Source organism: Ruegeria sp. CDSA193 (genome assembly GCF_059611885.1).
In genome coordinates this window covers 223969-280670 of the sequence record NZ_JBXWPN010000001.1, presented here as the reverse complement: position 1 = coordinate 280670, position 56702 = coordinate 223969, and the positions used below count along the sequence as shown (strand labels likewise).

Genomic DNA, 56702 nt, shown 5'->3' with positions numbered 1-56702 from the left:
TCACCTTCCAACAGATCGTTGGCGGTTACCACTTTGGGGGTAAAAGCGCGGGCCATCAGGCGTGCTCCTTTTTGAATTCAGTCAGGGCCTTGGCTGCCTGGCGGGGGGCAAGGCCGTAAAAAGTAAGGGTGGGGCCGTCCATGTCCGAGGCGCTCAGATCGGCGGACATGTGATCCAGCGTCGTGGTCAATATGCGCTGATCGGGACGCGACGCGTTTTCGATCAGCGTCACAGGTGTGGCCCGGTCGGCGCCGTGCATGATCAGGCGGCCCTGAATAAACCGGGCAGACTTTTTGCCCATATAGATCGCCGCCACCGAACCGGGCTGCGCCAGGGCGCTCCAATCGTGATCGGCGAACCCCTTCATGTCGTGCCCGGTCAGGAAACGGATCGAAGAATTGCGCCCGCGGCGCGTCTGGCTTTGCCCGATGCCTGCAACTGCGGCAGAGGCTGCGGTGATGCCGGGGATAATCTGCCACGAGATGCCAGCTGCTTCGACGGCGTCGATTTCTTCGTCCAAACGACCAAATACGGTGGGGTCACCGGATTTCAGGCGTACAACGCGTAGACCCTTCAGAGCGTACTCTACCAGCAGCGCGTCGATGTCTTCCTGTTTCCACGAGGGGCCGAACCCGGCTTTGCCAACATCGACCAGAACGGCCGTTTGCCCGGCTAGGGTCAGCACCTCGGCGCTGATCAGCCGGTCATGCAGGACCACATCCGCGCACTCGAACGCGCGCAGAGCTTTGAGCGTCAGCAATTCGGGATCACCAGGGCCTGCGCCGACAAAGTCGACATGGCCTGCGTCCTGATATGTTTGCGTCACTTGCATGTTTCGGTCCGGGTTGGTTTGACTTGACCCTCAATATAGGAAATATTCCCGGTATTGCGCCATATGTGCGCATAAAAAAGAACAAGCGTTTCGCTGTGTTGGTCAAGCGATACGAAAGTTTCGAAACGAGGAAGAAATTGGAATGTCAGTGCGGATTGATGACACGGATCGGAAAATTCTGGTTGAGCTGCAGCGCGACGCCAGCCAATCGCTGGACGAAATAGCAGCCCGGGTCGGCAGTTCCAAGACGCCTGTCTGGAATCGCATCCGCAAGCTGAAAGGGGCCGGGGTGATCGGTCAGCAGACGGTATTATTGGATGCCGAGGCGCTTGGTTTTGAGGCGACGTTCTTCGTTCTGATCCGCACCTCTGAACACGAGGCGGATTGGCAGCGAAAGTTCCTCAAAGCCCTGCGGGACCGCCCCGAAGTACAAGAGGCGCACCGGCTGGCTGGGGATATCGACTATATCCTCAAGGTGCGGGTTAAGAACGCGCGCGCCTATGACGTGTTCTATCAGACTCTGATTTCCGAGGTGCGCGTCCACAATGTGACGGCTCTGCTGTCGATGGAAGAGATCAAGTCGACGACCATGCTGCCGCTGAATGCCCTGATCGAGAACTAGCGGTCAGACCTGAACCATCAACCGCTTTAGCCCGTGAAAATGGTAGCTGTTGGAATATTCCGGTTCCGCGCTGAGCGCTAGGTTGGGACAGCGTTCGAACAGTGCCGCCAGCGCTATTAGCATTTCGAGTCGGGCCAACGGTGCTCCGACGCAGAAATGCAGACCCGCGCCAAAGCTGCTGTTGGTCAGGATGGGGCGGGTTGGATCGAACTTATGAGGTTCGGCCCAGACTTGTGGATCACGGTTCGCGGCTCCAAGCAACAAAGCGACTTCGTCACCGCGTTTAAAACTGTGCCCGAACAGGTCGATCTCTTCATAGGCATAGCGCGTGAACATATGCAGCGGCGGGTCAAAGCGCAGGATTTCTTCGACGGTGGCGTCAATGGTTTCAGGCTGAAAGGCATCGGCTTTTACACCTTGGTGCAATACGGTCCTGAGCCCATTTCCTAGCGAATGAATCGTGGCTTCATGACCGGCATTTAAGAGCAGAATGCAAGTTGCAACCAACTCGTCACGTGACAGTTTTTCACCATCTTCTTCAGCGGCAATCAACCGGGTAATCAGGTCATCCTGTGGGTCAGACCGGCGCTTTTCGACGTAAGACGAGAGAAAGTCGGTGAACTCTTTTGCCGAGGCCGCCGCCGCATCCTCGGTCTGGCGTGTGCGGCTGGCCTGATACATCGCCACCATGTCATGGGACCAGCGCAAAAGCTGCGGAGACATCTCTTCGGGAACGCCAAGAAGGCGGCAGATCGTGACGACCGGAACTTGCGTGCAATAGGTACCCAGCAGATCGAAGGGCGCTTTGGGAAAGGCGTCGATCAGCTTGTGGCTGAGGTCACGAATTGATGGTTCCAGTGCGGTGATGGCACGCGAGGTAAAGGCCCGCATGACGAGGCCGCGAAGCCGGGTGTGGCGCGGCGGCTCTGCTTCTAACAACGAATGAGATTCGACCATCAACCAGGGGGCTAGATGCGCAGGACCTGGACGTTGCATTTCCGCCGGTACTTCGCGACCGAAACGACGGTCCTTCAGCAAGGCCTGAACCGCCCGGTGGGATACAGCAGCGTGCATCCGGTAGTCGGCCCAATACACAAGGTCGCCATGCGCGCGGGCCGCATCATAAAACGGATAAGGGTTCTGGACAAAATTCGGGTCAACAGGGGATTGATGCAAAGTCTTCATGGCGGGCACACTTGCCATGAGGCGCGTTGAATGCAAGACCCAATGTCATGCAAAGGGTATGGTTAATTTCGACATTTCTGATTGCTGTTGGGCTGCTCTCTGTTGGAGTGTGGTCATACGGCTTTCGTCAGGCTTTGTCGCCGCTGAGCGATAAGGCTGAGGCCGATCTGGAATTGGCCGCCGACCGCCTTAGCACACAAATGCAGGTCTATCAGGAACTGGCTGTCTTGATGGCCAGCCACCCGGCTGTTCGAACGCTTGTCACGCCGAGCGATCGCGCCATCGCGCAGGCTGTGTTGCTGGACGTGGCAGACAAAACTGCCGCCGTTAACATTGTCTATCTGGACCGTCTGGGCAGGGTACTTGCAGCCGCCCACCCGGTGCCTGAATTGACGATGGCAGACCATCCCGCATTCAGGCGCGCCATGCAGGGTGCTATGGGCAGTGCCCACGGGGTCGAGTCCACAAGCGGCGATCGAACCTATTCCTATGCAGCTCCTGCCTTTGGTCCCACCGGTATAGTCGAAGGCGCATTGATGGTTATAGCCGATGTGCAGGATGTCGAACAGACTTGGCGGGGCAGTACCGAGGCCATTTTCTTTATTGATGGAGAAGGTGTTGTGTTCATCTCGAACCGATCCGACCTGTTGTTCTGGCGTCGGACCGAAGGTCAACCGGGGCTGGTGCCGCCCGAGGGGCAGGCGGTTGATTTCTCGTCGAATCTGATCGGACGACACGAGCTTTGGACCTTGAATTGGGGCCGGTATCTGCCACAGCGAGCGTTACACCTTACACTTGATCTACCGGTGATAGACATGACAGCCGAGGTGCTAGTGGATGTGGCCCCGGCGCGCCGTCTGGCAAATTTGCAAGCAGCGGCGGTAGCTGCGATCTGTCTGGCCTTCGGGGCGCTTTTGTTTATGGCAACCGAACGCCGGCGCGCGCTTGCTGAGGCCAATGCGGTGCTGGAAAGCCGCGTGACGCGCAGAACCCATGCGCTTACCGCCGCGAATTCCGCCCTGCGGCGCGAGGTTCATGAACGGGAAGAGGCCGAGGTCGCGCTGAAACATGCGCAGGAAGAGCTTATACAGGCCGGGAAGTTGAGTGCGCTCGGGCAGATGTCGGCGGGCATCAGCCATGAGTTGAACCAGCCACTGATGGCCATTCGCCAATTCGCCGAGAATGGAACGGCTTTTCTGACCAGAGGTGACGAGTCAAAAGCCGCCGAGAACCTCACCAGAATTTCCGATTTGGCCGCGCGAATGGCGCGAATTATCAAGAACCTCAGGGCTTTTGCCCGCAATGAAAACGAGCCCATGGGCAGAGTTGATCTGGTTCAGGTAATAGAAACGGCGTTGGAATTGACCGAGGCCCGGCTGAATTCGGAAAACGTTGGTATGGAATGGCAGGCTCCGGATGTCCCAATCTATGCTTGGGGTGGTGAAGTGAGATTGGTGCAGGTGTTCGTAAATCTGATTAACAACGCCGCCGATGCCATGAGTGAGCAACAACAACGCATGATCAAGATCGCGATAAACAGTGACAAGACCCTGACGGTCACGGTCAGCGACACAGGTCCGGGGATCGAGAACTCGGAGAAGCTGTTCGAGCCGTTCTATACCACCAAAGCTGTCGGTTCGTCTGAGGGCATGGGGCTGGGGCTGTCGATCTCTTATGGTCTGGTTCAAAGCTTTGGTGGTAATATTCGGGGCACCAACGCTCCGACAGGTGCGGTATTCACTGTGGAACTGGAACATTTCAGGGAAGTAGGGGCAGCATGACCCGCAAAGTGCTTTTGGTCGATGACGACTCGGCAGTGCGCGAAGCGCTGGCCCAAACGTTAGAGCTTGCCGATTACGAACCTGTGACAGCAGGGTCCTTTGTGGCGGCGAAGGATCATATCCGGGCGGATTTCGCAGGAGTGATCGTGTCGGATATCCGGATGCCTGGTCGGGACGGGTTTCACCTGTTGACCTACACCCGCGATATGGATGCTGATCTGCCTGTCATCCTGTTGACTGGAGAAGGCGACATACCAATGGCAGTGCAGGCCATGGGGCAGGGTGCATTCGACTTTTTGGAAAAGCCCTGCGCCGCGGTAGATCTGCTAAAGGTGTTGGGCAAGGCATCCGAAGCGCGAGAACATGTCCTGCAACAACGCGCAATGAAAAGCGAACTCGAACGCGGCGATCCAGCGGCACGCCTGCTGTTCGGTCTCTCATCAAAGGCCGAAGAACTGAGGGAAAGGGTTCGTACAGTAGCCCAGACAGGGGCCGAAGTTTTGGTCACCGGACCGGCTGGCAGCGGAGTGTCCAAAGTTGCCGAGGTCGTTCACCTAATGTCGCCGCAAAGTCAGGGCCCATTTGTCAAACGTCCATCCGCCGGTTTGTCGACCAGCGATCTGGTTCATGTCTGCGAAGATGCAGCCGGCGGTTCCCTTTTTCTGGACGAAATCTCGGCCATGCCCGAGGCCACGCAATATGCAGCACTGGAGATGGTTGAACAGGGTGTAGGCGCCCGAATTCTGGCGGGCACGACCACTGACCTGGCCGAATTGTCTTCGGATGGACGGTTTCTTGCGGATTTGTTCTATCGTTTGGATGTGATGCGCGTTCGCATACCGTCGCTTGCCGAGCGCCCCGAGGATATACCTGTAATCTTCCGCCACTATGTAGCACAGGCAGCCGAACAGGCCGGGATAAAGGAACCGGAAATCACGTCGGACCATCTGGCATCGCTGATGACCAGAGACTGGCCGGGCAACGCACGGTCGTTGATGTCAGCCGCAATGAGGTTTGTGCTGGGAATGCCTGAAGATGTCTCGCAGGCCGCAGAACTGGGGTTGAGCGAGCAGATGGCACGGGTCGAAAGATCTCTGCTGATTGCTGCCCTTGGCCGGCATAACGGCAAGGCATCAGAAGCCGCAAAGGCGCTAAAGCTGCCTCGCAAAACCTTCTACGACAAGCTGGCGCGATACCACATTCGTCCTGAAGACTACCGGAGGTAAAGGCTCCCGCCAGCTTTTCCCGCATTGTCATGCGGTTAAGCTGTTGGGCGTGGCAGTCCGCTGACGCGGACTGCGGGGCGAACCAAATGCCCGGCAATCGATTCGGATTCGGCGAATCGTTATTTGTGCGGAAATCCACACAATGGCGCAGATATATGTGCGGATTCTCGCACGGCTTTCTTGCAGGATCAAACAGAGACTTGATTGAGTGCGTGTAACATCAAGTAAATAAATGACAAAATGTCAACCGGCGGCGATTCCCACAAAAAGTTGAGAGCGTGAGCCCGATTCGGTTCACTCGCCGCCATGGGACGACTTCGGCACGTCCGGAGACGTAGTGAAGTATCTGGGAGAACTCGACTGATGAAATTTCTGACAACGGCAGCGACCGCCGTCGCTCTAACCGTAACAGCAACCGCAGGCATGGCCGCTTGTGAAGACGGCGAAATCGTCGTGAAATTCGCGCATGTGACCAATACCGATAAACATCCCAAGGGTATTGCAGCCTCGTTGCTGGAACAGCGCGTTAATGATGAGATGAACGGCGTGATGTGCATGGAGGTCTACCCGAACTCCACGCTCTATAACGACGATAAAGTCCTTGAGGCGATGTTGCAGGGCGATGTGCAACTGGCGGCCCCGTCATTGTCCAAGTTCGAGAAGTTCACCAAGCAATTCCGCCTGTTCGACCTGCCGTTCATGTTCAAGAACATTGACGCGGTAGACGCATTTCAGGCTTCGGCTGATGGTCAGGCGATGAAAGACAGCATGCAGCGCCGTGGCCTGCAGGGGCTGGCATTCTGGCACAATGGCATGAAACAGATGTCGGCCAACAAACCGCTGGTCGATCCGTCGGATGCCAATGGCCTGAAATTCCGCGTCCAATCTTCTGACGTGCTGGTCGCGCAGATGGAGGCGATTGGCGGAAGCCCGCAGAAAATGGCTTTCTCAGAGGTTTATGGTGCGTTGCAGCAAGGTGTCGTCGACGGACAGGAAAACACTTGGTCCAACATCTACGGCAAGAAGTTCTTTGAGGTTCAGGACGGTATCACTGAAACCAACCACGGTGTCATCGACTATTTGGTCGTAACATCTGTTGACTGGCTGGACAGCCTGGATCCTGCGGTGCGGGAACAGTTCCTGACCATTCTGGGCGAAGTGACAGAACAGCGGAACAAAGAATCCTTCTCGGTGAACGAGGAAGCCAAGGTCTCGATCACAAATGCGGGCGGTATCATCCGTGAACTTAACCCTGAACAGCGTCAGGCCTGGATCGACGCCATGAAACCTGTCTGGGAACAGTTCGCCGGTGACGTGGGTCAAGAAAAGATCGACGCCGCACAGGCTATCAACGCCGGGTTCTGATCCTGGTATACGCCGCGCGTCCGGGGACTGGGGAGTATTCGACGCGCAGGCAGGGTGGGCCGATTTGGCCCGCCCAAACAGCACTTATCTCAAAAAAATGTGGGGACAGATAGATGTCTGGTGCGCAATCCGGCCAAGGCGGGCTGGTCGACCATATCGAAGAAACCTTGATCGCATCGTTGCTGGGCCTGATGACGGCTGTGACATTTGCCAATGTGATCGCAAGGTATTTCTTTAATTCCAATATCCTATGGGCACTAGAGCTGACGGTATTCGCCTTCGGCTGGTTGGTGCTGCTTGGGGCGTCTTATGCCGTCAAGAAACACGCTCATCTGGGAGTGGACGCCATCCTGAACATGCTCAGCCCGGCGCCTCGACGGATTTTGGCTCTGATCGCTGTAGTCTGCTGTCTGGTGTTTTCTCTGCTGATGCTAAAAGGCGCATATGACTATTGGGCCGTGTTCGCGGATCTGCCGCCCACATCGGGGCGATGGTTCCCTACCGGGTTCAACTTCGATGCGCGCAGTCAGAGCTTTTATGAGGTCGACGACATTCCGATGGTTGCCCCGCTGCGGTTTCTGGAGGATCTGATCAACTATGGCGAGGGCTATGAAAAACTGCCCAAGGTGGTGCCGTATCTGGTTCTGCCCGTGTCGATGCTGCTTTTGGTGATCCGCTTTGCGCAGGTTGCGGTACAGATTTGGCGCGGTGAAGCCGATCGGATGGTCGCTAGCCACGAAGTCGAGGACGAGATTGAAGAAGTCCGCGCTCAGCAAGGAGAGCACGACTGATGGATGTCATTCTTCTGTTCTCGATGGTGATCGGCCTGCTGCTGATCGGCGTTCCGATTGCGGTGGCGTTGGGGCTCAGCTCGACGCTGTTTCTGCTGATCTATTCCGACAGTTCGCTGGCCTCGGTCGCAGGCACTCTGTTTGAGGCGTTCGAGGGGCATTTTACCCTTCTGGCGATCCCGTTCTTCATTCTGGCCTCATCCTTCATGACCACGGGCGGCGTGGCCCGGCGCATCATCCGTTTCTCGATTGCCTGCGTGGGGCACTTGCCCGGAGGTCTGGCGATTGCGGGGGTGTTCGCCTGTATGCTGTTTGCGGCCCTGTCGGGGTCGTCTCCGGCTACGGTGGTGGCCATCGGGTCGATTGTGATCGCCGGGATGCGGCAGGTTGGTTATTCCAAGGAGTTTGCCGCCGGTGTGATCTGTAACGCCGGAACGCTGGGCATTTTGATCCCGCCGTCGATCGTGATGGTGGTCTATGCCGCCGCTGTCGAAGTTTCGGTTGGCCGCATGTTCCTCGCCGGTGTGATCCCCGGCCTGATGGCTGGGCTGATGTTGATGATCACCATCTATGTGATGGCCAAGGTCAAGAACCTACCCAAAGGTGAATGGAAAGGCTGGGGCGAAATCTTGGTCTCTGCACGCGAAGCAGGTTGGGGTCTGTTCCTGATCGTGATCATTCTGGGTGGCATCTATGGGGGTATCTTTACCCCGACCGAGGCCGCTGCGGTGGCCGCAGTCTATGCATTTTTGATTGCCAGCTTCGTCTACAAGGACATGGGCCCCCTCAGCACCGAGGGTGAGGAAAAGAATATCTCTTTGCTCAGAAAGCCTTATGCGCTGATCACGGCGATTTTTCACCCCGACACCAAGCAGACGTTGTTCGAAGCTGGGAAACTGACCGTTACCCTGCTGTTCGTTATCGCCAACGCCCTGATCCTGAAACACGTTCTAACGGATGAACAGGTACCGCAGCACATAGCAACTGCCATGCTGTCGGCAGGTCTGGGGCCGGTGACTTTCCTGATCGTGGTCAATGTGATCCTGCTAATCGGCGGCCAGTTCATGGAGCCTTCGGGCTTGCTGGTTATCGTAGCACCACTAGTGTTCCCGATTGCAATCGAGCTGGGCATCGACCCGATTCACCTGGGCATCATCATGGTGGTGAATATGGAGATCGGGATGATCACCCCACCGGTCGGCTTGAACCTGTTCGTGACCTCAGGTGTTGCGGGCATGCCGATGATGGGCGTTGTCCGGGCGGCCCTGCCATTCCTGGCGGTCCTGTTCGTCTTCCTGATCATGGTGACCTATATCCCGTGGATATCCACCTTTCTGCCCAACACCTTCATGGGGCCGGAGATCATAACAAACTAGCGGGTCTAACCGCTGAGAAAAAGACCGGGCAGGGGATCTCTGCCCGGTCTCTGCGTCTTGAACGGGGCGCCAAGGGGATTATCTAAAGGGCAGAGGACGACCTCCCCATCACGGGACAGTATCCGGGACGACCCGGCCTGATCAGAGGTCTCTTCTATGCCCTGGATTATCCTGTTGTTTGCCGGCCTGCTTGAAATTGTCTGGGCCGTGGCGATGAAACAATCTGCCGGGTTCACCCGGTTCTGGCCGACCGCCCTGATGGCGGTTTCGATGCTGGGTTCGTTCACCTTGCTGGCACTGGCCATGCGGACGCTGCCTTTGGGAACAGCCTATGTCATCTGGACGGGAATAGGAGCGGTTGGCGCGTTTACCTTTGGTATTCTTTTTCTGGGCGAAGCCCTGACCGCCACGCGGATCTGCGCGGCAGTCTTGATCATAGCCGGGATGGTGACGATGAAAATGGCCTGATCAGGCCTGTTCCAGAGCCTGAATGATGCCCGAGAAATCGTCAGCCTTCAGGCTCGCCCCGCCCACCAATGCGCCATCCACGTTCGATACGGCGAAAATCTCGGCGGCGTTCGATGGCTTGACCGAGCCGCCATAAAGCAGCCGGACCGAACGCCCAACGCCTTCGCCAAAGCGCCGTTCCAGCCGGGCGCGGATAAAGTCATGAACCTGTCCGATCTCATCCAGGGTGGGCACTTTCCCTGTGCCGATGGCCCAGATCGGCTCGTAGGCAACAATCAGGTTTTCACCGGTTGCCTGATCCGGGATCGAGCCCGACATCTGACCGCCGATTATATCCAAGGTATTGGCGGCCTCGCGCTGTTCCAGGCTTTCACCGACGCAGATGATCGCCTTTAGCCCACCGTTCATAGCGGCAATAGACTTAGCACGAACATCTTCATTCTGTTCACCATGGTCTTCGCGGCGTTCAGAATGGCCAAGAATGACGGCTGACGCTCCGGCGTCGACCAGCATCTGGGCGCTAATGTCACCTGTATGCGCGCCCGAGTTTGCCGCGTGGCAATCCTGACCGCCTATCTGGATGTTTCCGCCCGGGACCTTCTCTTTGGCCCGATGGATCAAGGTGGCAGGTGGGCAGATCAGAATATCAACTGCCGGGGCAGCATGCATGTGAGAAAGGGCCTGAAGCTCGCTCAAGTCGGCAGCATTACCATTCATCTTCCAGTTTCCAGCCGCCAGTTTACGCCGCATATCGCGTCCCCTTGAAATAAATCGGTTTTCTGGTGACCGGATATCATTGCCAGTCAGGTCTGACAATTCCGGTTGCAGAGCCCGTTGCAAAACGGCAGTTTCCGCCGCGATGAGGAATGAGCAATATGATCGAACATCTTGATCTTGAAAAACTGGATCGGTGCGACACGGCGGAATTGGCCAAATTGACCCGCGCCGTCGGTGAAGTTGGGTTTCTGACCGTCTCCAATACTGGTTTCTCCGCCAGTCGGGTGGAACGGGTCATCTCGGCATATCACGCATTCTTCCGGCTGCCAGAGGCCGAGAAACGGCGTGTTGATATGGCTGTGACCGGGTCCAACCGCGGGTGGGGCGCCTCGCGCTCGGAACAGGTAGATCCCGCTGCAAATCCTGACTTCAAAGAGGTGTTCGATTGCGGATACGAGCTAGCTGAGACCAATAGGTACTTTGGCAAGAACCTCTCGGTTTATGCCCCGAACCAATGGCCGGAAGCTGTGCCCGAGTTTCGATCAATCATCGAGGCCTATTATGGTGACGCCTGTTCGGTTGCCATGCGGGTGTTGCGCGCCATTTCGGTGGCATTGGGCAAGGATGCCAACAGCTTTGACACTGCCTTCGACACGCCCATGGCCCTGTTGCGCGGCAATTTTTACCCGCAAAGGCCAGTCTGGGCAGGCGAAAAGGATTTCGGTATCGGAGCGCACACTGATTATGGCTGTCTGACCCTGCTGGCCACCGATGGTCGAGCAGGGCTAGAGGTACAGATGCCGGACCAGAGTTGGGCTCAGGTCCAAGCGCAGCCCGGAACATTCATTATCAATTTTGGGGAGATGCTGGAATTCTGGACGGCAGGGGCGGTCAAGGCAACTCTGCACCGTGTGATCGGTGGATCTGCTGAAAGGCTGTCGGTTCCTTTGTTCTTCAACCCGTCTTATGACACCAATGTTGCCCCGCCACATTCAGAGAATGTCATCCAGGCAGGAGAGCACTTGACGCGTCGTTTCAACGAGACCTATGTGCACTTGCAGGCAGCGTCTTAAGGCTGAGTTGCAATGCTTTCGTCGAACTTGATGGATTCTCCGCAACCGCAGGCATCTACAACATTCGGGTTGCGGAACTTGAAACCGGATTCAAGCAGCGAGACCTCATAGTCGATCTCTGTTCCAAACAGGAACATCTGTGCCATCGGGGCGATCATGATCCGCGCGCCGTCCTGCTCGACCACTTCATCATTGGTGTCAGGCTGGTCGACATAGTCCATGGTGTATTCCATCCCGGCACAGCCGCCTTTCTTGACGCCAATACGCAAACCAGCATGGCCGCCCGAAGTCATCAGGCGGGCAATCTGCTCTGCAGCCTTTGGTGTCATTGTTACGGCCTGTTTGCCGGGGATGCCGAACATCATGATCTCCGTCGTTGTTCGTTGCTGCCAATGTAGTGCCCCGAGGCATCAGGCTCAAGACATAGCAGGTTTTCTTACCTAACTTTTACTGTCGGGTTAGATTATCTGCCCCGTGTGCCTGCATCCTAGAGTATCCCGAAACTGACTAATGCCGTTTCGCCTTTTGCCGTTCACTTGATCGTTTCCATAAATCTTTCTGCGATATTGCTTCTCTAAGAGCCGTCGAGTGATATCACAAAAACACGAAAAACTCGGGTGCCTTGGTTTTCCCAAGATACATATCCGGTTCCGTAGATTACCACTAAGCTATTCTCGGCTTCAAAAAAGTAGGCGAACGATCTCGTGAGGTCATAACGCCGGCGATAGTTATTCGTCCATTTCCAGCTGCCTTTTTCCAAGTTTACATTCGAAATTTCTCGTACTTTTTTGTCTTCAAAGAGTTTCGGGCATTCGCGTGTAGCAGTGCAATCTTTGATTGCATCAATCAACGAAGTCACGGGTTCGGGGATCTCGACCGTAAAGGTTGGCAATCCGACGATAGGTGTACCTCCAAGTCCTAGCGTCTCGACGCGATCAATCATTACCTGCCCATCTATATTCTCGATAATAAACCCTTCCAAATCCACGCATGTTACATCATTCGGAATAGGTTCGGATTCTTCCCAAAGCACTGCGCAATCGGGAACCTTTTGCTTTGGGAAGCTTGGAAGCGGCACCTCTGCCCACACCAGAAACGGAAAAAAGGTTATATACATAACCACTACCAAGATATTCATGTTAGTCATGTCTTAGGTTTCGCTCACATTGTCCAAGAATCGTTGGTCTTCTATTTTTCATGCTAGGGTATTGCTACGATAGTGGGAGGTGCGTTGAATCTTCTTTAGATTGCAAGGGTGACCCGCAAGATCAAGGCTCCTAGTCGCCACTTCACCGTTCCCTATCTCTTAGTTACCGTCGCGCGATCTATTCTCAGTTGCCTGGTCGATTCAGAGTAATTTCGCCCCGCTTTCTCAAAGGCCATAGTTACTTCGTTGCTTTACGGTCACCCACATAGGCCGGATTCCCCAACCTGCGCCACTGCGCCTGTGTCCTCTTGGCATCAACCCTTGCTTCCGCGCGATCTGTACATCTGAAGGCTCTGCCTCAAAATTGTTGCACTGGGAGGGGCATCCGCATAGCTTAAGAAGGATTTCATAAAGGTAGGGATTGAGGCATTAAGGTGAAGATAACAGCTTTTGAAAAAACACAAAATCTTGCCATTGCGTCTACGTTGCTGACGATGATTTTTGCTCAGGTGGCAAGTGCCGAAGAAAAGCAGCACCCCGTGAATTGCGCAACGGCCGAGGGCGACCTCAGGGCGATTGCGGCAGAACGCGAACATGCAGAGGAACAGCAGGCTGAAAGCGTTATCGCCATCACTCCGGCCGGGGCGCTTTTGGGACTGGTAACGGGTAAGGAAAAGGAAAGACTCTCAATGCTATCAGGTGATTACATTGAAAAGCTCGATCAAAGGTCAGCTGAGATTAAATCGACCTGTGGGATAAAATAACGTCTGCGAAAGCCCGGTATTTACCGGGCTGTGCTACATGAACCCAAGTTCAAGCCGTGCTTCGTCTGACATCATTTCCATGCCCCAGGGGGGCTCCCAGGTCAGTTCCACGTCAACTTCTTTTACGCCGGCCACGGGTTCGATTGCCTCGACGATCCACCCAGGCATTTCGCCGGCAACCGGGCAGCCGGGCGCGGTCAGTGTCATGATGACCTTGACCGCGTTTTCCTGGGTGATGTCGATCGTATAGATCAGACCCAGATCATAGATGTTTACAGGGATTTCGGGGTCATAAACCGTTCGGCAGGCGTCGACCACCGGCTCATAAAGAGGGTGTTCAATCGTTGAAGGGGCAATAAGAGGTGTGCCTTCAAACTGTTCGCTCGGGTGAGTCATTCGTGCCTCGGGTTTGTTACCTGACGAATTATATAGGGAAAGCCTCGGGCAGCGTCCAGAGGCACAATGACACCCCCTTAAGGGGTGCCATAAGAATTTAGTCGTTTATGTCATGTCTGAACTTCTTCACCTGGCCATGGGGCAGAGCAAAGACGCGGCGCAGGATCAGCCAGGCAATCAGCGACAAAGTCGCAAAGATCATAAGCAGGATCGGCAGCGACGGTACTATGCCAGGGATTGCCAGCAGAATACCCGTCAGCCCGGCCCCGATGGCGAAACCCAGAAAGATGAACCCAGGTAGGACTAATTCGAGGATGCCCAAAGCCAACGCGCCAGCCAGCCATAGCCACCATGTTAACCAAAAGGGATCAACCATTATGTACGTCCTTTCAGCATGTTGAAGGCGTTTCCGAAAGCTTCAAGCGCATTGGCAGGTACAACGATAGTCTGCGAGCCATTGCCGGTGCCCAGCGTGTTCAATGCCTCAACCTGTTTCAATGCAACCTGGTACTGAGCCGCTTCGATACCGTTTTCCTTAATCGCCTGGGCAACAACACTGGTTGCATAGGCTTCGGCTTCGGCTTGAATGCGGCGCGCTTTGGCCGTTTGTTCTGCCGCATAGAGTTCGGCGTCGGCCTGAAGCTCAACAGAACGTTTCTTGCCCTCAGCCTCGGTCACCTGCGCGCGGCGCGCGCGCTCAGCATTCAACTGTTGCAGCATCGCGTCACGGGTCGCCTGATCGAGGTTAACGTCCAAAATCTCGGCGCGCGTCACTTCGATCCCCCAGTCATCCACTGCGGTTTCGACGCTTCCTTGAATCTGAGTGATCAGTTGAGCACGGTTCGACTGAACTTCGTCCAGGTCCATCTTGCCGATTTCCGCCCGGACGATACCGGCAACGGTCGTCGCGATAGCACCATCTACATCGCGGATGCGGTAGACTGTCTTTTCCGGCTCTAGGATGCGGTAAAAGACCGAAGTGTCGATTTGGACCAGAACGTTATCTTTGGTGATTGCGTCCTGCGTTGCATTGGGAAGTTGGCGTTCCAGAATGGATATCTTGTGCCGCGCAACATCCAGTAAAGGAACGATAAAGTTGATGCCAGGGCCAAGCACCGAATGCAAGCGCCCGAACCGTTCGACCACATACTTTTCTGATTGCGGCACGATTTTAATGCCTTTTAGCGTGATGATGACGATCAATGCCGCCGCGAGCAGGTAAATTATGTTCGAAGAAAGCAATCCAATGATTTGGTCTTCGGTCATATCTGTCCTCTTTTATTGTGTACGATAGTATACATTTGGGGGTTGAATCGCCCTTTTTCAACTCTGGTATGGAGGGATTGTGCTTGGATTCAAAACGCTGATCCATGGATTTTGGTTAGTTTTTGCTATTGTGACCGCTTTGCATCCCCTCGCGTTTGCGCTATCGGGCTGGGATGAAACTGATTATTGATACAGACCCCGGCATCGACGATGCGATGGCCATTGCATATGCCGCTGCAGCCCCCGAGATTGACTTGATCGGCCTGACGACCGTTTTTGGCAACACCCACGTTCATCAATCCAGCCGCAATGCACGGTTTTTGGTGGATAAACTTGGGTTGGACATTCCCGTCGCCCAAGGCGCGGCCTACCCACAGGGAACAGGACACCACGCACCGTCCGAACACGTTCACGGTCCCGAAGGTTTTGGGGATATTACCGATATCCCGGAAATCGGGGCGAACCATGATTTGAATGCCACGGAATTCCTGGTGAAAATGGCGCGCCGCCACAAGGGAGAACTGACGGTTTGTGCAATCGGCCCCTTGACTAATATTGCTGCGGCGATGCGTCTGGATCCTGAGTTTTCGCAGAACATCAAACAGTTGGTGATCATGGGTGGGGCGGTTTTCTGCCCAGGCAACATCACGGAACATGCCGAAGCAAACATCTATCACGATGCCCTTGCCGCAAATGAGGTGTTTGCAGCACCGCCGGCGACCGTTGTGGTTGGTTTGGATGTCACCTTGAAAACGCTGTACAAAAGTGCGGATTTTGACGGTCTGGCCCAACGCTCGCCCGATATGGGGGCTTTCCTGCGCGACATCTCGGTATTTTACCTGAAATTCTACAAGGATATCGGTGGGTTGGAGGGCTGCGGCCTGCATGACTCGACTGCTGTGATCGCCTGCACCCATGGCACGATGTTCGAGATGGTCGAAACCGGGGTTGAGGTAATTGTGGGTGGTACGGAATCCGGTGCTACGCGTCCGGACTCGACGCGACCGGCTGTGCTGGTATGCCGGGATGTTGACGGGGCAGGGGTTGTTGATCTGTTTACCCGGCAGGTTGCCTCTTTACCCTGACAACTTGCAATGGCTGAACAGATCGGGCAAATCCTGCCCGGTTCAGCGACCCGAGGATGCCCAATGACAGACCGTTTCTCATTTGACCTGAAGGCCACCGACGGCAAGGCCCGCGCCGGGGTGATCCACACTCCGCGCGGTGAGGTGCGTACTCCGGCGTTCATGCCCGTAGGCACTGCTGCGACGGTCAAAGCGATGATGCCGGAAAGTGTTCGTGCAACCGGAGCCGATATCTTGTTGGGGAACACCTATCACCTGATGCTGCGCCCTACGGCTGAACGCATCGACCGTTTGGGCGGGTTGCACAAGTTCATGAACTGGGATCGCCCGATCCTGACGGATTCCGGTGGATTTCAGGTCATGTCCCTGGCTGGTCTGCGCAAGCTGACCGAAAAGGGCGTGACCTTCAAATCTCATGTCGATGGGTCCAAGCACGAGCTGACCCCGGAACGCTCGATGGAGATTCAGCGTCTGCTCGGATCAGACATCGTGATGTGTTTTGACGAATGTCCGGCCTTACCCGCAGATCGAGATCGAATTGCTGAATCAATGCGCCTGTCGATGCGATGGGCCGATCGATCGCGACAGGCTTTCGGCGACCGTCCTGGGCATGCGTTGTTTGGGATCATGCAAGGCGGGCTGGAACAGGATTTACGCGAAGAAAGTGCCGAGGCGCTGAAAGCGATCGGATTCGAAGGTTACGCGGTTGGCGGTCTGGCCGTGGGCGAAGGTCAGGAGGCAATGTTTGGTTGCCTTGACTACGCTCCTGACTTCCTGCCAGCCGACAGACCGCGCTATTTGATGGGCGTTGGAAAGCCTGACGACATTGTCGGAGCTGTCGCCCGCGGGATCGACATGATGGATTGTGTCTTACCCTCACGGTCCGGTCGCACAGGACAGGTGTTCACTCGTTACGGCGTGGTCAACATAAAGAATGCCCGCCACGCAGATGACCCGCGCCCGCTGGATGAGGCCTGCTCATGCCCGGCTTGTTCGAACTATTCTCGCGCCTATCTACACCATGTGTTCCGCTCGAACGAGATGATCTCGGGCATGCTGCTGACCTGGCATAATCTGCACTATTTTCAGGAAATCATGCAGGGTATGCGCGATGCCATTGCTGCTGGCACATTCGATGTATGGCAGGCGACCTTCCATGCGCAGCGCGCGCAAGGGGATATTGAACAGATTTAGGTTCAGCGCCTTTTCAGTCGACCTAACAAGACACCAGATTGAGGGCGCTTTATCTGCGTTTACCGAACAGCCAGCGCTTCTTTTGTGGTTTTGCATCGAGGTCGTAGCCAAACCCTTCGAAAAAGCTACGAACTTCTGGTGTCAACATCCCACGGCCACTTGCATATTGAGGCAGGTCGAAGCCACCGCCATAGTTCAGCTCGACAACGACCGGACCAGACTCGGTTATAGCGATGTCGGTCGACTGATATCGAATTGGCTGAAAGGTTCTTGCAGCACGGTCATTTATTTCGATCAATTCGTCCCAAAAAGGCAGTTTCAAGCCCATTAAACCGGGGTTGTCAGGATGGTCATCCAGGAATTCTGTTTCCATCTTGGCGCGGCGCGCGACGGTTTCGATAACACCGGTTTCGATATTGATCGAACAAGCAAGGTTCCCCGGTCTCCAGAAGGCGTCCGCAATATTGGGGCCCTGCGGAAGTTTAATAACGGCAATTGGGCAAAAGACGTCGTTTTCTCTTACCAGAGTAACCATTCGCACCGTTGCAAGGGCTGAAGCGTAGTCTTGGATTGCAGAGTGATTTTTGAGCAAAGGTTGCACGACATATGAATTCTGCCCAACGAACTCGTCTAGGAATGCCTCATAGGTGATCGGCGGTTGGCCTGCACAAGTGATAGTGGATTGATCCGCATCCTCGATCAAAAAGGCCCCAAAGCTTACCATCCCCTCGACGATCTTTCCAAAAAGCCCACCTTCCAGATGGTTGCAAACGAGATCGCGCAACGCCTCTGGAGTGTTGATCTTCGTAACCCCGGGGTAGTGTCGGTTCGAACGGTCGATGACGCCAACGGTTTCCGGGACAGGTACACCCGCTGTTTCAAGCAAAGTAGAAGCCAGTATCTTGTCTTCTGCGGCACTGTTCCAACCATGGTGGTTACACTTGTGGGCGATGGGCCAATGGAGATCATTGGAGATGTATGCCGCGCGTTCGGCGTCGGTAAAGCGGTCTTCGTGATGAAGGCCATTGCGCACATACTCAACCATATTCAAACGGCTGGGAGGCTTTGCCATTTGATTGAAGCTCCGTTGGACTTGTAAAACAGAGCGCCCAGAGCTTTTGGCGGCATGCGCTAAAAGCGTCGCATGATCGGAGTCGCGGGCAGATAGGTACCGTTGATGGTCAGATTCCGCAGCATTGATATTTTTTGGATTTGTCATCTCTACGACTCACAGTAATCGATCAGAAGTTGGGGTATGCAATCATATTGTTTGCAATGATGGCAGGCTTTGGGCAGCTGCCTGTTAGATAGTGTTGTACTTTTGCTGTTGGTTTCTGAATTTCCAGGCAGGCAATTGCTGAAGAAACCAAGCGGGGTCAAATTGAGAATTTGACAAGACCGATCATGTTATCGTCTTGCGGAGGCGCAACCTTCCGGTCATTGTTAGGTCCACTACAGGTAAGGTTGAAATAGGACGCTTGGCGCACCACCTTTACCTTCCAGACAGGAGACGGCCGGGGGTTGCCTAGATGAGGGACCAGTGCCGTCTTGCCAAAGATAAGGATTGAGCATGCAAGAGCCCCTGAATTCCTCATACCCAGTACTTCCGCTACGCGACATTGTGGTTTTTCCTCATATGATCGTGCCTTTGTTCGTGGGTCGGGAAAGGTCTGTCCGCGCACTTGAGGAAGTGATGCAGGACGATAAGCAAATTCTGCTGTCTAGCCAGATTGATCCAGGTGATGACGATCCGGAAATCGACGGAATCTATCGCTCGGGCGTGCTGGCAAATGTGCTGCAGCTGCTGAAGCTTCCAGATGGAACCGTGAAAGTTCTGGTCGAGGGGCAAGCGCGCGTACAGATTACAGAATACCTTGATAACGAAGAGTTTTTTGAGGCTCGTGCAGAATATCTGACCGAGATTCCGGGTGATGTGACCACTACACAAGCGTTGCTTCGCACCGTTGCCGACGAGTTCGAGCGCTATGCCAAAGTCCGCAAGAACATTCCCGAAGAAGCACTGACCGCTGTTGGCGAAACCGCCGAACCCGCCAAGTTGGCCGACCTTGTGTCGGGGCATCTAGGTATCGAGGTCGAGCAAAAGCAGGAACTGCTGGAAACACTGTCGGTCAGCGAACGGCTTGAAAAGGTCTATGGCCTGATGCAGGGCGAGATGTCGGTTCTGCAGGTCGAGAAAAAGATCAAGACCCGTGTCAAAACCCAGATGGAGAAGACACAGCGTGAATATTATCTGAATGAGCAGATGAAAGCCATTCAGAAGGAACTTGGCGATGGCGAAGACGGCTCGAACGAAGTGGCCGAGCTGGAAGAGAAAATCGCCGAAACCAAGCTGTCGAAAGAGGCGCGTGAAAAGGCCGAAGGTGAGCTGAAGAAGCTGCGCAATATGAGCCCGATGTCGGCTGAGGCCACGGTCGTGCGCAATTACCTCGACTGGATTTTGGCTCTGCCTTGGGGCACCAAGTCCCGCGTTAAAAAGGATCTGGGCCGCGCACAGGAAATTCTGGACGACGATCACTATGGGCTTGAGAAGGTCAAGGAACGGATCGTCGAATATCTGGCGGTTCAACAGCGGTCGAAAAAGCTGAAAGGCCCGATCCTGTGCCTTGTTGGCCCTCCGGGCGTTGGTAAAACGTCGCTGGGTAAATCCGTTGCCAAAGCTACTGGGCGCGAGTTCATTCGCATCAGTCTCGGCGGCGTGCGCGACGAATCCGAGATCCGCGGCCACCGCCGGACCTATATCGGCTCAATGCCCGGCAAGATTATCCAGGCGCTGAAAAAGGCGAAAACCACGAACCCGCTGATCTTGTTGGATGAAATCGACAAGATGGGGCAGGATTTCCGTGGCGATCCGGCCTCGGCCATGCTGGAAGTGTTGGACCCGGAACAGAACAGCACGTTCATGGATCACTACCTTGAGGTTGAATATGACCTATCCAACGTGATGTTCCTGACTACTTCCAACAGCTATAACATGCCCGGGCCTTTGCTCGACCGGATGGAGATCATTCCTCTGGCGGGCTACACCGAAGATGAAAAGAGCGAGATCGCCAAGCAGCACCTGATCAGTAAGCAGATCAAGAACCACGGTCTGAAAGCAAAAGAGTTCGAACTATCCGATGAGGCGCTGCAATCGATTATCCGCACCTACACCCGAGAAGCTGGCGTGCGGAACCTTGAACGCGAAATCGCCAAGGTGGCGCGGAAGTCGCTGACCAAGATCATCAAGAAAGAGGCGGAGTCGGTCACGGTGACGCCGGACAATCTGGATGAATTCTTGGGGGTGCCCAAGTTCCGCTATGGTCTGGCCGAACAGGACGATCAGGTTGGGGTTGTAACCGGTCTGGCCTGGACTTCCGTTGGCGGCGATCTGCTGCATATTGAGGCGCTGAAACTGCCCGGTAAGGGGCGGATGAAAACCACGGGTAAGCTGGGCGATGTGATGAAGGAATCCATCGATGCGGCCTCATCTTATGTGCGGTCAATCTCACCTAAGATCGGGGTGAAGCCACCCAAATTCGACAACTTGGACATCCACGTCCACGTACCGGACGGGGCAACGCCCAAGGATGGTCCTTCGGCCGGTTTGGCAATGGTGACCTCAATCGTATCGGTTCTGACGGGTATCCCGGTGCACAAGGATATTGCCATGACAGGAGAGGTTTCCTTGCGCGGCAATGCGATGCCCATCGGTGGATTGAAGGAAAAGCTGCTGGCGGCTCTGCGCGGCGGGATCAAGACTGTTCTGATTCCGGAAGAGAATGAGAAAGACCTGGCCGAAATTCCTGACAACGTGAAGGAGGGGCTGAAAATCATCCCGGTCACGCATGTTTCGGAAGTTCTGAAACACGCTCTGGTTCGGGATCCTGAACCTGTCGAATGGGACGAAGCCGCAGAAGAGGCCGCCGCGGCTGCAGCCAAAACGGCTGAGAACACGTCCCCGTCCGCCAGGGCGCACTAAAGGTCAGAATATGGCAATCAGGGGCGGGGTTAGCACCTCGCCCTTTTTCTTTGGTCAGACCAAATAGTCAGCCAATTACTGGCTTTGCATGTCGGATCGCAGAGTAGAGAAATGGTGGGTGATAAGAGATTTGAACTCCTGACATCTTCGATGTGAACGAAGCGCTCTAACCCAATCCGCAAACGCAACAAGGTGCTGCCTTCCACTGTCATCACCAGCACTCAGTTGCAAAGATGCCTCGTGTTGTCAGTAGTTTGAAGCTGGCATACTCGACGCAAAACCGCAAGGCCACCGGCTGCGGCCACTTTGGCAAACGATTGGGAACGCGCCGAGAATTGCAACACAAGTGCAGCGGAGGCGCAGCGGTGTTAGTCACACCAGGGGGTGCACGGGGGCAGTTTGCGGCGTGGTGTAGTTAGATACCCTCTCGAAAAAATATGCCCTAAATTTTCGCACCGACACTATGAAGAAAGTTAGCCTTTTGGGCGTTCTTCGTTACGAACGGCTCGATACTCTCTACGCGCCATGTCACGGTTACATTAGGTCAAGAGCAAAACGTTGTGGCAACGAACTTTGGGCGCTGTCAAATAGCCGGTCGTGTGTTCCAAAAACACTTCAAAGACAATCATAATCTTCCTCTCCTGAGTAATTGGCACATGCCAAAAAGTCTTGTGATTGTGTGGAGTTGAAACGACCCGTGCAAAACCTGATAAACCACCTGGCCCTGTCAGCGAAAGGGTGGCATATCTCTCTTCAATTTGGCAGAGCAGCGTACTACAGGGCCTGGAGAAACAAAAAATGTCAGCAGCAAAACAACAAGTTACTTGGGACCCATTGGAGGCGGCAGGGAGCATTGATGCGAATGTTCTTGCCTCCGCAAAAAAACGTGAAATCAAAAACATTCTCAAGTCATACGTGAGTAACTATGATCCGTTCTCGGAACTCATTCAAAATGCGATGGATGCCGTCGAAAAACGATTTGGTTCCGATGGTGCCGACAACGCCAAGTTAAAGATATCTATTAATCTCTTGGAAAATTCCGTTGAAGTGATCGACAATGGTTGCGGCTTTGAAGAAGCTGAATTCAAAGCGTTCCTTGCGCCTAGTATATCTTTCAAGTCAGGGGGCGAGACACGGGGCAACAAAGGCGTCGGCGTAACTTATATCGCGTATGGTTTTAACGAGCTGACGATTAGAACCAAAAATGATTTTTTTGCCTACGAAGGCGTGATGCGCCGAGGTCGCGAATGGATCGAAGATCAGGCGGCAACAGTGTCACGCCCGATGATTGAACCGGCAAAATCCGGGAGTGACGTTTTTGACCAGCTGGATCAGGGTACAAGTTTCAAGATTTCATTTTCCGGGGATCATGTTCGTCCGAGCAACCTGGGCTGGTACAAAGCCAAGACTGCCGAACAGTGGCTATATATGTTGCTTGTTAAAACCCCCCTTGGTTCCATCAATCTTCCCGATTGCTCCGCTGCCAAAATTCAGTTCGACCTGGAGGTTGTTGATGAAAAAGGGCACAAGACAACGGTTGATAGCCTGGCTCCAAAATACAAATTCCCGCATCTGGAAATCAAGGCAAGTCAGCAGCTTAGAAAAATTGTCGCCGCTCAACAGAATGCACTCAACAAAGGTAAAGACCCTTCAAAGGCCATTGATAAATACAGAAAGTCAAACGGTATTTGGGAGGCTTACTCTTGCGACGAAGCTCTTGAATTAGCCAAGCTTTCCCCACAAGAGATCGAACTTGCTAAGGATCACAACCTGACTGCCTACGGCTACTTTGTCTATTCGACCGAAGTTTGGGATCAATTGAATGACAAAAAAGCAAAACTGCGCAAAGGGCTGCGGATTATACGAGGTGGGTTACAGATCGCCAGCAATAGTATGGCCCAGGGTGAGTTAATAACTATTCCTTTGACAAAAAGTATCGGCCATCAAAACCAAAGCCATGTCATTGTGCACCTTGAAGGCGCTGAACCTGACCTGGGCCGGAAGGGGTTTCAGCCGGAACTCAAAGAGTTGGCTGAAAAAATTGCTGTCGGGATTGTTAGGCATCTTAGTGCAAGAAGAGAAGATATCTTAAAATCTGATAGTGGTGCCCAAGCCGACATCGAAAAAGAAATCAAAGTTCATGAATGGCTAAAGAACCAAGAAAAACATGAAGCAGAGCATCCATTGGTTCTGAAGAACGACAAGTTCTTTTTACCGACTAGAAAAATCTCTGTCATGTGCGTTCCGCAAAGCGAGCAAGATGTCATTGTCCTTTTCAATCAGCTTATCGCTGGTGGTGTTATTCGCGGATTGAAACTGCTAGCCACTTCTCAATCGTCTCAATACGATGGTGTGTTTAGGTATTCTGCCGAAGACCCGCTCGTTGATTATGTTTACGACAAAGATATCAACCCACTCGGTGTTTTTGAGGAGCAACTTACCAAGGAATACACAACCCAACCAAAGGTCTTGGAATACAAGTATTGCCTGGATGGGTTGATTAGAGAGTTCGAAGGTGGCGACAAACATGAAAACGATATCGATCTGGCAGTGTTCTGGGAGATGGGCAAAGAGTTCGACAAAGAATACTCAGTCGTTTCATACCTTGATGAGGAGCAAACACATCACCGTACTCACCATGGTTTGACACACCGTCTAAACTCAGCGAATTCACACATTGAAGTCATATGCCTCAAAGAACTGTTCCAACTGTTGAATGACCCAAAGGAGGCGCACGCCTATCAGCAATCGGAATATGGCGACGACATTTAGTGCATTTCAGAATGCATTTTCAGTAGACGGATGTGACCCGTTTGTAGGTTGCAAGCCTTAAAACCCTAGATAGGCTGGAAGTCTAAAAGGGAAGTAGCTTGATGTGTGTCGAACATTCGCATTGTGACTTGTGAGCGCCAATCTTAACGTTGGCGCAACCTTCATAGTCTGTGGAACCTGGCAATTTCAAAGAAGATAGATGCAAACCCGCAGGGGCGAGGCTTATCCAAACGCTCCACCTCCAGTGTGAAGCATTCGGGGTGGTCTTTCCGCAGTTTTTGCAGGTACTGCAGCAGCACCGATCCTTCCGAAAGGTACGTGTAAATCGTCACGGACTTGGGCTTGAGCAAGAGTTCTTTGGGAATGGCGAGCACGAACAGCTTCTCGCTTATGCGATACAGTGCACCCGACTTGGCCTTTTCATATAGTGATCGGTTAAGTGTCTTGTCCCCTATGCGGTATAACTCATCCCACTTTTCTGTTGGAACAATACGTCCGTCAGGCTCCTCTTCTGCCATGCCAAGACCGAGGTAAACTGCATCAAAGTCAATCTTTCGGATTGTCTGGTCCACCTCGAAAGGGTTTACGACTTCGTCGATGATGAGATTGTATCCACTAAGCAAGTGATCGACTTCGATGGTCGGTTTGCCGTGGCTGTCGAACTCAGTACATCTCGCAACCCCAGTGTCTTGGGTTGCCAGAGTTCCGAGCCGGTAGAATAGTTGATGAGTACAAGCGATTGACTTACCCGCCTGGATTAACTTTTCGCAGTGATCGCGTTTGTTGCCGCCGTTGCAAATAGGCTGTGTCAGAATGAAATCGGAATTTTTTCGGGCGTCTTCGATAAACCTGTCTACCTCACTTAAGTAAGGGACAACGGCGATATACTTCTCCGACTTTTTGAAGCTGCGGTTTATTTGTGTGGATTTGCCATAGCCACATGGCAAGTCGACAACACGAATGTGGGACATGAAAGTCTCCTGTGTTTGGTCCATTGGACCCATTTCTTGGAATACGCTCTGACTGATGCCGAGCAGATGGATTTGCCCCGTTAGGGCGATTGGGAGAAAATCCCGGTGAGCACGCAATGGCTAAACTAGAGGGATCAATAGCCCACTTTTTAGTACCTTTGCTTACAGGTCAGCGTGATTTAGTGTTTATTTACTTATGCTTAATTGCCACTTACTCCACTCGCATTGGAGTGAAGGAAGGCCAAGTCGTCTAAGCGGCCCGATCAACACTGACCAAGCGAAACCTGTATGCTCAACTGAGGGAGGGGTTTTGCTCAAATGAGGGAGTGGTAACGCTTGTTAGTTCACAAGACGGAGGGTTTGCGCCTGTGTGTTCACAAGAGGAAGGGTTAATGCCATTTCCAAATGTGTGCGGGACAGAAAGCCAGCCACGGGACAGCCAAAAGGCTAGGGGAGCAGTGTTGTCGCTTGATCGGGAGTAGGGTGGTCAAAAACTGACGCATCGAGAGACTACGACCACCCTGCACAGCATCACGCCGATTTAGGCATGTTCGATGGCTGCCAACTTTGCCACGATGTCATCGGTCTGCAGGTGGGTGTAACGCATCAGCATCCGCAAATCCCGATGTCCGCTGATCATTTGGACCTGCGCCAACGATAACCCGCTTTCCACAAAGCGGGACACGGCCTCGTGCCGAATATCATGAAATGTAAGGTCAACGACGCCCGCCCGTTGCCTGAGACGTTCAAAGGCTAATCGCACAGAGTTACCAGAAAGGGTCAAACAGCGGTCGTCACCGCGTGGCAGGTCCATCAATACGGCAACGGCATTAGGGCTGAGTGGAACAGTACGGGCGCGACCATTTTTTGTTTGGGGCAAGAACACTGTTCGACGCTCAAGGTCTACATGCTTCCATTGCATTGATAATAACTCCCCTCGGCGCATCCCGGTCGCCAAAGCCAGCGTCAGCAACGGCTTCATCAATGGAGACCGAGCTTGGTTCACAGCACCCAACAAAGCCTGCCATTCTCCGTGCTGCAATCGTCTCTCGCGGCGGTTGTCGATCTTGGGTCGCCGGATAGGCTTGACCGGGTTCCCCTGTGGCAGGTTCTGCCCCCAATCCTCACAGGCGACATCAAGGGCGTGTTGCAACCAACCTAGTTCCCTCACCACAGTCGCCGCCTTCATGGATTTAACGCGCTGGTCACGATAGTGGATAAAGTCAGCGGACCGCAGCTTGTTGACCTTCATCCTGGCCAGCTTGCGACACTTCCTCAAGAACCCATTGATTGCATAGCTTTCGTTTTTCGCGCACCGTTTTGCGCTCGTCACGTTGTCCTGGTACTTACGAAGCACATCCCCCAAAGTCATCTCTGACGCGTTGGCAGCTGCGTTTGAGGTTAGCAATCCTCTGTCAGCGCTCAACTCTGTTTCACGTGCCCACTTGGTCGCATCAGCACGCTTTAGAAAGGACTTAGATCGGGATCGTCCGTCCTTTCGCACCGTCGCCTGCCATTTTCCGCTAGGCCGCTTTACGATTGTTGCCATGGTCAATATCTCCTGTGTTGGAGACATCTTTTCCATTTAAGTGCAGCGGAGGTGCAGCGGACACAACTTCACGCGCAGCACAGCGAGAAGTGCTAGTCGCGTAAGACCTTGATAAATCGTGAGAGGAATGGTGGGTGATAAGAGATTTGAACTCCTGACATCTTCGATGTGAACGAAGCGCTCTACCACTGAGCTAATCACCCGTGAGCAGGGGTCTTATAAGGAGTTCAGCAAAGCCGCAAGAGGTCTTTGCGCCTTTTGGGCCCCGGGGGTTACCCTGCAAATGCCTAGTCGAGGTGCCCATAAACGGGCGGCCTTGTGGGGCCGCCCTTTCACTTTTTTGATGTCAAAGAATGAAATCGTCCTGGGTCAGATCGTGCAAGCCAGAGATCTTGATAACCATCTCAGGATTTTTGTCGCCGTCAGTATCCACAAGAACAAGTGTGAAGTCGTTCTTGGTGCCTGCGTTGTTTTTCTTGACGTAATAGATTTCGCCGTCGTCCGACGTCTGGGCGGGTGTTGTACCGTTGAAGACAAATGAATCATCGCCGTCAATTACGGTGCTTGCGTCGATCGCACTTAGGTCGATCTTGTCTTCACCCTGAGTGAAATCGGTAATCCGGTCGGCATATTTTGCTTTGCGCGAACTTTCGGTTGTTGACGTGAACACAAACTCATCGGCCCCTTCGCCGCCGGTCATGGTGTCCCTTCCGGCACCACCGATCAAAGTATCGCTGCCTGCGCCACCATTCAGGGTATCTTTGCCAAGGCCCCCGTCCAGGCGGTCAGACCCTCCATTACCCTGCAGGATGTTTCGACCGTCCGTACCTGCAATGTCGTCATTTTGCTCGGACCCATCGACGTTTTCGACACCCGTAATGGTATCGGTTCCGTATCCGGTTGCCTGTGCATTGGTGTCAGACAAATCAACGGTTACGGCGCTTGTGCCGATATAACGCAACCAATCCAGGCCCTCTCCGCCGTCAATGATATCGTCGCCGTCGCTGTCCTCGGCTACAAAGTTGTCCGTGCCCTTGTGGCCGTACAGTTCGTCGTTTCCAAGACCTCCGGTCAGGGTGTCATTGCCGCCACCCCCAAGAACAATGTCATTACCCTCGCCAGCAGAAATAACATCGCTACCGCCAAATCCTTCCAACCGGTTATCAACTTCATTCCCGACGATGATGTCGCCCTTGTTGCCGCCCTGCGCATTCTCAATGACGACCCCATTTGCGATCGTAAATCCACCGGTTACGCCTTTGGCATGGGAAGGAGTGCCACCTGCATCGCTGCCATCAAGATCTGCGTCATTGAGGTTGATCGTGACGCTGCGATCAACACGCTTTGCCGAAATTGTATCGATTCCATCTGTATCCCAGATGGATGTCCAGAATGTTCCGGCGCCATTCTTGCCTTTGATTTTATAGACGTTATCGTCGGTATTGTGATCCGTCGTTCCGTAGATGGCCTGCAACGCGGCGATATCCAGGGCCATAGGCGAGGCCGTGCCGCCAGCCTTATATGTCTTCAGAGGAACAACTTCGGGATAGCCCGAGTTGTAGGACATGATGGTGTAAACACCCTGGTTCTGCCCATCTGTCCCGTAGTCGTCGAAGGGCTGCGTAACCCCCGGAAAAATAGTCGAGCTGCCGCCTTCATCATGTGGGTGGGCTAGACCAAGGCCGTGAAGAATCTCGTGAATGATTGTCGCGAAGCCTTCACCGCCTTTGCGTAGGGCCTCTTTGCTAAACAGAGGCGTATCATAGGCAAAGATGCCGAACAGGGCGTCGATGCCAGAATCCTGCAGCAGGGGGTCGTCACCCGGAACTTGATGGACACCAAGAGATCCGGGTCCGCCAAGATCGTTTTGGGTCAGCAAAGCGTAGGTGATGTTAACGTCATTAATCTCGCCTGCTGGTGTCAGAAAGCCGACTTCGTTGAACTCGATCGGAATGATCGTTTCGATAATTGCAAATGCTTTGCGGATTGCTTCCTTCATGTAGGAGGCAAAGCCACGGCGACCTAACGATCCATCATCGAAGGAGTATGTGATTGTGCCCGGAGCACTGACGCCTCCGGCGCTGGTGTCCCAAGACGTGCCCCAAATCAGGCTGTCTACATAAACATGGCCGGTAACATTTGCACCCGGAGAAGTTGTGCTGGCAACTGACATCTTAAATTTCTTCCTTGTCTAACACGCCGTTTGTTCCCGGTTTTTCCGGAATACAAAATTGGCGCCGTATATATTGACCGGTTCTAGAATCGGTAATTCTTCCTTTGGCATCAGGAATTTCCAACGTTTTGGCCCGAGGATCAACCGAGCGTATGAAGTCTCTTTTGGCAGAGGTGTTTGTAATCGTCTTGCAGACCATTTGTGGTTGAAATGAGGCAGAACGCGGTAAGCTTTGGGTAACTCTCTGCCAGCAAGTTGATATGACTGTTCGCTTTGGGATTATGCCAGAATAAGCTTGGGGAAGAGTTTGGGGGCTGTCCTGAGATCTGGATCTAGCGGACCCATGCCAGGTGATGTGCTGCTCAAGGTTTCAGAATATTTTTGTCTGGTCAAAGGCAGCGGGTCGTGAATTATCGGCTGGTTTCTATTTGGCCATTCGTTGTGTGACGAGAAAACATCTCTAACAAAAATTACGTTCTGAGAAAAAACTTCAATTCGCCGCTTGACGATGTCCGGGCGTGGCCATAATACACCCCAACGTTCAGCAACGAACGGGCAGCGGGCGGTTGTAGCTCAGTTGGTTAGAGTACCGGCCTGTCACGCCGGGGGTCGCGGGTTCGAGCCCCGTCAACCGCGCCATCGCTGCCATCCTTGGTCCAGGGTAAAGGCCACGAAATAGATGCGCGGTTGTAGCTCAGCTGGTTAGAGTACCGGCCTGTCACGCCGGGGGTCGCGGGTTCGAGCCCCGTCAACCGCGCCATTTTCCACTAGTTTTCAGAAATCATACCGTTTACCGGGTGACTCTATTGGTGTTGTTGTCAGTAGGTGGCGGCAACATCTCTCTCGTTCACATTTTGTTCTAACTTTTCTGTTGGAGACTCAGTGTGGCTCGCTTATCTCTAGGACACTTATGTGTTGGGGGCCAAACATGGCTGAGCTGAAGAATATCGAGGTGCGCGGCGCGCGCGAACATAACCTCAAAGGCATTGACGTGGATATTCCGCGTGACCAGCTTGTGGTCATCACTGGTCTGTCAGGCTCGGGCAAGTCGTCGCTTGCCTTTGACACGATCTATGCGGAAGGGCAGCGCCGGTATGTCGAAAGCCTGTCGGCCTATGCCCGGCAATTTCTGGATATGATGGAAAAGCCAGATGTGGACCATATCAGTGGTCTATCTCCGGCTATTTCCATCGAACAGAAGACGACCTCAAAGAACCCACGGTCTACCGTGGGAACCGTGACCGAGATTTACGACTATCTGCGCCTGCTGTTTGCCCGCGCTGGTACACCGTTCAGCCCTGCCACGGGCAAGCCGATCGAAGCCCAGCAGGTGCAGGATATGGTCGACCGGATCATGACGATGGAGGAGGGCACGCGAGGGTATCTCCTGGCCCCGATCGTTCGGGACCGAAAGGGCGAGTATAAGAAAGAGTTTCTGGAGCTGCGCAAGCAGGGGTTTCAACGCGTCAAGGTTGATGGCGCGTTTCATGAGCTGGACGAGCCGCCGACACTGGACAAGAAATTCCGCCATGACATCGACGTTGTGGTCGACCGGTTGGTCGTGCGCGAAGGTATGGAAACGCGGTTGGCGGACAGCTTGCGCACGGCGCTTGATTTGGCCGATGGCATTGCGATTTTGGAAACCGCACCGCGTGAAGGCGACCCGGAGCGGATTACGTTCAGCGAGAATTTTGCCTGTCCTGTCAGTGGCTTCACCATCCCCGAGATTGAACCGCGCCTGTTTTCCTTCAATGCACCCTTTGGGGCCTGTCAGGATTGCGACGGGCTGGGTGTCGAGCTGTTCTTTGATGAACGCCTTGTCGTTCCGGATCAGACACTGAAACTGTATGACGGCGCCTTGGCACCCTGGCGCAAAGGTAAGTCGCCGTATTTTCTGCAGACCATCGAAGCCATCGCGCGACATTATGAGTTCGACAAAAACACGCCGTGGAAAGATTTGCCCGAAAAGGTGCAGCAGGTTTTCCTGCGCGGGTCGGGTGAGGAAGAAATCCAGTTCCGCTATGACGAGGGTGGCCGGGTATATCAGGTAACCCGCAGTTTCGAAGGCGTTATCCCGAATATGGAGCGCCGCTATCGCGAGACTGACAGCGCCTGGATACGCGAAGAATTCGAACGCTATCAAAACAACCGGTCCTGCGGCAGTTGCGAAGGCTATCGACTGCGGGCCGAGGCGTTGGCCGTCAAGATCGCCGGATTGCATGTCGGGCAGGTCGTGCAGATGTCGATCCGCGAGGCGCTGGCTTGGGTTGAGGATGCTCCGAACCATCTGAGTGCTCAGAAAAATGAAATCGCGCGGGTGATCCTCAAAGAGATCCGCGAGCGTTTAGGATTTCTGAATAACGTTGGTTTGGAGTACCTTACGCTGTCACGTTCAAGTGGAACGCTTTCGGGCGGGGAAAGCCAGCGTATCCGTCTGGCCAGCCAGATCGGTTCGGGTCTGACCGGGGTGTTGTATGTACTGGACGAACCTTCGATCGGGTTGCATCAGCGCGACAATGACCGCTTGCTGGGTACACTCAAAAACCTGAGGGATCAGGGGAACACGGTCATCGTCGTAGAACATGACGAGGAAGCCATCCGCGAGGCCGACTATGTCTTTGACATCGGTCCGGGTGCGGGTGTGCATGGTGGGCAGGTGGTTAGCCATGGTACCCCGTCCGAGATCGCGACCGATGCAGCCTCGATCACCGGCCAATACCTGTCAGGCACCCGCGAAATTCCGGTGCCGTCCGAGCGGCGGAAGGGGAACAAAAAGAAAGTTACTGTGGTCAAGGCCACCGGGAACAATCTGAAGAAGGTGACCGCTGATTTCCCTCTGGGCAAATTCGTCTGCGTGACCGGCGTATCGGGCGGTGGGAAATCGACATTGACGATTGAAACCCTGTTCAAGACAGCCTCAATGCGGTTGAACGGCGCGCGGCAGACACCTGCACCGTGTGAGACGATCAAAGGGCTCGAGCATCTGGACAAGGTGATCGACATCGACCAGCGGCCCATCGGGCGTACACCACGCTCCAACCCGGCCACGTATACCGGGGCGTTCACGCCGATCCGTGACTGGTTCGCCGGTCTGCCCGAGGCCAAGGCGCGAGGGTACAAGCCTGGCCGGTTCAGCTTTAACGTCAAAGGCGGTCGGTGCGAGGCTTGTCAGGGCGACGGCGTCATCAAGATCGAAATGCACTTTCTGCCCGATGTCTATGTAACCTGCGAAACCTGCAAAGGCGCGCGGTACAATCGGGAAACGCTCGAGATCAAGTTCAAGGGCAAGTCCATCGCGGATGTCCTTGATATGACAGTGGAAGATGCACAAGAGTTCTTCAAAGCCGTGCCGTCGATCCGCGATAAGATGGACGCGCTGGCGCGGGTCGGTCTGGGGTATATCAAGGTCGGGCAACAGGCGACGACCCTGTCGGGCGGTGAAGCGCAGCGGGTGAAGCTGTCAAAAGAACTCTCCAAACGCTCAACTGGTCGGACGCTTTACATTCTGGATGAGCCGACGACCGGTCTTCATTTCGAAGACGTCCGCAAGCTGTTGGAAGTGCTGCATGAATTGGTTGATCAGGGTAACACGGTTGTTGTGATCGAACACAATCTGGATGTTGTCAAAACGGCCGACCACATCATTGATATCGGGCCCGAAGGCGGTGACGGTGGTGGTGAAATTGTCGCCACGGGAACACCCGAAGATGTTGTTGCTGTGGAACGCAGCCATACGGGCAGGTATTTGAAACAGTTGCTGAACCCCGAGCGGGTCGCGGCGGAATAACCTCCGTCGCGGCAACTTCAGTATCTGGCGTATCGCAGCGTCTGCCAGTGGCGCAGTATTGGCGGAAAGAACAGGAACACGAAGCCGAAGCTGACATAGGCAAAGATCATCATCGGGATCCACAGCAGAGCGCCAACCAGCCCAATAAACCCGTAAACGCGTGCGGCTGAGTTCGCCGACATAATGCGCGTGAGCAAAGCAAAGAGCAGACGCCCCCCATCCAGCGGCATCAGGGGCAGCATGTTAAACAGCGCCAGCCACAGGTTTAGCTCTGCCGTCACCACCAGAACCCAGCGAATTTCGGGCGAGCTGGAAACGGTTCCAGCGATGAACACACGGTCCACAGGGTCAGGTTCACAATCGGCCCCATGGCCACAATCAATTCGTCTTCATATGCCGAGGTTGACCGGCGATGTTCGCAGAATCCGCCGCCCCCAAAAAAGGACGACTCGATTGACTGGCACGCCTTGCGCAAGACAGCCCCATGCGTGGCCCTACTCGTGCAGGAGAATCGAAATCAACTAAATCGCCACGAAGGCGAGCGCATAGGGCAGGTTGACCGGATCGACGTTAAATCCGACAACGATCAAAACCAGAAAATAAGGCTTTGGCTGAAATGTATCGGTACGTTCCATCGGTCGCGGGACTCAAATAGCACGTATTCAGTATTCATAATAAAACCTCGAAATAGTGAGGTTTATGGTGATGTTAGATCGCTTCAAAATTTTAAACAGGCCAGAAAATGCCCGAGCCTGCTTACTTTCTCAAATCGACTGAGGTTGGTTTTCGCCCGCTTGAATTCAGGCCGCGCTTGTCAGTTCAGGATGTCTGCAACCGCGCCGATCAGGTTCAGAACTTTGCGTGTATTTGGGTCGACTCGATACACGTAGTCGCCTGCGCGGACATAGCTTCCCCTATTCAGCCCATACCGAAACGGATCATCAATCCAGCGATAGTCGCCATTGATAAACTCGCCATTTCTGTAAAGCTTTTTGGCCTGTCCCGGAGGGACACAGGGTACGTTTTTCTTGGCCAGCCCCGGCGGGCAGTGGACGGCGTTTCCAGTTGCAACAATACCGCCCTGAGGCGCAATGCGGATGACCTTATTGCTATTCTTGTTCTTGCCGTTTCCCTTCCCGTTACCGGCCATGGCCGCCACCGGGGTCACGACCAGAGCAAGAACAGTAAGCGCTTTGACCAAATTATGCGTCATCGTAGCCCCAAGAATCGATGCTGAACCTCTCCATTAGATGGACATCGGCAGGAAAGGGGTCAACCCTATGGGCAGGAAGCCGCCCAAGGGCATCCTAGTTCCGACCGCGCTTTTCAAATCGCGGAAGCATGGCCGAGAAGTCCAGCCCCAGCCCATCTTCGCTTTCGACGAATTGCTGATACAGCTCGGTCGCCATCATCCCCATTGGGGTGTCGGCATCCGAGCTTTCCGCCGCCTGCTGACTGAGGCGCAGGTCTTTCAACATCAGTTCGGCGGCAAAGCCGGGTTGATAACCATTGTCGGCCGGGCTTTGCGGGCCGATACCGGGGGCAGGGCAGTATGCGTTCATCGTCCAGCTATAGCCCGAGGAGGTGCTGACAACGTCGAACATTTTCTGCCGGTCCAGCCCCAACTTGTCGGCCAGCGCGAAGGCCTCGCAGGTTGCAATCATGGTGACGCCCAAAATCATGTTGTTGCAGATCTTGGCCGCCTGACCCGCGCCCGCGTCTCCGCAATGTACTGCCTTTTGCCCCATGATGTCGAACAAGGGCCGGGCTTTTTCGAATGCCTCGGCGCTTCCACCTGCCATGAATGTCAGTGTCCCAGCCGAGGCGCCTCCGATACCGCCCGAGACGGGTGCGTCGACGGCCAAAACTCCCGCAGCCAATGCCATATCGGCAACAGCTCGGGCGCTGTCGACATCCACTGTCGAACAATCGACCCAGACGGCCCCTTCATTCATCGCTGGAATGATCTCATTTGCGACGGATCGAAGTATCTGGCCATTCGGAAGCATGGTGATGACGATGTCTGCGTCTTTTGCAGCGTCGGCCCCTGACCCAGTCAAAGTAACACCGGAAACCGACACCTCGGCCATATCAAACCCAGCGACTTCATGCCCGGCATTGGCAAGATTGACTGCCATTGGATTGCCCATGTTTCCAAGGCCGATAAACCCGATTTTCATTCTTTAATCCTCCTCGAATGTCAGGGCGACGCTGCCCAGGGGCCGCAGCATTGCGGAAATATCCACGGCGGGAACAGGTTTGCCATGGTGACGCCAATTTGGAGAGCGATCCTTGTCTATGATCTGCGCGCGGATGCCTTCCAGAAAATCTCCGTGTTCCATGGCGCGCGCCGTAAAGCGGTATTCCATCTCCAGAGCTTTTCGGATCGACAGATCCAGCGCCTTAAGCCGATGAATCATTTCAATGGTACAAGCCACCGATAGTGGAGAGTTGCGGCCCATCAACTTTTGCGCCGCGTCAGAGAACGGGGTTTCGGAGAAGCGCAACGCGTTGAGGATGTCGTTCAACCCCTCGCCATTGAAAAGCACGTCGATTTCCGCCTGGACCTTTTCAAGGTTACCTGTGGGTGGCATCTGGGAATGCTCGACCAACAGGTCTGTGCTCCCGGAAGCTTCGAGCAGTTCGATCAGGCCGGGCCATTCTTCAATGGGGATAAAATGGTCGGCAAAGCCCGCATAAATGGCGTCCGCAGGGCCCATTCGGTGACCTGTTGTGCCCAAGTATTCTCCCAGTCGACCCGGAGCCAGCGCGAGCATCAGAGAGCCACCAACATCCGGCACCAAACCGATAGAGCACTCGGGCAGGGCAATCTGAGATGTTTCACCGACTATGCGGTGGCTTCCATGGCACCCAATTCCGACGCCGCCACCCATAGTAAACCCTTGTAGGAAACTGACCACGGGCTTGGGGTATTCGAAAATCAGTGCATTCAGCCTGTATTCATCGCGCCAGAAAGTCTGCCCATAGGCAAAGTCGCCTTTGCACCCGGTATCATAAAGCTCTGCGATATCTCCCCCGGCGCAAAATGCTTTATCGCCAACGGCGTCCAGTATGATCAGGTCAACTGACTCGTCCTCGCGCCAGTTGCGCATGGCCGTATCTATCGCCATGCACATGTCATAACTCAGCGCGTTCAAAGACTTGGGGCGTGTCAGAGTGATGCGTCCAGCGCGGCCGGTAGTGTGAATTTCAATATCTGACATCGGGGTCTCAGCGTTGGGCAAGCATCTGACGAGAAACAATGACGCGCATGATCTCGTTTGTGCCTTCCAGAATTTGATGAACGCGCAAGTCGCGGACAAGCTTTTCGATACCGTAATCGGCGAGATACCCATAACCGCCGTGCAGTTGCAGGCATTGGTCGACCACTTTTGATCCGGTTTCAGTCACGAATTTCTTGGCCATTGCACAAAACTTGGTGGCGTCCGGTGCGCCCGTGTCCAGTTTCCAGGCTGCCTGACGCAAGAACGTCCGGGCCGCCTGCAATTCTATTTCCATATCCGCAAGCCTGAACTGCAGCGCTTGAAACTGATCAATCGACTTCCCGAATGCCTGACGCTCGGACATATACTGAAGCGTCATGTTCAGACCTGCTTGTGCCGCCCCCAAAGAACATGAGGCAATATTCAAGCGACCGCCATCCAGGCCCATCATCGCATATTTGAATCCGTCACCTTCTGTACCCACCAGATTGCCCGCCGGAACTTTGCAGTCGTCAAACTGAACCTGCGCCGTTGGTTGGCTTTTCCAGCCCATCTTTTGTTCAAGCGCGCCAAAGCTAAGACCTGGAGTGCCATCTTCGACATACAGGGTTGAAATCCCTTTGGGACCATCCTGTCCGGTGCGCACCATACAGACATAAGCATCTGAGTATCCGCCGCCCGAGATGAAGGCCTTTGTTCCGTTCAGCGTATAACCTTCGTTCGTGCGTTCGGCGCGAGTTTTCAGCGCGGCTGCGTCCGAGCCTGATCCGGGTTCGGTCAGGCAGTAGCTGAGGACTGTGTTCAGGTTAAGAATATCCGGCATGATCCGCGATTTCAGCTCATCCGCGGCAAATGTGTCCAACATCTTGGCGCACATGTTGTGGATCGTCAGGAAGGCCGCAACTGAAGGGCAAGCCATCGAAAGGGCCTCGAACACCATCGTCGCATCCAGCCTACTAAGACCGGAACCGCCACTATCTTCGGACACATAGAGACCGCCAAAGCCAAGCTCCCCTACACGGGGCCAAAGGTCTTTGGGAATAGTGCCATCTGCCTCCCATTGCCGGGCGAAGGGTGCGATATGCTCCTGCCCGAACTCATAGGCCATATCGAAGATAGCAGTTTGCTCTTCGGTTGGTGCAAAATCCATTGGTTTCCTCCCACGTCGCCGGATGAATTGAACGAGTGTTTATTTCCTGATTCTTACAGAAATTTTGCACGCCCAGCAATTCCTGACAGGGATATTGCGAAAACGATTAGATCATACTTTGAGGCAGGTCATAAATCCTGATGGAATTCTTCGATCAGATGCTGAACCACAGCCCTGCCTGCATCCGCACCTTTGGCCGTCGCTTCGGCGTGAACACGTCGTTGCCGCGTGGCAGATGTGCCGTTTTGTGCGATTTGCTGTAGCCGGGCAAGTTCAGTCATGGTGCCCAGTGCTTCGGCATCTTCGGCCAGCATACCCATCAGTTCACCCATAAGTTCCGGCATGGGCTTGATGGATCGATCCCCGAAATCAATCATGCCTTCGCCGACTCCGTAACGCTGCGCACGCCACCGGTTTTCACCAATCAGGAACCTGTCATATTGCCGCCAACGCAAATTGCGGTCTTTCAGACGGCACAACATTCGAACCAGCGCCTGCACCATGGCGGCCAGCGACAATGTGTGCTCCAACCTCGGCTGCACGTCCATTATGCGTGTTTCGAGCGTTGGAAAGCGATGAGAAGGTCGCAAATCCCACCAGATTTTCGAGGTATCCTCGATCACGCCAAGTTCGACCAGAATGCCTGTCGTACGTTCATATTCCGACCAACTTGCCAGGACCGGTGGTAATCCGGTGCGGGGCAGGTTGTCGAACACGGTCAGACGATAGGAAGACAGGCCGGTATCCTCTCCGTTCCAATAGGGCGAGGATGTGGAGAGCGCCAACAGATGCGGCAGGAAATAGGAAAGCTGCGGCATCAGGTCGGCCCGCAAGGAGGGTTCTTCAACACCGACATGCACATGCATCCCGCAGATCAGCATCCGTCGCGCGACACCGCCCAGGGCATGCTGCAAGGCGTCATAGCGCTCTCGGCGCGTGTGGTGCTGTTTCTTCCAGTCCGCAAAGGGGTGGCAGGACACAGCAATCGGGGCCAGATTGTATTCGGCGGACCGATCCGCCACACCCGCCCTCAGGCGTTTCAAATCTTCTCGGGCCGTGCGGATCGTCGCATGGGGGCGGGTGCCAACCTCGATCTGGCACTGCAGAAACTCAGGGCTGACCTGGCCCTGAAAATCGGCCTGGCAGGCTTCCATCAGGGCAGCGGGTGCTTGGGCAAGTTCAAGGCTGTCGCGGTCGACCAGAAGATACTCTTCCTCAATGCCCAGCGTGTATTCCTGCTGCATGGCGGCCCTCTTTCTAGCTTTATGCGAAACAGTGAATACGGAAATACGCTTTTTGCCAAGTGTTTACCGGCAGAGTCCTTGCGGTCATCGGGCTAGCAACGGTAAGGAACGGGTCAAAGTTCAGAAGAACCCCGGAGCCTTTGTGTGAAACCCAGGAAATTCCCCCGGCTGAATGCCGTTCTCGACCGATTTGGTGTCAGGCTGATTGACAAAGTCACGGAACGGGACGAGCGCGCCCGGCTGGAGGCGTTCGAAAGGGCAGGCGGGCTGACCCGTCCGGCTTATACGTTGTCACCGGGAATGGCCGATTTCGACATCTCGCAGCTGGTAGCCGAATATGGTGAACATGCCGCCGCTTTGGCTGCATTGAAAGATCCGTCCCGCAATCAAACCGGGTATAGGATCGGCAACGGGTATTATGACAGCCCAGATGCGGATGCGTTGTATCTTATGGTCCGTCGTTTCAAACCCAAGCGGGTGATTGAGGTTGGCTGCGGTAATTCAACGCGCGTGACACGGCAGGCTGTATTGGATGGCGGGCTGCAGACGCAAATCACCGCGATTGATCCTTATCCGCGCGCGGACATCGCGCATGTAGTCGATCAATTCGAACAGAAACGGTTGGAAGAGGTCGATCCAGCCCTCTTCGAACAGCTTGAAGCGGGTGACATCCTGTTCATCGATTCCAGCCATGTTGTCCGGATGAGCAATGATGTCGCGCATCTGTTCTGTCGCATCATACCGGCCTTAAAACCAGGCGTTGTGATCCATGTGCACGATGTTTTTCTACCCTACGAATACCCCAAGCGGTTCTTCTATGACTGCCCGGGATGGGGCGAGCAATATATGTTGCATGCATTGTTGCAATCTAGTGCATATTCAATGCTTTGGCCTGGATACTTCTTGCAACAGGATCGCCAAGATGCGGTCGAGGCGCTGCCGTTTTTGAAAGATGGGCGCGCGCAAAGTATTTGGGTTCAGGTCAAATAAATCTGACACCAAATTGATCCGGTGCAGCGAAACGCCCGTACCCCTTTCCATAACAACCTGGATAGGAGATCTCAAATATGTTTCGCCGTACTTTCCTGAGCGCCGCCGCCGCAATCGCACTTACCTTGCCGGTTCAAGCGAAGGCCGCCGATATCGTGGATACCGCCGTATCTGCCGGATCATTCACCACTCTGGTCGCGGCGGTTCAAGCGGCGGGTCTGGTCGATACGCTGAAAGGGGACGGTCCGTTCACCGTTTTTGCCCCCACGGATGAGGCCTTTGCCGCACTGCCCGAAGGGACGGTGGAAACGCTGCTACTGCCCGAGAACAAAGACCAACTGGTCGCAATCCTGACTTACCATGTGGTTCCGGCCAAAGTCATGTCTGGGGACATCGCTGGCAAGCGCGCCAAAGTTCTGACCGTGCAGGGTGATCGCCTGAGTGTGAATGGTAAAAACGGCGTCAAAGTGAATGGCGCCAAGGTTGTGCAGGCCGATATCGAGGCCAGCAATGGCGTGATCCACGTCGTCGATGCGGTGATCCTGCCGGAATAATTGGCAACCACCGTGTTCAAGCAAAAACCCCGGCCGTTATGGCCGGGGCGTTCTGTCAGACCAATCTGACCTTGGTGCCAACCTGAACCAGCGGGTACAATTCTTCAACATGCTGATTATAAAGGCCAATACATCCAGAAGAACTTTGGCGTCCAATCTTGCGTGTATCGTGCGTGCCGTGCACCAGATATGCTGGCCAGCCCAGATACATCGCCCGCGTACCCAGCGGATTTCCGGACTCGCCACCTTCAATTCGGATGGGCAGGTTCGGGTCGCGCTCGCGCATTGAGGCGGTCGGGGTCCAGCTTGGGTTTTCGCGCTTGCGTACTACTTCGGTATAACCACGCCTTGTGAGTTCTTCGCTCATAGGGACTGAGCTGGGGTACAGTTTGTACGTCCCGTCAGCCCCCCAATAGTGTACAGCGCGGCTTGTGATATCTGCCAGCAGGCAGCCGACACCTAACTCATCGAAGTGATCCTGCCAATTCTGGTGCGAGAATGAAGAGACATTCCGCCGCACAGCTAGCTGTGTGCTGATCGCCTCTTCGTCAAGCGGGAAAGCATCGGCGCTGCTTTGTGCGCGCACCAGTGCAGGTGTCATCAACAGAGACGCTGCACCTAACAATGCAGAGCGACGGGTCATGCGGGGATCTGACAAATTGGCCTCCGGTTCAGGAACTGCTCGCGCGAAACTGCGTGTAACTTATGTTTTGCTGATCAGATTTCCTAGGGAGTGTTGAGTGAATTTATTGTGAAGCGAACATCACAAGCGAAACTTGGCCGTGTATTGAAAAAAGCCCGGCCAGTGGTGGCCGGGCTGTGTGGATCCGCCGCTTTCGTTTGAATCAGTCCATGGCTTTGAAGTTGAACTCGCCGCCTTCTTTGATGCCTGACGGCCAACGCGCGGTGACCGTTTTTGTGCGTGTATAGAATTTGAAGCTATCCGCACCATGCTGGTTCAGGTCACCGAACATGGATTTCTTCCAGCCGCCAAAGGTGTGATAGGCCAACGGAACCGGGATCGGAACGTTGATACCGACCATGCCAATATTGATCCGGCTGGCAAAATCACGCGCGGTGTCGCCGTCACGGGTAAAGATCGCGGTGCCGTTGCCGTATTCGTGGTCCATGGCCAGGCCAATCGCCTCTTCGTAGGACCCGGCGCGGACGGTCGACAGAACCGGGCCAAAGATCTCTTGCTTATAGATGTCCATTTCGGGCGTCACGTGGTCGAACAGATGCGGGCCGACGAAGAAGCCGTCCTCATAGCCCTGCAGGCTAAAGTCACGGTTATCGACAACCAGTTTGGCGCCCTGTTCCACGCCCGAGCTGATCAGGCCCAGAATGCGTTCCTTGGCGGCACCGGTCACGACGGGCCCCATGTCGACATCATCCCCAGCGGTGTAGGGGCCGACCTTCAGTTTCTCGATACGCGGAATAAGCTTTTCGATCAGCGCGTCGGCGGTATCCTCTCCGACAGGGACGGCAACTGATACGGCCATGCAGCGTTCGCCGGCCGCGCCGAAACCGGCGCCAACCAGGGCATCTGCTGCCTGGTCAAGATCGGCGTCGGGCATGACGATCATGTGGTTCTTGGCGCCGCCGAAACACTGCGCGCGTTTGCCGTTGGCCGTGGCGCGCGAATAGATGTACTGCGCGATTGGGGTCGAGCCTACAAAGGAAACGCCCTGAATGATCTCGCTGTCCAACAGCGTGTCCACGGCCTCTTTGTCGCCATTGACCACCTGGAAGACACCTTTGGGCAAACCTGCCTCAACGAAAAGTTCCGCCAGCATCAAAGGTACTGAAGGATCGCGCTCGGACGGTTTCAGAACAACAGCGTTGCCACAGGCCAGGGCAGGGCCCACATGCCACAGAGGCATCATGGCCGGGAAGTTGAACGGCATGATCGAGGCCACAACCCCTAAAGGCTGGCGCATAGAATACATGTCGATGCCTGGGCCCGCACTGTCGGTGAATTCGCCTTTCAACATCTGCGGAGCACCGATGCAGTATTCGATCACTTCCAGACCGCGCTGCAGATCGCCTTTCGCGTCAGGGATCGTCTTGCCGTGCTCGCGGCTGAGCGCTTCGGCCAGCTTGTCCATGTCGCGGTTCATCAGGTGAACCATCGCCATCATCACGCGCCCGCGTTTTTGCGGGTTCGTTGCACCCCAGGCCGGTTGTGCGGCTGCGGCGCTAGCAATGGCTGCTGTGGTCTCGGCAGCACTTGCCATAGGGCATTTGTACTGTACCTCGCCGGTAGCGGGGTTGAACACGTCATCATATCGGCCAGACGTGCCGGCGACATTCTCACCGTTGATGAAATGGGACAGTTCGTTCATTGCGAATTCCTCCGAAGGTCTGCGCGCAGAATAGGCTTGCATAAATGGCTTGAACAGAGGCAATGTCCCAAAGGTGTTTTGCAAAATTGCAAAGGTGAAGCGTGACACCTAATTGGGATGATATGAGGGTCTTTCTGGCCGTAGCCCGCGAAGAAAGCCTTTCGGCGGCGGGACGATTACTTCGGATTGACCCGGCTACGGTCGGACGCCGTGTAGCGCGGTTGGAAGCGTCTCTGGATGCGCCGCTGTTCGCCAAATCGCAGCAGGGATATGTGCTGACCTCAGCTGGTGAGCGTTTGATGGACCACGGTCTAAAAGCCGAAGAGGCGATGCGCGCTGCGGCAGGCGCCATGGCAGAACCATCTGAGAGGTTGAGCGGGCAAATCCGGATCGGCGCACCGGACGGGTGTGCGAACTACTTGTTGCCGCAGGTGTGTGGCAAGATTTGTGACGCCAATCCCAATCTGGACATACAAATTCTGGCCCTGCCGCGCGTCATCAACCTTTCCCGCCGTGAAGCCGATATGGCCGTGACCGTTAGTGCACCGACCGCTGGAAAACTGCTTGTACAGAAAATTACCGACTACAAACTTCATCTTGTCGCAACGCAGGAATACCTTGCCGATCACCCTGCGGTTCATTCCATCAGCACGTTAGGGGGGCATCGTATGATCGGATACATACCTGATATGATATTCGACCGCGAACTGGACTATCTGGTCGATCTAGGTGTTGACCGTGTCGCGCTGGCCTCGAATTCGGTCTCTGTCCAACTGCGGCAGGTTTCGCAGGGATCAGGGATCTGCATTGCGCATGATTTCACACTGCCATTTCACCCGAAGTTGAAGAAAATACTGGTTGATCAAGTGAGTTTGACACGCAGTTTTCATCTGGTTCGACATCAAGGTGACCAACGAAACGAGCGGTTGAATCGGTTCGCGCAGGCCCTGTCCCAAGGGATTCGCGATGAAGTTGAGCGGCTTGAGGCTGAAGCTTCACCTTGACAGGCTATTTCATTCCGGCAACGCTTTGGAAAACACGAAGTTATTTCGGAGGTTACGTCAATGCTTGTTCAGGCCATTCTGAAATCCAAAGCCACCGGAGGCGTGGTGACAGTTGCTCCTTCGCGCACAGTTTCAGAGGTTGCAGGAATCCTTGCAGAAAAGCGCATCGGAACGGTGGTTGTATCAGAAGACGGCGGTAAGACCGCATCAGGTATCTTATCAGAGCGTGACATTGTGCGCGAACTGGCCGCAAGCGGCAGCGGATGCCTATCAAAACCCGTAAGCGCGTATATGACCCGCGAGCTGGTGACAGCGACGCAACAGGATACTGTCCAGGATATAATGTCGCGGATGACCGAAGGGCGCTTTCGCCATATGCCGGTTGTTGAGGACGGTAACCTCGTTGGCATTGTTACCCTAGGCGACGTTGTCAAAGCACAGCTTTCCGAACTGGCAATGGAAAAAGACGCATTGGAAGGCATGATCATGGGCCATTAAGCCCATAGAAACGCGACGCAACTACTTGCACCCATAGCCAAGTTATGTTTGCTTGCGCAGAAATTTCGTTGCGCAGGAGGCGGCAATGAGGGTTGGATTGTATCCCGGAACATTTGATCCGATCACCCTGGGTCATATTGATATCATCCGTCGCGCGGCCGCTCTGGTTGACAAGCTCGTGATTGGGGTGGCGATCAATCGGGAAAAGGGGCCGTTATTTTCGTTGGAAGAACGGGTCGAGATGATCGAAGCCGAATGTTCCTTTCTTTCCGAACAGACCGGAACTGAAATTGTCGCCCATCCTTTTGAAAACCTGCTTATCAACTGTGCCCGCGACGTAGGTGCTCAGGTCATTGTCAGAGGCCTGCGTGCTGTTGCGGATTTCGAGTATGAGTTCCAGATGGTCGGTATGAACCGCGCATTAGACGACTCAATCGAGACGGTGTTCCTTATGGCTGAGGCCCGCCATCAGGCGATTGCCTCGAAACTGGTGAAAGAGATCGCGCGATTGAACGGGGACGTGTCGAATTTCGTCACGCCCCGCGTAAATGACGCGCTGCGTGCGCGCTTAGGATAGCGCGCCCATCGCGGCCGCCGTGTCCAGCATCCGGTTCGAAAAGCCCCATTCATTGTCGTACCAGGCCAGCACCCGGACCAACGTGCCGTCTGTCACCTTGGTTTCAGCCAAAGAGACGGTCGAACTGTGTGCGTCGTGATTGAAGTCGATCGACACTAGTGGGCGGTTTTCCGCAGCCAGGACACCAGGAATATTGGCCGCGGCATCAATGAACAACTGGTTGACCTCTTCTTCGGTTGTTGGGCGCGACACTTCGGTCACCAGATCCACAACCGAGACGTTCGGAGTGGGAACACGGATTGCCTGTCCAGTCAATTTACCTGCCAACTGGGGCAATACGAGACCTACGGCTGAGGCTGCCCCCGTAGTGGTGGGAATCATCGACAACGCAGCCGCGCGTGACAGATACGGGTCTTTTCCGGCGGTATCGTGAACTGGTTGGCTGGCTGTATAGGCATGAACGGTTGTCATGTTTCCGTGGACAATGCCCAAACCCTCGTCCAGCGCCGCAGCAACGGGCGACAAACAGTTGGTCGTGCAGGATGCGTTCGAAACGATCGTATCCTCGACGGTCAGCTCATGGTCATTTACCCCGAAGACGATGGTTTTGACCGCACCATCCCCGCGGGCAGGAGCAGAAATCAAAACTTTTTTGGCGCCGTTGTCAAAATGGCGCGCCGCGGCTTCGCGCGTGCGGAACACGCCTGTGCATTCGAGAACAACGTCAATATCGGACCAATCGAGTTTCTCAGGCTCACGTTCGCTGGTTAGGCGGATCGGGCCTGCACCGACATCCAAACCGGCGTCGGTCAGGGAAACGGGCTTTGTATAACGCCCATGCACACTGTCGAATTCAAAGAGATGCGCGTTAATTTCGGGCTTGGCCAAATCGTTTATGGCCACGATCTGAACGTCGGTCCGCCCAGATTCCATCAAGGCCCGCAAAACACCGCGCCCGATCCGTCCAAATCCATTGATTGCCAACTTGAGTGTCATGGTCTGCTCCGTCTGGGTGTCTGTTATTGCAAAGTTAGCGCTAACAAAGCTAGATCAAGGAAAAAGTCAAGAAAAACCTCTGTCAGCGCCAGAAGGCGAGCCAGTCCAGGAAGGTGTAAAGTTTCTTTCCCAGGAAGATCAGGTTCTCAGAGTCGAACATTGCGTAATCGACTAGCAGACAGCCAAGTATTAGAAGGCCAAGCCAGATAGCAATTTGATTGGTCATGTTGGTCCCGAATGAAAACACCCGCCCAGATAAACTGAGCGGGTGTAAAGGTACAACATTTCTACGGCGTTTTAGTTAAGCCGTCCCATGGCAACGGCGACGTCTGCCATACGGACCGAGAAGGCCCATTCGTTGTCATACCAAGCCAGAACACGAACCATGCGGTTGTTAACGACCCGTGTCTGGTCTGGTGCGAAAATCGAACTTTCTTCGGTATGATTGAAATCGGTCGAGACCAGCGGCGCAGGCTCATAGCCCACGACGCGCTGCATTGATCCCCGTGATGCTTCACGAACGATGGCATTAACATCTTCAACAGTCACGTCACGCGCCGCATGGAAAGTCAGGTCGACAGCAGAAACGTTTGGTGTTGGTACACGGATAGCCGAGCCGTCCAAACGACCCTTCAGGTTCGGCAGAACTTCGCCCAGAGCTTTGGCTGCACCTGTTGAAGTTGGGATCATGGACATTGCCGCAGCGCGCGCGCGATACAGGTCACTATGACGGCGATCCAGTGTCGGCTGGTCGCCGGTATAGGCATGGATCGTAGTCATGATACCGTGTTCGATCCCGATACCTTCGTCCAGCACCTTGGCAAGCGGAGCAAGGCAGTTCGTAGTGCAAGAGCCATTCGAAACCATTCTATCTTCAGTAACCAGGCTGTTGTGGTTCACGCCATAGACAATGGTTTTATCAACATTCTTACCTGGCGCAGACAAAAGAACCTTCTGAGCACCGCGTTCCAGATGCGTTTTGGCTTTCAGGCCATCGTTGAATTTTCCGGTGCATTCCAAAACGACGTCACAACCTTCCCAGTCAAGCTCGTTCATATCGTAAGTCGAGAACACCTCCATTGGGCCGCGGCCCAAATCCATGGTGTTGCCTTCGATCGAAACATCGCGGGGAAAGCGGCCGTGGATGCTGTCGTATTTCAGCAGGTGGGCGGTAGTTTCCAATGGGCCGGTCGCGTTGACCTTGATCACTTCGATGTCGTTGCGGGCCGATGCCGCAATATGCGACAGGGTGCAGCGGCCGATACGGCCAAATCCATTGATGCCGACCTTGATGGTCATCTGACGTCTCCAAAAATGCGCTTGCTCTGCGGGGCATATAGCGGCACAGACGCTTTCTCAAAAGGGCAAAAGTGACATATTCTTAACGTGTTAGCGCAAACCTTCGCCGGTTGCGCTAACGCTTGCGCTAGCCGTCGGATCGGGTAGGGTCCCCTGGCGACAGGTGAGATGAGAGGAAACACGCATGAGTGGTTTGTTGGCACTGTTGGATGATGTTGCTGGCATAGCAAAGGTTGCTGCGGCGTCAGTGGACGATGTGGTCGCTGCCGCCGGCAAGGCCGGGGCCAAGACTGCGGGCGTGATCATCGACGATGCAGCAGTTACTCCGAAATATGTGCAGGGCTTTGCCCCGGCGCGGGAATTGCCGATCATCTGGCGCATTGCGCGCGGCTCGATTTTCAACAAGATTATTCTGCTGTTGCCAGTCGCTTTGTTGCTGGCCAATTTTGCACCCTGGTTGATAACGCCCTTGTTGATGCTTGGCGGGTCCTATTTGTGCTTCGAAGGGGCAGAAAAGATATTTCACCTGCTTTTCCCTCATGGCAGCCACGTTATAGACGAAGATATGAAGGTCAAAGACCCGGGCCATTTGGAAGAGCAGAAGGTCAAGGGTGCGATCAAAACCGATTTCATCCTGTCCGCCGAGATCATGACAATCGCCCTTGCCGCCATCGAAGCACCGAATATCTGGATGCAGGCGGCAACGCTGGCCGTTGTTGGACTAGGTGTGACTCTGGCCGTTTATGGCTCGGTCGCCTTGATCGTGAAGATGGACGATGTGGGCCTTTTCCTGGCGCAGAACGCACCAACGCCGATCGGGCGCGGATTAGGGCGTGGATTGGTCAAGGCGATGCCGGTTGTCATGAAAGTGCTGTCGATTGTCGGCACAGCTGCGATGCTGTGGGTTGGCGGCTCGATCATCATTCACGGGCTTGAGGTTCTGGGTTTTGGCTGGTTGGGGCATCAAATCCATGACATGGCCTATGCAGCCGGGCATGCGGTTTCGGCGCAATGGGAAGGTGCCGTGGAGTGGATTTCCAAAGCCACGATGGATGGCATATTCGGACTGGCCTGGGGGTTCGTGCTTATCCCGATTGCAACCAAAGTGGTCGCGCCGATTTTGTCTCGGAAATCTGAAACGCATTAATCAGAAAACGAAAAGGGCGGCGCATGGCCGCCCTTCGCTTGATGTTTGAAATTGGGAATTACAGCTCCAGCAATTCCTTGACCTTTGCAACTGTGGCCTCTGCAGTGATGCCGAAATGTTTATACAGTTCATCAGCGGGCGCAGACGCGCCAAAGCCCGACATGCCGATGAAGCCCGCCTTGGCGTCACGGCCGCGTTCCCCCAGCAGCCAGCGGTCCCAGCCTCCGGCGCGGACGGCGGCCTCGATGCCGACACGGACGGCTCCACCGGGCAGAACCCGCTTGCGATACGCTTCATCCTGCTCGGCGAACAGTTCCATGCATGGCATCGACACGACGCGCGTGCCAATGCCCTCGGCCTCGAGCATCGCCTTGGCTTCCATCGCCAGCGACACTTCCGAACCGGTTGCGATCAGGATTGCCTGACGCTTGCCTTCGGCTTCGGCAAGAACATAGCCGCCTTGTGCAGTCAGGTTTTTGGTTTTGTGATCCTTGCGTACGGTCGGCACGCCTTGGCGGGTCAGAGACAAGACCGAAGGGCTGTCCTTGAAGGTCAGCGCCAGTTCCCAGGATTCCGCTGTTTCAACGGCATCCGCCGGGCGGAAAACATAGGTATTCGGTGTCGCGCGTGAGATCGCCAGATGCTCGACCGGCTGGTGGGTCGGGCCGTCTTCGCCCAGACCGATCGAGTCATGGGTCATCACAAAGACCGTGGGTATCTTCATCAGCGCTGCAAGCCGCATCGAGGGCCGCGCATAGTCGGTGAACGCCATGAAGGTACCGCCATAGGGGCGGATGCCGCCATGCAGCGCCATACCGTTCATCGCGGCGGCCATGCCGTGTTCGCGGATACCATAATGGATGTACCGACCCTTGCGGTTTTCCGGCAGGAATACGCCCATATCGGCCGATTTCGTGTTGTTCGAACCGGTCAGGTCAGCAGAGCCGCCAATAGTTTCCGGCATGATCGGATTGACCGCGTTCAGAACTTTCTCGGACGAGGCACGGGTGGCCAACTTGGGCTGATCTTCCGACATCTGCTTTTTGAACGAGCGGATGGCACCGGCCAGCTTTTTGGGTGCCTCGAACGCATAAGAGCGGTTGAACTCGGCCTGTTTGCGTTCAGAGATCTGCGCGAAACGCTCCTCCCACGCAGAACGCTCGGCTGCGCCGCGCGAACCGATTGCTTCCCAGGCTGATTTGACATTTGCCGGGACTTCGAAGGCGCCATGGGGGGCGGCATAGGCCTCTTTGGCCGCTTTCAGCTGTTCCTGATCGGTCAGGGCGCCGTGGCCTTTTGAGGTATCCTGCGCCGCGTGACCCAAAGCGATATGGCTTTCGCAGGCGATCATGGTCGGCTTGTTGGACGATTTCGCCTTGGTGATGGCCTCGTCGATGGCCTGCGGATCGTGGCCGTCAATCTCGATAACCTGCCAGCCAGAGGCGGCAAAGCGTTTCACCTGATCGGTCCGGTCAGCGATGTCGACCGTGCCGTCGATGGTGATGTTGTTGTTGTCCCAGAACACGATCAGCTTACCCAGCTCGTGACGGCCGGCCAGCGTGATGGCCTCTTGGCTAACACCTTCCATAAGGCAGCCATCGCCCGCGATGACATAGGTATAGTGATCTACGATCTTCTTGCCGTAGTGAGCGCGCTGGATTTCCTCGGCCATGGCAAAACCAACGGCATTCGAGATCCCCTGACCCAGCGGGCCGGTTGTAGTTTCGATCCCGTTGACAAGGAAGTTCTCGGGGTGACCTGCAGTTTTTGCGCCCAGCTGACGGAAATTCTTGATCTGTTCCAGCGTAACGTCAGCGTTCCCAGTGAGATACAACAGCGAATAGATCAGCATCGAGCCGTGACCGGCGGACAGGATGAACCGGTCGCGGTCGGGCCAGCTTGGGGCCGAGGCGTCGAATTTCAGGTGCTTTTCGAACAGTACGGTCGCGACATCGGCCATGCCCATTGGCATACCGGAATGGCCGGAATTGGCGGCGGCGACGGCGTCGAGGGTCAATGTGCGGATGGCCGCAGCTTTGTCCCAGTGTTCGGGGTTGGCATTGCGCAGCGCAGTCAGGTCCACGGGTGTTGTTCCTTTGGATTACAGGCAGATGGCCGCTCAATACCATTCAGCCCTCAAAGTGCAAGTAGAACTGGGTGCTGCAGGGTTTTGCTGGATCAAGAATGTGACCCAAGTCGTTGAAAGCAAACAGTGGGTATTTTCGATGCCATTGGGTTAGACTAGGCCAAGACGCGTACAAGGTTGATTCGGATAACCTCGCGAAACAAGGAACCTTGATAAAAAGGTGGCAGGGGCATGAGCCAGATCGAAGAACTACAACGCCGTATTGTGGCCGCGATGGATCGGATTGGATCCGGCATTGCGACAATGGCGGAAGTTGGCGCAGGCAGCGGTGGAGAAGATGACACTCTGCGTGTAGCTCTGGATGATGAGAGGGTTGCGAATGCTCAACTTGAAGAGCGTCTCAGATCATTAAAAGAAAGACACGATTCCGAAGTCGATGCCATGCGCCTAGAAATCGAAGCCTTGCGTAATACCCCGTCCGATAGTCAGGAAAGTGCAGCGCTGCGCGAGCAACTCGAAGATGCCAAGGCACAGCTTACTTCGGTCGAAGCCGCACGGGCCGAGTTGGCAAGCGCAAAGGCAGCATTGGAAGATCAGGATGTTGTCGAAGAACTGAAAGCCGAAAATGCCCGTCTTCGTTCGGAATTGGCGGATAGTGAACGCGTGGCGGAACTCAGCGCCGAGTTAGAAATGCTGCGCGCCGAACGCAGTAGCCATGGCTCGGCGATGTCGCGTCTGGATGATGATCTGCAGCGCATGCGCAAAGCCAACGAACAACTACGAATGTCGGTCGAAGAGCTGCGCACAGCTGCAGAAGACGGAATGACCGATGCGGATCTGTTGAACCGTGCCACAGCTGCCGAGCTTGAGGCAACGCGCGCAGCGCAGGCCACCGATGCGGCCGAAGCACATGCCGTGCTGGCCCGGTTGGAACCGTTGCTGTCTCAGGCGAAATTGGCCGAAGGAGAGGTGGAATAATGCCTGAATTGACCATTCAAATCGGGGGGCGCGGCTTTGAGGTTTCGTGCCAAGAAGGCGAAGAGGTTTTCCTGCAAGCTGCTGCAAAATTGCTGGATGATGAAGCGCAGGTATTGTCGGATCAGATCGGTCGGATGCCTGAATCCCGGATGCTTTTGATGGCTGGATTGATGTTGGCAGACAAAGCCGCCGCCACAGGTGACAAAATCAACTCGCTGGAAAATAAGCTGGCGGAGGCCGAAACTGAGCTTCGGAACCTGCGCAGCATGCCACAGCCCGAGCCGGAAAGAATTGAAGTTGCCGTGGTTCCACCTTCGGTCACTGACACCTTGGCAGAATTGGCTGCTCGGGCCGAGGCAATGGCGGCATTCATAGAAGAAAAGTCAACGAAATGATAAATATGCGTACTATTGCTATTGCGACTTTCATGTCTGTGTCAGCGCAGGTTTCCTGGGCTGGGATCGATATTCTGCCCGTCACATTTACTTGTGATAACGGCGTGCCTCTTGAGGTTGCCTATTTCAATGCCGAGGACGGATCCAGCGCGGCAGCCATGATGGTCGACAATAAGCTGGTGACTTTGCGCCAAGCTCAGAGCGGCTCTGGTATTCGCTATGAATCCGACGGAACAACTGGCACTTACATCCTGCGCTCCAAAGGCTGGGACGCCACGGTGAGCTTTCTGGCGACAGGTGCAGATGCCGCCAGCGAGCAGGTCTTATTGGGAAATTGCGTCAGCCGCTGATCAGGCGTTTGCTTCCCTGATTTTATCAGCGGCTTCCTTGTTGTAGCCGACACCGTTGTCATCAAACAAGGTGTCCAGCTCACCTGACAGGGTCATCTCGGTGATGATGTCGCATCCGCCTACGAACTCGCCTTTGACATAGAGTTGCGGAACAGTCGGCCAGTCAGAATAGTCCTTGATCCCCTGACGCAAGCCCTCGTCGGCCAGTACATTCACGTCAGCAAATTCTACACCCATGTAGTTCAGCACGCCTGCCACGCGCGAGGAGAATCCGCATTGCGGCATTTCCTTGGTGCCTTTCATATATAGCACCACATCATTGGCTTTGACGGTCTCGTCGATCTGGGTTTTCACGTCGGTCATGTTACTTTTCCTTGTCATTCGCATCCGGGGCGGTCGTTTCATCCTGTGATGGGGCGGCGACCCATCCTTCCTTTTCCAGCCGTCGGTGTTCGGCCTGCGCCAGAGCCAGCGGATTCAGCCCGTATCTCTCGATGCCGTCAACCTTGCTGATTTTGTCCGGGTTTGGACGCATGTCGACCAGTTTACGCTTTCTGTTTCGCTTCACATAGGCCTCGATCAGCGCGGCGGCAACTATCAAAGCCGCGATTGCTGATATCCAAGCCAGCCATGTACTCATTTTTTTGGAGCCATGGCTTTAGCGTAATGCTGCGGATCTCGGGTAACCCTCGCCATAGTCGGGTGTCCACCGCCCGGGCCGCCCGTATGCACGCCATGAGTTATTAGTTGATCTCCTTGGCCGGGTTCGCTTCCGCGAGCTTTCTTATTGGTGCCGGGCAAAAAAGCTGATCGAACAACCAATATGCACCCAACCAGCGCCACCAAAGAGCAAATCCCGTAAATCCAGAAAGTCGTGCTCACTCAGGCACTTTCGTCGTCAGAGCCAGCGCGTGCAAGTCGCCATCCGGGCCGTCCATCTTGCCTTTTAGGGCTGCATAGACTGCTCGCTGTTGTTGCACCCGGTTTTTGCCACGAAAGCTCTCATCCACGACCATGGCCGACATATGTACGCCGTCGCTGCCGCCGACCTGAATGTCCGCATCGGGAAACGCGTCGCGCAGCAGGTTCTCAATCTCGTGGGCGCTCATCGGCATGTAGGTTTCTCCTGAAAGTCTTTCTCAAGATGTAGTGCGCCGGGGCGGGGCGCGCAAGGGTCAGATAGACGCCCCGAAATGACAAAAACCTGCACTTGTCAAAGTGCAGGTTTTAAGAAGCGCAGGTGCCAAAATCAGGCGACGGCTTCGGCGAAGCTGTTGCGGAAAGTGGCAGTCAGTTCATCAAGCAAGGCCTCAGAAGAGCCGATGCGGACGCTGTCGCCCGTGAACCGCCCGACCGATACCAGTGGAACGCCAGCCTGACCTGCGGCAATCATCAGGGCTTCGGCCTGGTCAAAGTTGCAGGCGACCAGATAACGGGCCTGATCCTCGCCAAACAGGAATTCGGTCGAGGCGTCGTCAAGCGTTATGCCGACGCCGGTTGCTTCGGCCAGTTCGAAGGCTGCCAATGCCAGACCACCATCGCCAAGATCGGTGCAAGCCTTGATCATCTCTCGGTTTGCGCGGATGAACTCTCCGTTGCGCTTTTCGGCGTCCAGATCGACATGCGGCGCGTCGCCATCTTCGCGGTTGAACACTTCGGCCAAAAGGGCGGATTGGCCCAGATGCCCCTGCGTATCGCCGATGACCAGAGCCACGTGGCCGTCGCGGACCTCATTACCTATGATCTCGTCCGTGTGCGCCAGAAGGCCGACCGCTCCGATTGTCGGAGTCGGCAGGATCGCTTGACCGTCGGTTTCGTTGTAAAGCGACACGTTGCCGGACACGATGGGCATATCCAATGCTGCGACGGCCTTACCAATGCCTTGGATGGCACCGACGAACTGGCCCATGATCTCGGGCTTTTCCGGGTTGCCAAAATTCAGGTTGTCAGTGGTCGCCAGCGGCAATGCCCCGACGGCGGTCAGGTTGCGGTAGGCTTCGGCAACAGCTTGCTTGCCGCCTTCAACAGGGTTAGCTCGCACATAGCGTGGGGTCACGTCACTGGTGAAAGCAAGAACCTTGTCGGTGCCGTGTACACGAACCATGCCGGCGCCCAGACCAGGCGTACGCACGGAATCAGCCATAACCATGGTGTCATACTGCTCGTAAACCCATTGCTTGCCCGCATAGTTGGGCGAAGCGAGCAGGGCGCGCAGACCGTCGATTGGGTCGATCTGAGGCACGTCGGCCAGATCTTCTGCTTGCGGTGTAGGCTCCCACGGGCGATCATATTCGGGCGCGGTTGAGGAGAGTTTGGACAGAACCAGATCGGCTTTGACCTCACCATTATGCATGATTAGAAAGCGATCTTCGGCGACGGTTTCACCCACGATGGCGAAATCCAGATCCCATTTATCGAAAACGGCGCGAGCCTCGGCCTCAAGCTCGGGCTTGAGAACCATCAGCATGCGTTCCTGGGATTCCGACAGCATCATCTCATAGGCCGTCATGTTCTCTTCGCGCTGGGGGACGTTTTCCAGATCAAGCCGCACGCCCAGACCGCCTTTGTCGCCCATTTCCACGGCCGAGCAGGTCAGACCCGCCGCGCCCATATCCTGGATCGAGATCACCGCGCCGGTTTGCATCAGCTCCAGCGTCGCTTCCATCAGGCGTTTTTCGGTGAACGGGTCGCCAACCTGAACGGTGGGGCGCTTTTCCTCGATCGTGTCGTCAAATTCGGCGCTGGCCATGGTGGCTCCGCCCACGCCGTCGCGTCCGGTCTTGGCCCCAAGATAGACAACCGGCATGCCGACGCCCGATGCGGCTGAGTAGAAAATCTTGTCACTGTCAGCCAGCCCGGCTGCGAAGGCATTCACAAGGCAGTTGCCATTATAGGCCGGGTGAAAGCGCACTTCGCCGCCAACGCAAGGGACGCCGAAACAGTTGCCATAGCCGCCGATACCTTCGACCACGCCATTGACCAGCTGACGGGTCTTGTGGTGGCCGGGTTCACCAAAAGACAGCGCGTTCATCGAGGCGATTGGGCGCGCACCCATGGTGAAAACGTCGCGCAGGATACCTCCAACCCCGGTGGCCGCACCTTGATAGGGTTCGATGTAAGACGGATGGTTGTGGCTTTCCATCTTGAAGACCACGGCCTGACCATCGCCGATATCGACCACACCTGCATTTTCACCCGGTCCGCAGATCACCTGGGGTCCAGAGGTGGGCAGGGTGCGCAGCCATTTCTTGGAGGATTTGTAGGAACAATGCTCGTTCCACATGGCCGAGAAAATGCCCAACTCGGTAAAGGTTGGCTCGCGCCCGATAATCTCCAGGATCATCTCGTATTCTTCGGGTTTCAACCCGTGCGCGGCAATCAGATCCGGTGTGATGGCGGGCTCTTGCATCGTTTGTCCTGTATCCATGGTGGCCGAGATTGCGGGCCTTGTAGGGCAAGGGCGCGTCTGTGGGAAGGGCCAAGTCAGCGCAGGGTCGAATAACGTAACCGGCATATGCCAATTTCGAGCTTTTCTGCGCTTTGTGTACCCAGAAAAAGAAACGGAACCGCGCCAGTGGCCGGTTCCGTCTATAGTACTTCCTGCCAGGCGGCCCAAAAGCCGCGTGGCGTCTGTATCTGGTCTTTAAGCTGGGGTTTCTCCCTTGTTGATCGAGTCCGCCGCAGCGGCCCCAACAGCAGCTTTTTGTTGTTCGGTAAGGTTCTCGGCCTCTTCCAGACCAGGAATTGCTACGCGAACTTCGCGGCGGGCAAAGTCGATGCCATTGGCATTGAACTCGGCCTTCACCCGGTTGAAGATTTCCTTGCGAAGCGTGAACTGCTTGCCCGGCTTGGCCATGAACTTGCCGCGGATGATCATGCCAACATCGTCAAAGTCGAAAACACCTTGCGATTTAAAGGGCTGCAAGAAGCCTTCTTTGTGGGTTTCGTCCGCCATCATCTCGGCGCCGATCTTCTTGAAGATCTTCTTGACCTTGTTGGGATCAGTGTCAAACGGCACGGTGAACTTTAGCTTCATGATCACCCAGTCACGGCTGAAATTGGTCAGCTTTTGAATCTCGCCATAGGGGATCGTGTGAACGGGCCCACGGTGATGGCGGAGCTGCATCGAACGGATCGAGATTTTCTCGACGGTGCCCATGGTGCCACCGACATCGACATATTCACCCACGCGAAACGCATCGTCGATAAGGAAGAAGACACCGCCGACGATATCAGCCACCAGCTTCTGAGCGCCGAAACCGATCGCAAGACCAAGGACACCGGCACCTGCCAGAAGTGGGGTGATGTTGATGCCCAGCGCGCCCAATGCGAGCAGGCCGAAGATGACCGCAATCGTGACTTGCGCCGTGATCCGCAGCAGGGGAAGAACCGTCGCCAGACGTGAGCCGCCTGCACCGCCACCCTCGCCACCGGCCTCTTCATCCAGCTCTTCTGCCGTTGTCTGTTCCTTGGCAAGACGACGGTTGATCCATAGTGAGACGACCTCGTTCAAGATGTATCCGACAGCGATGATCATCAGGAATTCGATAACCGTACCGCCAACGTCGGTTCCGATCCCGGCAGAGGCGACATGTCGAAGATCAAGCTGCCAGACCCGCGCGATCATAAAGACCACAAACAGGCCCGCCAGCACGCGACCGATCCGGATATAGCTGCGCTTGGCTGATTTATAGGCGCGTTCGGCCAATGGTCCGTCGCCCAACATTGGGGGTTGAAGATGGCGCACGAGGCCACGGATCAGCGTATCAAGCGCTGGAGCGATCAGCAGCCAGAACATCGTCGTGAAATGTGGCCCTTTGCCAAGCAGGGCAAGTGTTCTGGGATCACGCTGTGCGATCAGGAATTCGACCAGGAACCATATCACCACCGAAACGCCGATAGCGAAGTAGGGATAGTAATGAGCGACCTTTTCATCGAATTTGGTGTGATCCGGGTCCGTGCCCAACATCATCTGAGACAACCCTTCGCGCGCGGTCCAAGCGATGATCCCAATGTATATATGGATGCCAGCGTTCAGCCAGAAACCGATACGCGTATCGGCCGGGGTGATACCGTTAAGCAAGTTGAACCGTACGATAAAGAGCGTGAGGCCGATCAATAGAAGAAGGCCAATCAGGTTGCGATGCAGATATTTGGCCCAATGATCGTCTATGTTGACCAACCGGTAATGTGGCTTTTTGGGCGCCAGCACAAAGCGTGAGGCGGCTGCGCCCAGACGCGGAATCCAAATCAGGTAGAAAACGAATGGGGCGGCATAGGTAAGCTGTTCTGTCGTCAGCAAGCCCCGTCCAATCGCCCGGATAACAACATAGAACACAACAAGCC

52 protein-coding genes, 3 tRNA genes and 1 pseudogene (2 of these 56 only partly in view) are annotated in these 56702 nt (G+C 55.0%); 25 read left to right on the top strand and 31 right to left on the bottom strand.

The features are described 5' to 3' along the window. Together AC2FLG_RS01435 and cobA are read right to left on the bottom strand one after the other, a co-directional pair. Window positions 1-56 carry the 5' portion of a DUF2849 domain-containing protein gene (locus tag AC2FLG_RS01435; protein ID WP_142634089.1) on the bottom strand. 259 nt of this gene lie to the left of the window's left edge, so only the first 56 of its 315 coding nucleotides appear in the window; its start codon is at window positions 54-56; its stop codon lies off the left edge, out of view. Continuing rightward, window positions 56-802 (bottom strand): annotated as a pseudogene (gene cobA / locus AC2FLG_RS01430) (uroporphyrinogen-III C-methyltransferase); the annotation flags it as partial. The gene AC2FLG_RS01435 and the pseudogene cobA, both read right to left, overlap by 1 nt. A 172-nt stretch (window positions 803-974) precedes the next feature. Between cobA and AC2FLG_RS01425 the strand changes: the two are divergent. Further along, a complete protein-coding gene (locus tag AC2FLG_RS01425; protein ID WP_142634084.1) occupies window positions 975-1454 on the top strand; it encodes an Lrp/AsnC family transcriptional regulator in 480 nt (159 codons plus the stop codon). Window positions 1455-1457: 3 nt separating this feature from the next. Here the strand turns inward: AC2FLG_RS01425 and AC2FLG_RS01420 are convergent, their stop codons facing one another. Beyond that, entirely contained in the window at window positions 1458-2639 is a 1182-nt protein-coding gene (locus AC2FLG_RS01420) for a cytochrome P450 (RefSeq protein ID WP_496704707.1), read from the bottom strand. 47 nt (window positions 2640-2686) lie between these two features. Here AC2FLG_RS01420 and AC2FLG_RS01415 point away from each other — a divergent pair, with 47 nt between their 5' ends. The 6 genes from AC2FLG_RS01415 to AC2FLG_RS01390 all read left to right on the top strand — a co-directional run bounded on the left by AC2FLG_RS01415 (window position 2687) and on the right by AC2FLG_RS01390 (window position 9646). Further along, window positions 2687-4420, top strand: a complete 1734-nt coding sequence (locus AC2FLG_RS01415) for a sensor histidine kinase (RefSeq protein ID WP_496704706.1) — start codon at window positions 2687-2689, stop codon at window positions 4418-4420. Further along, window positions 4417-5646: a sigma-54-dependent transcriptional regulator gene (locus tag AC2FLG_RS01410; protein ID WP_496704704.1), complete on the top strand. Its 1230-nt coding sequence runs from the start codon at window positions 4417-4419 to the stop codon at window positions 5644-5646. Before AC2FLG_RS01415 ends, AC2FLG_RS01410 begins: the two co-directional genes overlap by 4 nt. Window positions 5647-6009: 363 nt before the next feature. Further along, window positions 6010-7011, top strand: coding sequence for a DctP family TRAP transporter solute-binding subunit (locus AC2FLG_RS01405; RefSeq protein ID WP_142634078.1), 1002 nt, complete (start codon window positions 6010-6012; stop codon window positions 7009-7011). 113 nt (window positions 7012-7124) lie between these two features. After that, window positions 7125-7802 (top strand): TRAP transporter small permease, encoded by a 678-nt coding sequence (locus AC2FLG_RS01400; protein ID WP_496704702.1) that lies wholly within the window; start codon window positions 7125-7127, stop codon window positions 7800-7802. Continuing rightward, window positions 7802-9178: a TRAP transporter large permease gene (locus AC2FLG_RS01395; RefSeq protein ID WP_142634073.1), complete on the top strand. Its 1377-nt coding sequence runs from the start codon at window positions 7802-7804 to the stop codon at window positions 9176-9178. Before AC2FLG_RS01400 ends, AC2FLG_RS01395 begins: the two co-directional genes overlap by 1 nt. Window positions 9179-9334: 156 nt before the next feature. Then, window positions 9335-9646: a DMT family transporter gene (locus tag AC2FLG_RS01390; RefSeq protein ID WP_142634071.1), complete on the top strand. Its 312-nt coding sequence runs from the start codon at window positions 9335-9337 to the stop codon at window positions 9644-9646. Here AC2FLG_RS01390 and tpiA read toward each other — a convergent pair whose 3' ends face one another. Next, entirely contained in the window at window positions 9647-10396 is a 750-nt protein-coding gene (gene tpiA, locus AC2FLG_RS01385) for a triose-phosphate isomerase (protein ID WP_496704700.1), read from the bottom strand. It lies immediately after the preceding gene. A 116-nt stretch (window positions 10397-10512) separates the two neighbouring features. Between tpiA and AC2FLG_RS01380 the strand changes: the two genes are divergently transcribed. Then, window positions 10513-11436: an isopenicillin N synthase family dioxygenase gene (locus AC2FLG_RS01380; RefSeq protein WP_496704699.1), complete on the top strand. Its 924-nt coding sequence runs from the start codon at window positions 10513-10515 to the stop codon at window positions 11434-11436. Here AC2FLG_RS01380 and AC2FLG_RS01375 read toward each other — a convergent pair. Together AC2FLG_RS01375 and AC2FLG_RS01370 are read right to left on the bottom strand one after the other, a co-directional pair. Beyond that, a complete protein-coding gene (locus AC2FLG_RS01375; protein WP_142634067.1) occupies window positions 11433-11798 on the bottom strand; it encodes a HesB/IscA family protein in 366 nt (121 codons plus the stop codon). The genes AC2FLG_RS01380 and AC2FLG_RS01375 overlap by 4 nt on opposite strands. Before the next feature lie 212 nt (window positions 11799-12010). Continuing rightward, the gene (locus tag AC2FLG_RS01370; RefSeq protein ID WP_496700224.1) at window positions 12011-12574 is read right to left on the bottom strand and encodes a hypothetical protein; all 564 of its coding nucleotides are present in this window, start codon (window positions 12572-12574) and stop codon (window positions 12011-12013) included. A gap of 443 nt (window positions 12575-13017) precedes the next feature. Here AC2FLG_RS01370 and AC2FLG_RS01365 point away from each other — a divergent pair, with 443 nt between their 5' ends. Continuing rightward, window positions 13018-13347, top strand: coding sequence for a hypothetical protein (locus AC2FLG_RS01365; protein WP_496700225.1), 330 nt, complete (start codon window positions 13018-13020; stop codon window positions 13345-13347). 33 nt (window positions 13348-13380) lie between these two features. Here AC2FLG_RS01365 and AC2FLG_RS01360 read toward each other — a convergent pair whose 3' ends face one another. From AC2FLG_RS01360 to AC2FLG_RS01350, 3 genes are all read right to left on the bottom strand, one after another. Further along, complete coding sequence (locus AC2FLG_RS01360; RefSeq protein ID WP_142634063.1) at window positions 13381-13743, bottom strand: SUF system Fe-S cluster assembly protein; 363 nt, start codon at window positions 13741-13743, stop codon at window positions 13381-13383. 97 nt (window positions 13744-13840) lie between these two features. After that, the gene (locus AC2FLG_RS01355; protein ID WP_496704697.1) at window positions 13841-14119 is read right to left on the bottom strand and encodes an NfeD family protein; all 279 of its coding nucleotides are present in this window, start codon (window positions 14117-14119) and stop codon (window positions 13841-13843) included. Next, window positions 14119-15009, bottom strand: a complete 891-nt coding sequence (locus AC2FLG_RS01350) for an SPFH domain-containing protein (RefSeq protein ID WP_142634059.1) — start codon at window positions 15007-15009, stop codon at window positions 14119-14121. Before AC2FLG_RS01350 ends, AC2FLG_RS01355 begins: the two co-directional genes overlap by 1 nt. A gap of 173 nt (window positions 15010-15182) precedes the next feature. On the opposite strand from AC2FLG_RS01350, the gene AC2FLG_RS01345 reads away from it, so the two are divergent. After that, the gene (locus tag AC2FLG_RS01345; protein ID WP_496700227.1) at window positions 15183-16094 is read left to right on the top strand and encodes a nucleoside hydrolase; all 912 of its coding nucleotides are present in this window, start codon (window positions 15183-15185) and stop codon (window positions 16092-16094) included. Between the two features lie 63 nt (window positions 16095-16157). Continuing rightward, window positions 16158-17288: a tRNA guanosine(34) transglycosylase Tgt gene (tgt, locus tag AC2FLG_RS01340; protein ID WP_281994679.1), complete on the top strand. Its 1131-nt coding sequence runs from the start codon at window positions 16158-16160 to the stop codon at window positions 17286-17288. A gap of 49 nt (window positions 17289-17337) precedes the next feature. On the opposite strand, the gene AC2FLG_RS01335 is transcribed toward tgt, so the two are convergent. After that, window positions 17338-18507, bottom strand: a complete 1170-nt coding sequence (locus AC2FLG_RS01335) for a sugar-transfer associated ATP-grasp domain-containing protein (protein WP_496704695.1) — start codon at window positions 18505-18507, stop codon at window positions 17338-17340. Window positions 18508-18858: 351 nt separating this feature from the next. Here AC2FLG_RS01335 and lon point away from each other — a divergent pair, with 351 nt between their 5' ends. Together lon and AC2FLG_RS01325 are read left to right on the top strand one after the other, a co-directional pair. Beyond that, window positions 18859-21267 carry an endopeptidase La gene (gene lon / locus AC2FLG_RS01330; RefSeq protein ID WP_496691307.1) on the top strand — a complete coding sequence of 803 codons (2409 nt, stop codon included), beginning with the start codon at window positions 18859-18861 and terminating at the stop codon, window positions 21265-21267. Window positions 21268-21942: 675 nt separating this feature from the next. Beyond that, window positions 21943-24039, top strand: coding sequence for an ATP-binding protein (locus AC2FLG_RS01325; RefSeq protein WP_496704694.1), 2097 nt, complete (start codon window positions 21943-21945; stop codon window positions 24037-24039). A 161-nt stretch (window positions 24040-24200) separates the two neighbouring features. Here the strand turns inward: AC2FLG_RS01325 and AC2FLG_RS01320 are convergent, their stop codons facing one another. The 4 genes from AC2FLG_RS01320 to AC2FLG_RS01305 all read right to left on the bottom strand — a co-directional run bounded on the left by AC2FLG_RS01320 (window position 24201) and on the right by AC2FLG_RS01305 (window position 28732). Then, window positions 24201-25010, bottom strand: a complete 810-nt coding sequence (locus tag AC2FLG_RS01320; RefSeq protein WP_496704692.1) for a hypothetical protein — start codon at window positions 25008-25010, stop codon at window positions 24201-24203. A 541-nt stretch (window positions 25011-25551) separates the two neighbouring features. Then, a complete protein-coding gene (locus AC2FLG_RS01315) occupies window positions 25552-26559 on the bottom strand; it encodes a tyrosine-type recombinase/integrase (protein ID WP_496704690.1) in 1008 nt (335 codons plus the stop codon). A 128-nt stretch (window positions 26560-26687) separates the two neighbouring features. Continuing rightward, window positions 26688-26762: transfer RNA gene (locus AC2FLG_RS01310), tRNA-Val, on the bottom strand. Between the two features lie 143 nt (window positions 26763-26905). Beyond that, window positions 26906-28732 (bottom strand): M10 family metallopeptidase C-terminal domain-containing protein, encoded by a 1827-nt coding sequence (locus AC2FLG_RS01305; RefSeq protein WP_496704688.1) that lies wholly within the window; start codon window positions 28730-28732, stop codon window positions 26906-26908. Between the two features lie 562 nt (window positions 28733-29294). On the opposite strand from AC2FLG_RS01305, the gene AC2FLG_RS01300 reads away from it, so the two are divergent. From AC2FLG_RS01300 to uvrA, 3 genes are all read left to right on the top strand, one after another. Beyond that, window positions 29295-29371, top strand: a tRNA-Asp gene (locus AC2FLG_RS01300). Window positions 29372-29415: 44 nt separating this feature from the next. Continuing rightward, window positions 29416-29492: transfer RNA gene (locus tag AC2FLG_RS01295), tRNA-Asp, on the top strand. A 168-nt stretch (window positions 29493-29660) separates the two neighbouring features. Beyond that, the gene (uvrA, locus tag AC2FLG_RS01290) at window positions 29661-32519 is read left to right on the top strand and encodes an excinuclease ABC subunit UvrA (RefSeq protein WP_496700230.1); all 2859 of its coding nucleotides are present in this window, start codon (window positions 29661-29663) and stop codon (window positions 32517-32519) included. A 17-nt stretch (window positions 32520-32536) separates the two neighbouring features. Here uvrA and AC2FLG_RS01285 read toward each other — a convergent pair whose 3' ends face one another. From AC2FLG_RS01285 to AC2FLG_RS01260, 6 genes are all read right to left on the bottom strand, one after another. Beyond that, the gene (locus AC2FLG_RS01285) at window positions 32537-32863 is read right to left on the bottom strand and encodes a site-2 protease family protein (protein WP_496704686.1); all 327 of its coding nucleotides are present in this window, start codon (window positions 32861-32863) and stop codon (window positions 32537-32539) included. Window positions 32864-33333: 470 nt separating this feature from the next. Beyond that, window positions 33334-33732, bottom strand: coding sequence for a hypothetical protein (locus tag AC2FLG_RS01280; protein WP_496691303.1), 399 nt, complete (start codon window positions 33730-33732; stop codon window positions 33334-33336). 94 nt (window positions 33733-33826) lie between these two features. Continuing rightward, a complete protein-coding gene (gene mmsB, locus AC2FLG_RS01275; protein ID WP_496679606.1) occupies window positions 33827-34699 on the bottom strand; it encodes a 3-hydroxyisobutyrate dehydrogenase in 873 nt (290 codons plus the stop codon). A 3-nt stretch (window positions 34700-34702) separates the two neighbouring features. After that, a complete protein-coding gene (locus AC2FLG_RS01270) occupies window positions 34703-35743 on the bottom strand; it encodes an enoyl-CoA hydratase/isomerase family protein (protein WP_496704684.1) in 1041 nt (346 codons plus the stop codon). 7 nt (window positions 35744-35750) lie between these two features. After that, on the bottom strand, window positions 35751-36893 hold the full coding sequence (locus AC2FLG_RS01265; protein ID WP_142634037.1) for an acyl-CoA dehydrogenase family protein: 1143 nt from the start codon (window positions 36891-36893) through the stop codon (window positions 35751-35753). Window positions 36894-37021: 128 nt separating this feature from the next. Further along, window positions 37022-38137 (bottom strand): carboxylate-amine ligase, encoded by a 1116-nt coding sequence (locus AC2FLG_RS01260; RefSeq protein ID WP_142634035.1) that lies wholly within the window; start codon window positions 38135-38137, stop codon window positions 37022-37024. Window positions 38138-38281: 144 nt separating this feature from the next. Between AC2FLG_RS01260 and AC2FLG_RS01255 the strand changes: the two genes are divergently transcribed. Both AC2FLG_RS01255 and AC2FLG_RS01250 read left to right on the top strand, forming a co-directional pair. Further along, window positions 38282-39127: a class I SAM-dependent methyltransferase gene (locus AC2FLG_RS01255; protein WP_496704682.1), complete on the top strand. Its 846-nt coding sequence runs from the start codon at window positions 38282-38284 to the stop codon at window positions 39125-39127. A 77-nt stretch (window positions 39128-39204) separates the two neighbouring features. Further along, on the top strand, window positions 39205-39681 hold the full coding sequence (locus AC2FLG_RS01250; protein ID WP_281972158.1) for a fasciclin domain-containing protein: 477 nt from the start codon (window positions 39205-39207) through the stop codon (window positions 39679-39681). A gap of 55 nt (window positions 39682-39736) precedes the next feature. On the opposite strand, the gene AC2FLG_RS01245 is transcribed toward AC2FLG_RS01250, so the two are convergent. Beyond that, on the bottom strand, window positions 39737-40324 hold the full coding sequence (locus AC2FLG_RS01245; RefSeq protein WP_185956612.1) for a L,D-transpeptidase: 588 nt from the start codon (window positions 40322-40324) through the stop codon (window positions 39737-39739). 202 nt (window positions 40325-40526) lie between these two features. Further along, window positions 40527-42026, bottom strand: coding sequence for a CoA-acylating methylmalonate-semialdehyde dehydrogenase (locus tag AC2FLG_RS01240; RefSeq protein ID WP_142634027.1), 1500 nt, complete (start codon window positions 42024-42026; stop codon window positions 40527-40529). Between the two features lie 101 nt (window positions 42027-42127). Here AC2FLG_RS01240 and AC2FLG_RS01235 point away from each other — a divergent pair, with 101 nt between their 5' ends. The 3 genes from AC2FLG_RS01235 (at window position 42128) to coaD (ending at window position 44105) form a co-directional block, all read left to right on the top strand. Then, window positions 42128-43030, top strand: coding sequence for a LysR family transcriptional regulator (locus tag AC2FLG_RS01235; protein ID WP_496704679.1), 903 nt, complete (start codon window positions 42128-42130; stop codon window positions 43028-43030). Window positions 43031-43090: 60 nt separating this feature from the next. Beyond that, a complete protein-coding gene (locus AC2FLG_RS01230; protein WP_142634023.1) occupies window positions 43091-43528 on the top strand; it encodes a CBS domain-containing protein in 438 nt (145 codons plus the stop codon). Between the two features lie 85 nt (window positions 43529-43613). Beyond that, a complete protein-coding gene (gene coaD, locus AC2FLG_RS01225; RefSeq protein ID WP_142634021.1) occupies window positions 43614-44105 on the top strand; it encodes a pantetheine-phosphate adenylyltransferase in 492 nt (163 codons plus the stop codon). Here the strand turns inward: coaD and gap (AC2FLG_RS01220) are convergent. The 3 genes from gap (AC2FLG_RS01220) to gap (AC2FLG_RS01210) all read right to left on the bottom strand — a co-directional run bounded on the left by gap (AC2FLG_RS01220) (window position 44097) and on the right by gap (AC2FLG_RS01210) (window position 46400). Further along, entirely contained in the window at window positions 44097-45101 is a 1005-nt protein-coding gene (gene gap, locus AC2FLG_RS01220) for a type I glyceraldehyde-3-phosphate dehydrogenase (protein WP_496704677.1), read from the bottom strand. The two genes, coaD and gap (AC2FLG_RS01220), sit on opposite strands and share 9 nt — an antisense overlap. Window positions 45102-45183: 82 nt before the next feature. Then, window positions 45184-45327, bottom strand: coding sequence for a hypothetical protein (locus tag AC2FLG_RS01215; RefSeq protein WP_496679620.1), 144 nt, complete (start codon window positions 45325-45327; stop codon window positions 45184-45186). Window positions 45328-45398: 71 nt separating this feature from the next. After that, window positions 45399-46400: a type I glyceraldehyde-3-phosphate dehydrogenase gene (gap, locus tag AC2FLG_RS01210; RefSeq protein WP_142634017.1), complete on the bottom strand. Its 1002-nt coding sequence runs from the start codon at window positions 46398-46400 to the stop codon at window positions 45399-45401. A gap of 184 nt (window positions 46401-46584) precedes the next feature. On the opposite strand from gap (AC2FLG_RS01210), the gene AC2FLG_RS01205 reads away from it, so the two are divergent. Continuing rightward, window positions 46585-47547 carry a DUF808 domain-containing protein gene (locus tag AC2FLG_RS01205; protein WP_496691297.1) on the top strand — a complete coding sequence of 321 codons (963 nt, stop codon included), beginning with the start codon at window positions 46585-46587 and terminating at the stop codon, window positions 47545-47547. A gap of 58 nt (window positions 47548-47605) precedes the next feature. Here AC2FLG_RS01205 and tkt read toward each other — a convergent pair whose 3' ends face one another. Next, window positions 47606-49630 carry a transketolase gene (tkt, locus tag AC2FLG_RS01200; protein ID WP_496700235.1) on the bottom strand — a complete coding sequence of 675 codons (2025 nt, stop codon included), beginning with the start codon at window positions 49628-49630 and terminating at the stop codon, window positions 47606-47608. A gap of 234 nt (window positions 49631-49864) precedes the next feature. On the opposite strand from tkt, the gene AC2FLG_RS01195 reads away from it, so the two are divergent. Genes AC2FLG_RS01195 through AC2FLG_RS01185 form a run of 3 tightly spaced genes read left to right on the top strand, consistent with a single transcriptional unit; the run spans window position 49865 to window position 51356 of the window. After that, entirely contained in the window at window positions 49865-50611 is a 747-nt protein-coding gene (locus AC2FLG_RS01195) for a hypothetical protein (RefSeq protein WP_496704675.1), read from the top strand. Further along, complete coding sequence (locus tag AC2FLG_RS01190; protein WP_496704674.1) at window positions 50611-51006, top strand: cell division protein ZapA; 396 nt, start codon at window positions 50611-50613, stop codon at window positions 51004-51006. The genes AC2FLG_RS01195 and AC2FLG_RS01190 overlap by 1 nt, the downstream gene beginning before the upstream one ends. Window positions 51007-51038: 32 nt before the next feature. Beyond that, entirely contained in the window at window positions 51039-51356 is a 318-nt protein-coding gene (locus tag AC2FLG_RS01185; RefSeq protein ID WP_271946931.1) for an MliC family protein, read from the top strand. Here AC2FLG_RS01185 and grxD read toward each other — a convergent pair whose 3' ends face one another. The 5 genes from grxD to AC2FLG_RS01160 all read right to left on the bottom strand — a co-directional run. Then, window positions 51357-51719 carry a Grx4 family monothiol glutaredoxin gene (gene grxD / locus AC2FLG_RS01180; RefSeq protein WP_281972151.1) on the bottom strand — a complete coding sequence of 121 codons (363 nt, stop codon included), beginning with the start codon at window positions 51717-51719 and terminating at the stop codon, window positions 51357-51359. A gap of 1 nt (window position 51720) precedes the next feature. Continuing rightward, a complete protein-coding gene (locus tag AC2FLG_RS01175; RefSeq protein WP_496704672.1) occupies window positions 51721-51996 on the bottom strand; it encodes a hypothetical protein in 276 nt (91 codons plus the stop codon). 238 nt (window positions 51997-52234) lie between these two features. Beyond that, a complete protein-coding gene (locus AC2FLG_RS01170; protein WP_142634001.1) occupies window positions 52235-52471 on the bottom strand; it encodes a BolA/IbaG family iron-sulfur metabolism protein in 237 nt (78 codons plus the stop codon). Window positions 52472-52605: 134 nt separating this feature from the next. Then, complete coding sequence (gene purL, locus AC2FLG_RS01165) at window positions 52606-54765, bottom strand: phosphoribosylformylglycinamidine synthase subunit PurL (RefSeq protein WP_496700435.1); 2160 nt, start codon at window positions 54763-54765, stop codon at window positions 52606-52608. A 234-nt stretch (window positions 54766-54999) separates the two neighbouring features. Further along, window positions 55000-56702, bottom strand: the 3' portion of a protein-coding gene (locus AC2FLG_RS01160; protein WP_496704671.1) for a mechanosensitive ion channel family protein. Its footprint extends 547 nt past the window's final position; the window shows 1703 of its 2250 coding nt (coding positions 548-2250); its start codon lies off the right edge, out of view; the stop codon is at window positions 55000-55002.

Coding starts and splice junctions, on each gene's coding strand:
- AC2FLG_RS01375 (WP_142634067.1), bottom strand. CDS start 11,798: ATGTTCGGCATCCCCGGCAAACAGGCCGTAACAATGACACCAAAGGCT.
- AC2FLG_RS01370 (WP_496700224.1), bottom strand. CDS start 12,574: ATGAATATCTTGGTAGTGGTTATGTATATAACCTTTTTTCCGTTTCTG.
- AC2FLG_RS01175 (WP_496704672.1), bottom strand. CDS start 51,996: ATGAGTACATGGCTGGCTTGGATATCAGCAATCGCGGCTTTGATAGTT.
- AC2FLG_RS01335 (WP_496704695.1), bottom strand. CDS start 18,507: ATGACAAATCCAAAAAATATCAATGCTGCGGAATCTGACCATCAACGG.
- lon (WP_496691307.1), top strand. CDS start 18,859: ATGCAAGAGCCCCTGAATTCCTCATACCCAGTACTTCCGCTACGCGAC.
- AC2FLG_RS01245 (WP_185956612.1), bottom strand. CDS start 40,324: ATGACCCGTCGCTCTGCATTGTTAGGTGCAGCGTCTCTGTTGATGACA.
- AC2FLG_RS01195 (WP_496704675.1), top strand. CDS start 49,865: ATGAGCCAGATCGAAGAACTACAACGCCGTATTGTGGCCGCGATGGAT.
- grxD (WP_281972151.1), bottom strand. CDS start 51,719: ATGACCGACGTGAAAACCCAGATCGACGAGACCGTCAAAGCCAATGAT.
- gap (WP_496704677.1), bottom strand. CDS start 45,101: ATGACACTCAAGTTGGCAATCAATGGATTTGGACGGATCGGGCGCGGT.
- AC2FLG_RS01400 (WP_496704702.1), top strand. CDS start 7,125: ATGTCTGGTGCGCAATCCGGCCAAGGCGGGCTGGTCGACCATATCGAA.
- AC2FLG_RS01405 (WP_142634078.1), top strand. CDS start 6,010: ATGAAATTTCTGACAACGGCAGCGACCGCCGTCGCTCTAACCGTAACA.
- AC2FLG_RS01315 (WP_496704690.1), bottom strand. CDS start 26,559: ATGGCAACAATCGTAAAGCGGCCTAGCGGAAAATGGCAGGCGACGGTG.
- AC2FLG_RS01350 (WP_142634059.1), bottom strand. CDS start 15,009: ATGACCGAAGACCAAATCATTGGATTGCTTTCTTCGAACATAATTTAC.
- AC2FLG_RS01355 (WP_496704697.1), bottom strand. CDS start 14,119: ATGGTTGATCCCTTTTGGTTAACATGGTGGCTATGGCTGGCTGGCGCG.
- AC2FLG_RS01390 (WP_142634071.1), top strand. CDS start 9,335: ATGCCCTGGATTATCCTGTTGTTTGCCGGCCTGCTTGAAATTGTCTGG.
- AC2FLG_RS01420 (WP_496704707.1), bottom strand. CDS start 2,639: ATGAAGACTTTGCATCAATCCCCTGTTGACCCGAATTTTGTCCAGAAC.
- AC2FLG_RS01410 (WP_496704704.1), top strand. CDS start 4,417: ATGACCCGCAAAGTGCTTTTGGTCGATGACGACTCGGCAGTGCGCGAA.
- AC2FLG_RS01415 (WP_496704706.1), top strand. CDS start 2,687: ATGCAAAGGGTATGGTTAATTTCGACATTTCTGATTGCTGTTGGGCTG.
- AC2FLG_RS01320 (WP_496704692.1), bottom strand. CDS start 25,010: ATGTCCCACATTCGTGTTGTCGACTTGCCATGTGGCTATGGCAAATCC.
- tgt (WP_281994679.1), top strand. CDS start 16,158: ATGACAGACCGTTTCTCATTTGACCTGAAGGCCACCGACGGCAAGGCC.
- AC2FLG_RS01185 (WP_271946931.1), top strand. CDS start 51,039: ATGTCTGTGTCAGCGCAGGTTTCCTGGGCTGGGATCGATATTCTGCCC.
- AC2FLG_RS01240 (WP_142634027.1), bottom strand. CDS start 42,026: ATGAACGAACTGTCCCATTTCATCAACGGTGAGAATGTCGCCGGCACG.
- coaD (WP_142634021.1), top strand. CDS start 43,614: ATGAGGGTTGGATTGTATCCCGGAACATTTGATCCGATCACCCTGGGT.
- AC2FLG_RS01360 (WP_142634063.1), bottom strand. CDS start 13,743: ATGACTCACCCGAGCGAACAGTTTGAAGGCACACCTCTTATTGCCCCT.
- tpiA (WP_496704700.1), bottom strand. CDS start 10,396: ATGCGGCGTAAACTGGCGGCTGGAAACTGGAAGATGAATGGTAATGCT.
- AC2FLG_RS01305 (WP_496704688.1), bottom strand. CDS start 28,732: ATGTCAGTTGCCAGCACAACTTCTCCGGGTGCAAATGTTACCGGCCAT.
- AC2FLG_RS01230 (WP_142634023.1), top strand. CDS start 43,091: ATGCTTGTTCAGGCCATTCTGAAATCCAAAGCCACCGGAGGCGTGGTG.
- AC2FLG_RS01270 (WP_496704684.1), bottom strand. CDS start 35,743: ATGTCAGATATTGAAATTCACACTACCGGCCGCGCTGGACGCATCACT.
- uvrA (WP_496700230.1), top strand. CDS start 29,661: ATGGCTGAGCTGAAGAATATCGAGGTGCGCGGCGCGCGCGAACATAAC.
- AC2FLG_RS01190 (WP_496704674.1), top strand. CDS start 50,611: ATGCCTGAATTGACCATTCAAATCGGGGGGCGCGGCTTTGAGGTTTCG.
- purL (WP_496700435.1), bottom strand. CDS start 54,765: ATGCAAGAGCCCGCCATCACACCGGATCTGATTGCCGCGCACGGGTTG.
- AC2FLG_RS01345 (WP_496700227.1), top strand. CDS start 15,183: ATGAAACTGATTATTGATACAGACCCCGGCATCGACGATGCGATGGCC.
- AC2FLG_RS01280 (WP_496691303.1), bottom strand. CDS start 33,732: ATGACGCATAATTTGGTCAAAGCGCTTACTGTTCTTGCTCTGGTCGTG.
- AC2FLG_RS01170 (WP_142634001.1), bottom strand. CDS start 52,471: ATGCCGATGAGCGCCCACGAGATTGAGAACCTGCTGCGCGACGCGTTT.
- AC2FLG_RS01380 (WP_496704699.1), top strand. CDS start 10,513: ATGAGCAATATGATCGAACATCTTGATCTTGAAAAACTGGATCGGTGC.
- AC2FLG_RS01265 (WP_142634037.1), bottom strand. CDS start 36,893: ATGGATTTTGCACCAACCGAAGAGCAAACTGCTATCTTCGATATGGCC.
- AC2FLG_RS01205 (WP_496691297.1), top strand. CDS start 46,585: ATGAGTGGTTTGTTGGCACTGTTGGATGATGTTGCTGGCATAGCAAAG.
- AC2FLG_RS01260 (WP_142634035.1), bottom strand. CDS start 38,137: ATGCAGCAGGAATACACGCTGGGCATTGAGGAAGAGTATCTTCTGGTC.
- gap (WP_142634017.1), bottom strand. CDS start 46,400: ATGACCATCAAGGTCGGCATCAATGGATTTGGCCGTATCGGCCGCTGC.
- AC2FLG_RS01215 (WP_496679620.1), bottom strand. CDS start 45,327: ATGACCAATCAAATTGCTATCTGGCTTGGCCTTCTAATACTTGGCTGT.
- AC2FLG_RS01395 (WP_142634073.1), top strand. CDS start 7,802: ATGGATGTCATTCTTCTGTTCTCGATGGTGATCGGCCTGCTGCTGATC.
- mmsB (WP_496679606.1), bottom strand. CDS start 34,699: ATGAAAATCGGGTTTATCGGCCTTGGAAACATGGGCAATCCAATGGCA.
- AC2FLG_RS01425 (WP_142634084.1), top strand. CDS start 975: ATGTCAGTGCGGATTGATGACACGGATCGGAAAATTCTGGTTGAGCTG.
- AC2FLG_RS01250 (WP_281972158.1), top strand. CDS start 39,205: ATGTTTCGCCGTACTTTCCTGAGCGCCGCCGCCGCAATCGCACTTACC.